Genomic DNA, 53,914 nt, shown 5'->3' with positions numbered 1-53,914 from the left:
ATCCTTATCGTCCACCACTTCTGGCGGCTCGAGGGGATGATGGGACTCGTCGCCTTCCACACGGCCACGGAACATGTTGGGATGATCGGCGGACTAATGCTGGGGGCCATCCAGGCGCATTGGGCCCGGCTGAGGGCCTGAACCCTGAGGGGACGGTCCGCATCCCCGCCCAGGGGAGCCTAAGGGCTCCCCTTCGGGGCGGGGAGGCAGCCCAGGACTAGACCGGTACCGTCTCGTCCTTCGCCGCCAGAACCTTGTCGACGCGGCGGCCGTCCATATCCACGATCTCGAAGCGCCAGCCGCCGAAGACGATCCGGTCCCCCTCCTTCGGAACCCGGCGGAGCAGGGCGAGCATGAGGCCGGCAACGGTGTGATAGCTGCCGGCCTGGGGAAGAACGGGCAGGTCCAGGCGGGCGCGCAGTTCGTCGCTCGGCATCATGCCGTCCAGCAGCAGGCTGCCGTCGTGGCGCTCCACGGCCGGGCCGGCTGCGGGCAGCGGGTCGGGCGCGCCGAGTTCGCCCACAATCGCCTCCAGCAGGTCGGAGGCGGTGACCACCCCCTCGAATGAGCCGTACTCGTCCATCACCAGGGCGAGGCCGAGCGGGTCCTGGCGAATCCGCTCCAGCGCGTGCAGCGCGGATAGGTTGTCCGGCAGGACCATGGGCCGGCGAAGGGCGGCGGGGACCGAGAGCGGCTGCCGGGACAGCATCTGGTCCAGCAGGTCCTTGGCCGCCACGACTCCCACCACGTTGTCCACGCGGCCATCGGCCACGATGAATCGGTTGACCGTCTCGCCCTTCAGCTTCTCCGACACCTCCTCCGGCGTGGCCTTGTGGTCGAGCCAGACGATTTCGGTGCGGGGCGTCATCAGGGCGCGGACCGGCTTGTCGGCCAGGCGGAGGACGCGCTCGATCATGTGGCGCTCCTCGGTCTCCAGGGCGCCGGCCTCCTCGCCCTCGGCCACCACGGCCTTCACCTCCTCTTCCGTCACGGACTGCTCGACCGTGTTGTTGGCGCCGAGAAGACGCAGGACGAGGGAGGAGGAGGAGGAGAGCAGCCAGACGACCGGGGCGGAGATCCGGGAGAGGGCCAGCATCGGCCGGGCGACGAGGGTCGCGATGCTCTCCGGGTTCCGCAGGGCGATCTGCTTCGGCACCAGCTCCCCAAGGATGAGGGAGAGGTAGGTGATCAGGAGGACGACGACGAAGATCGCCGCCTCCCCGCCATAGGGAGCGACCCCGGGGATGTCGTCCAGCACCGGGCCGAGGGTGGCGGAGAGCCGGGCACCGCCGAAGGTGCCGGCGACCACGCCGATCAGCGTGATCCCGACCTGGACGGTAGGCAGGAAGCGCTGCGGGTCATCGGCCAGGGCCAGGGCGGCGCGGGCGCCGACGGAACCGGACCGCTCCATGGCCTGCAGACGGGCGCGGCGGGAGGAGACGATCGCCAGCTCGCTGCTGCTGAAGACGCCGTTGAGCAGCACCAGCAGGATGATGATGCCGATTTCCAGGAGCGCCGACATGGGGAGGTGGAAGTTCCTTATGAGCTGGGCTGGCGGGGCGGGAAGCGCTGTGTAGCGCCACTTTGCGGATTGACCGAGTGTCAGCCGCGAGTCGAACCTTTCGGGACGCTCCGAGATTGTTTGTTGCGCCGCAATGTTGCCCAGATTGGGCCGGATGCGCGCCGCAGCCAGGGGGTTTGATGGCATGGAGCGCATCAGGCGCCAGGACCATGCCAGCCCGGATCGGCCGGGCGGTGGCCGGGCACCCCGCGCCGGAGCCCTGCACGCGATGACCGCGCACGTTGCCCCGCGCATCCCCCGTAACCCCGATTCCCTCTCCAGCCCCGCCCCTGCCCGCCCCGCCTTCCTGGCCCGGCACGGCGTGACGGTGCTGGTGCTGGCCCTGGTGGCGGTCGCCCATCTCGGGATCTGGTGGTCCATGAACCGCCCGGTCGCCATGCCCGACTTCCGGGGACAGGTGAACGGCCTGGCCTTCGCGCCCTACCAGCGCGGCCAGGGGGCCGAGGGCGGACCGACCCCGACCGCAGAGCAGATCGAGGGTGACCTGCGCCGCGTGGCGCCGATGACGCGGCACATCCGCACGTATTCCGCCCATGGCGGGATGGAGCGGATCCCCGAGATCGCCTGGAACACCGGGCTGGACCTGAAGATCACGCTCGGCTCCTGGCTGGACAAGCGGCTGGACCGGAACGCGGCCGAGATCCGGCGCCTGATCCAGATCGCTCGGGAGAGCCGGAACGTGGAGCGCGTCCTCGTGGGCAACGAGGCCGTGCTGCGCGGCGACGTTACCCCGGCCCAGATGGTCGGCTACGTCCAGCAGGTCCGCCGGCAGGTTCGCCAGCCCGTCTCCACCGCGGAGCCGTGGCACGTCTGGATCGACCATCCCGAGCTCGGCGACGCCGTGGACTACATCACCATCCACCTCCTCCCCTACTGGGAGGGGCTGCCGGTGGACGATGCCCTGCGCTTCATCATGGAGAAGTTCGACGCCGTGCAGGCGCGCTTTCCCGGCAAGAAGGTGGTGATCGGCGAGGTGGGCTGGCCCAGCGACGGCGTGGCCCAGGGCGCCGCCCGCGCGTCCCGCGTGAACCAGGCGCTGTTCCTGCGCAGCTTCTTCAACATCGCCGAGGGGCGCGGCCTCGATTACTTCGTGATGGAGGCCTTCGACCAGCCCTGGAAGGTGTCCTTCGAGGGCCGTGCCGCCGGCCACTGGGGCATGTACGACCTGGACCGCCACCAGAAGTGGCCGCTGGTGGGCGCCGTGCAGGAGACGCCGGCCTGGTTTGGATGGGCCTTCGGCGCGAGCCTGATCGCCTCGCTCGCGACCTTCTTTTTCCTCTCCCGCCGGCCTGACATCCGCTGGCAGGGCAAGCTGATGCTGGCCGGCCTGTCCCAGGGCTTCGTGGCGCTTGGCACCTGCGTGGTGCTGGCGATGAGCGAGACCTACATGTCCACCACCGCGGGCGTGGTCTGGTCCCTGCTGGTCTTCGGGCAGGTGTTGCTGCTGGGCCTGCTGCTGTCGGATGGCTTCGAGTTGGCGGAGACCCTGTTCGGCCGTGTCTCCAAGCGCCGCTGGCCCGCCCTGCCCGCGCCGGACGGCATGGCCCTGCCGAAGGTCTCGATCCACCTCCCCATCTGCAACGAGCCCCCGCAGATGGTGCGCGAGACGCTCAACGCCCTCGCCGAGCTGGACTACCCGGACTTCGAAGTCCTGGTCATCGACAACAACACCACGGACCCCGCCCTGTGGGAGCCGGTGGCTGAGCACTGCGCGCGCCTGGGCGCCCGGTTCCGCTTCTACCACTTGGGCAAGTGGCCGGGCTTCAAGGGCGGCGCGCTGAACTTCGCACTGCGCGAGACGGCGCCGGATGCGGCCGTGGTCGGCGTGATCGACAGCGACTACCTGGTGCGCCCGGACTGGCTGCGCCGGATGGCCCCTTTCTTCAACCGGCCTGAGGTGGGCTTCACGCAGAGCCCGCAGGATTACCGGGACGGGAATGGCGGGTTGTTCAAGCGCCTGATGTTCTGGGAATACGCCGGCTTCTTCAAGGCAGGCATGGTCACGCGCAACGAGCGCAACGCCATCATCCAGCACGGCACCATGACGCTGATCCGCCGTTCCGCCCTGGAAGGTGCCGGCGGCTGGGCAGAATGGTGCATCTGCGAGGACAGCGAGCTTGGTCTGAAGCTGATGCGCCAGGGCTGGGAGGCCGTGTACTGCCCGGACTCCATGGGCCGCGGCGTGATGCCGGATGACTTCTCCGCGTATCGCAAGCAGCGGCACCGCTGGGCCTTCGGCGCCGTGCAGATCGTGAAGCACCACTGGAAGGCGCTGCTGAACCCCTTCGACCGCAGCCTGACCCAGGGCCAGCGTTTCCACTTCGTCATGGGCTGGTTCCCCTGGCTGGGCGACGCGTTGGGGCTAGCCTTCGTGGTGGGCGGGCTGGTCTGGTCGGTCGGCCTGACGCTCATCCCGCTGACCCGCATCCACAAGACGGTGGAGATCTTCGGCCATGAGATCGCGACGGAGGGGCTGCGGACCGCGCTCGTCTCTGTCGGCCTCTCGGACGAGTTCCCGATCACCCTCTTCATGATCCCCAGCCTCGCGCTCTTCGCATTCAAGTTCGCGCAGATCTGGCTGCTCTACCGCGCCCGCGTCTCCTGCGGCCCGCTGGACCGGCTGGGCGCGGCGCTGGGCGGGCTGGCGCTGTCCCACACCATTGGCAAGGCGGTGTGGCAGGGCTTCTTCAAGCGCCGGGCCCACTTCGCCCGCACGCCGAAGATGGAGAACGCGCCGGCGCTGGTGCAGGGCCTGATGACAGCGCGTCAGGAGGCGGTGTTCATGCTGCTCCTCTGGCTCGGTGCTGCCGGCGTGACGCTGGCGCATCGCGGCGGCACCTGGGAGGCGATCCTCTGGACCGTCATCCTGCTGGTGCAGTCCATCCCCTATGCCGCCGCCGTCTCCATGTCGCTGATCGCTGCGATGCCGGCGAAGGTGGCGGCGGTGCTGCCGGGCGCGGTGCAGGCGCAGTCCTCCGCGGGCCAGGTCGTCGCGCGCAGCGAAGTCCAGTAGCGGCGCGAGAGGTTGTGGCGCGGCCCGCCGGGGGGACCCGGCGGGCCGCCTCCGTTTCCGGGGTGCAGAAGTGAATATCGTTAACGCAGAATGAAGGTGCGGGCGCCCCCGGCGCCGCGTTAAGCCTCCGGTTATCTTCTTCCGGAGTGCCCGGCATGGCCGAGATCCTTCCCCTGAACCGCGACCCGATGGAGCGGCTTCAGACCGCCCTTCGCCTCCTCGCCGTGTCGCAGGACGCGCAGCGCGACGCGATGAACAGCTTCCGCGAGAGCCTCTACGAGCTCCGGGACAGCACGGCGAAGCTCCAGGCCAGCGTACATGGCTGGCACCGCCGCGTGGGCGAATGCGGGCGCGAGCTGGCGAAGGCGCGGGATGCCGTGCGGACGCTGGGCGAGAACGCCGCGCGCATGTGAGGAAGGCCGGCGCTCACAGCGGCCTGACATGGGTGGCGGAGCGCAGCACGGCCGGCACGAAGCCGCAGGCCTCGTAGAATCCGCGCGCCCCGGCGGGCGACCGCACCCGCAGAAGCCGGAAGCCGTGCTCCGCGGCGGCGCCGGTGGCTTCCTCCACCAGCGCACGGCCAACGCCGCGGCCACGGTGGGCGGCAGCGACGTAGAGGCGCCGCAGCCGCGCGGTGCCCGGGTCGCTCGCGTAGGGATCCAGGCTGAGGCCGAGGACGCCGGCAAGGGCGTCTCGGCGCCAGGCGGCGAAGAGACCCTCGCCCGGGCGGTCGAAGCGCAAGGCGCCGGTGCTCCAGTCCTCCTCCAGCACCTGCAGCATCCGCCAGCCCTCCGCCAGCGCGGCGTCGCGCAGCGCGACGAAGCCGGTGGGCAGCGACTCCAGGCGGGCGATCCGGGCGCTCATCCGCCCGGCTTCACCGGCCGCGATGGACGACGTGGAGCTTGTTGCCCTCCGGGTCCCGCATATAGGCGCCGTAGTAGTCCGGGGCGTAGCGGGTGCGGGGGCCGGGCGCGCCCTCATCCCTTCCGCCATTGGCCAGGGCGGCGGCGTGGGCCGCATCCACTGCCGCGCGGTCGGGTGCCATGAAGGCGACCATGCTGCCATTGCCATGGCTCGCCGGACTGCCGTCGTAGGGCTCCTGCACGTCGAAGGTCGGGTGCCGCGTGCCGGGTGCGCGGTAGCAGATGCCGCGAGGGCCAGCGACGGAATCGGGCCCGCGCTCCAGGCCGAGCGGGAGCAGCACGGCATCGTAGAAGCGCGCCAGCACCTCCAGATCCTTCGCGCCGACCATGACGTGGCTGAACATCGGGCTCATCGCGTCACCTCGTTTGCGCCGGGGCGCAGGCGAAGGCCCGGGCGGAGGTGGCGGAATGGCAGCGTGGCCGGGTCCGCCACCACCGGGCCGGGCGCGGCGGCGACGATGACCCGTTCCGCGATGGGCTGGAAGTCCGCGCGGAAATGTACCGAGGATTTGACCGCCACGATCCCCTCCTGTGCCGGTTCCACCCCGACATGGCGGAACAGGGCAAGGTCGTAGGCCTGCATCTTCCGGCTGGTGACGATGGCCCGCACGCCGCCGATCGCGATCAGCGCCGTGGGGCCGAGATCGGCCGGGTTGCCGCCGGCCATGGCGCCCGTGCAGGTGAACCGGCCGTTGGAGAGGCGCAGCACGCGGGCCGTGACCTCCAGCGGCGCGCCGTCGCTCTTCCCGCCGAGCTTGAGGGAGACCGTCGCCCCCTCCCCCGCCTTGTGGCAGGCGGCCGCGCTCTCCGGGTCGTTGATGGAGCCGACCACGGCCTTGCGGGCGTTCTGCCGTACCAGCTCGGCCAGCAGGCCGGTGGTATCGCCGTGCCCGCCTCCGCCGGGATTGTCCTGGGTATCGGCGATCACCACGGGGCGGGAGGCATTGACCTTGATAGCTTCCGCCACGGCGCGGTCGGCCGGCAGGATCTCGCCGGCGAAGTCGCGTTCCCGCCGGTTCAGCAGGGCCAGGAACTCGTCCGCCGCGGCATCGGCCGCGGACTGGTCGGAGGCGAAGGCGGCGATCGCCATGCCGCAACCCGGGAAGTCGGCGTAGGGGAAGCCGAAGCAGAAGGCGAGTTCCGAGACGTTGTGGCGCGTCGCGATGCGCTCCCGCTCCGCATAGACCTCGCTCATCGGCGGGACGAGGGTGCACTGGCTGGTGATGGGCAGCCAGAAATCCACTTGGCGGTAGGCGCGGGCGAAGGGACGCCCGCGCTTTATCCGCTCCACCAAAAGCCGGATGGCGCGCGCTCCCGTCTGCTTCATGTCCACATGCGGGTAAGTGCGGTAGGGCGCGAGCGCGTCGGCGCGGTCGACCATCGCTGCAGTCAGGTTGCAGTGGGGGTCCAGGCTACAGGCGATGGGAATGTCCGGCCCGGCGAGGGCGCGGACGCGGCGCAGCAGCTCGCCCTCCGCGTCCGGGAACTCCTCCGCCACCATGGCGCCGTGCAGGTCCAGGTAGATGCCGTCCAGCGGCGCCTTCGCCAGGGCGTCCGACAGTTCGGACAGGATGAAGGCGGAGACGCGCTCGAAAGCCTCGGCCTGCACGGGGCCGGCGGGGTTGGCGAAGGCCCAGGCCAGCGGCACGATCTCGATGCCGCTGCGCTCCGCCGCCTGGATGGCGCCTGCGGCCGGCACGCCCGTGCTGCGAAGGCCGTCCAGCAACGTCGCGCCGCGCTGGGGCACCGGCCAGCCGCCGGGGTTGAGGAAGTCCTCCCAGCGCGTGGGCAGGGGGGCGAAGGAGTGGCTCTCGTGCTGGAAGCCGCCGACCGCGATCCGCACCCGGCTAGCCCCGCACCACGCCGGCGGTGGCCAGCACGGCGTCCGCCATCACCACCAGCCCGGCCTCCGCCCATTCCGGCGTGATGCTCTCGGCCTCGTTGTGGCTGATGCCGCCGTGGCAGGGGCAGAAGATCATCACCGTGGGAACCTGGCGCGCGACATAGACGGCATCATGGCCGATCCCCGTGGGCATGTCGCGGAAGCGAATGCCGCGGGCCGTGGCCGAATCGCGCAGGCGCTGCGCCAGGACAGGATCGAAGGGGGTCTGGGGCGAGGTCCAGAAGGGCGCGGCATCCACCTTGACGGACCGGGACACGGAGACGACGCCCGCCTTCTCCCGCAGCGCGGTCGCCATCGCGTCCAGCGCCGCCTCATCGCCGTGGCGAAGGTCCACGCTGAAGCGGGTGACGGAGGGGACGACGTTCCGGCTGGAGGGCTCCACCGCGATGCGACCGACCGTGGCACGGGCATCCCCTCCGGACTCCAGCGCGATCGTCTCCAGCGCCTGGATCAGGATGGACGCCGCGACCAGCGAATCCCGCCGGTGCGCCATCGTGCCGCCAGCATGGGCGTCCTCGCCCGTCACGGTCACGTCGAACCATTGCTGGGCCAGCGCGTGGGTGACGACTCCCAGATCAAGCCCCTCCCGCTCCAGCACCGGGCCCTGCTCGATGTGCAGTTCGAAGTAAGCTTCCAAATCCCGTAGCTTGGCGGGATCAGCCTCGCCCTTCCAGCCGATCGCCTCCAGCGCATCGCCAAAGCGGATGCCTTCGGGATCGCGGGTGTCCAGCACCTGCTGCTCGGTGAAGGCCCCGATCACGGCGCCGCTGCCCATCATCGGCGGGGAAAAGCGTGCCCCCTCCTCGTTCGTCCAGTTGATGAGAAGGATCGGCGCCTCCGTCTCGGCCCCGGCCTCGTGCAGAGCACGCATCACCTCAAGACCGGCGAGCACGCCCAGCACGCCGTCGAACTTTCCGCCTGTGGGCTGGGTGTCCAGGTGGCTGCCGATCGCCACCGGCTTCCGGGATGCGTCCCGCCCCGGGCGCAGCAGGGCCATGTTGCCCAGCCGGTCGGTGGTGAGCGTCAGCCCGACCTCCGCCCCCCAGCGCGCCAGCAGCGCCCGCCCCTCGGCGTCCAGCGGCGTGAGGGTCTGTCGGTTGCAGCCGCCCTTGGGCGTGGCGCCGATCCGCGCCATCTCCATCAGCGAATCCCAAAGGCGCGTGCCGGAGAGCGGGAGGTTGCTCATGCCGCCTTCTCCACCCCGCACCACTCGGCCATCAGAAGGGCGATGCTGCGGGTGATGTCGTGCATGGAGGAGAGGGAGACGCTCTCGTCGATGCCGTGGATCTCCTGCGCCTCCGGCCCGAAGCAGGCCACGGGCGTGTCCTGGTACAGGGTGAAGAAGCGCCCGTCCGTCAGGCCGGTGGCGGGGTAGTGGCGCAGCTCGCTGCCGCTCACCTCCGCATAGGCGCGCTGGGCGAGGCGGGCGATGTCGCTCTCCATGTCGAAGCCGCAGGGATCGGCCATGAAGCCCTTGAACTCCAGCTTCACCTGCGTGCCGCGCAGCCCCGGATCCGTGGCCGCCTCTGCCACGATGCGCTCGATGTCTGCCTTCGTCTGCGCCGCCGAGTAGCCGAGCATCACGCCCACCCGCAGCCCGATCCTCGCGCGGGTCGGCACAGAGGAGTTCCACTCCCCGCCCTCCACCGTGCCGAGGTTGACGTTCACGGGATGGTTCACCCCGCGGAAGGCCGCGTGGACATTCTCCGCCCGGTTGCGCTCGTTCTCGTAGTCCTTGAAGCCCGCCGCGATCCGCATCGCGCCCTCGATCGCGTTGATGCCGGCATGCATGTCCCGGACATGGGTCGGGCGGCCCGTCACAGTCACCCAGGCCCAGACCACGCCCACCTCGGCCGAGTACATCGCGGCCATTCCCGGGCCGGGCTCGGGGATCACAACGGCGTCCGTCTTCGGCATCGCCAGCATGGTGGCCAGGGCGCCGTTGCCGCTGCACTCCTCCTCGACCACCGCCTGCATCTGCACGGCGGCCGCCGGCTGCAGCCCGGCCATCTTCAGCGCCTGGAAAGCCGTGAGGTAGGAGACGATGCCCGCCTTCATGTCGCCGGCACCGCGGCCGTACAGGCGACCATCCCGCACGGATGGCTCGTAGGGCGGGGTAATCCAGAGATCGGCCGCGCCTTCCGGCACCACGTCCACATGGCCCTGGAGCGCCAGGCTGCGGCCCTTCCTCTCGCGCGGCGTGTGGATGGCGGCCACGTTGTCGCGCCCGGCATAGGATATGAGCGGGGGCGAGAAGCCCGGGTGGTCCTTCAGCGCCTCCGGCTCCGTCGGAATACGGCGCGGGGTCAGGCCGAGCGACTCATAGTTCCGCGCCATCAGCTCCAGCGCGCCGGCCTCCTTCCCCAGGGTGGAATCGCAGCGCACGAGGTCGGAGAGGCGGTCGATCGCCGCCCCCTGCAGGGCATCGACGGCCTCCAGGATCGCGCGCTTCGCACCGGGGTCGAGAGGGGTCATGGAACAGTCCTGGCAGTGGCGGGGGCGCGCAGGCTACGCCTTCGGCGCCCCCTGTCGAGGGACAGACGGGGCATGTTGCGGTCGCGTGGACAAGAGTCCGGGCCGCCCATAGGGTCAGCCCATGCAAGCCTTCGACCACCCCGCGGAATCGGCGCATGCGCCGCAATTCTTCCTGCAGCGCGGAGTGCTCCGGCCGAATTTCGAGGTGCCGGCGCGCGCGGCTTCCCTGCGCGAGGGGCTGAGGAGCCTCGGCATTGCGCCGGCCGTGCCGGCCCTGCCAGCGCGTGAGGCACTGGAGAGGGTCCACTCCCCCGACTACCTGGATTGGCTGCGCGACGGCCCGGCGGAATGGGCTTCAGCGCCAGGCGCGGGGCCGGAGATCGTGGCGAACGTCCATCCCTCGCCGGAGATGCTGGCACAGGGCGCGCGGCCCTCGACCCAGGCGGTGGGCAAGGCCGGCTGGTACACGGCCGATACCGCCTGCCCCGTGGGCCCGGGAACCTGGGAGGCGGCGCTAGGCGCTGCCGGCTGCGCCCTTGCCGCCGCGGGTGTCGCCGCGAAGGGCGGCACCGCCTACGCGCTCTGCCGGCCGCCCGGGCACCATGCCTACGCCGCGCGCGCCGGGGGGCACTGCTTCGTCAACAATGCGGCGCTGGCCGTGCAGGCGCTGCGCGATGTCGGCGCGCGCCGCGTCGCCACGCTGGACGTCGACAGCCACCACGGCAACGGCACCCAGGGCATCTTCTGGACGCGGGGCGACGTGCTCACCGTCTCCGTGCACGCCGACCCGGACCGCTATTATCCATGGTTCGTCGGCCATGCATCGGAGACCGGCGCCGGTGACGGCGACGGCTGCAACCTGAACCTGCCGCAGCCCTTCGGCACGGGCAACGAGGCCTGGCTGGAGGCCGTGGCCGCGGGAATCGCACGGATCCGCGCCTTCGGGGCGGAAGCGCTGGTCGTCTCGCTCGGCTTCGACGCTTCCGAGAAGGAGCCGCTGGCCGCACTGCGGGTCACCGAGGAAGGCTTTGCCCGCGCGGCGGAGGCGATCTCCGCCCTTCGCCTGCCCACCGCGATCATCCAGGAAGGCGGGTACAACGTGGAGGTTATCGGCAGCCTCCTCGCCCGCTTCCTGGGTGGCTGGCGCTGGTGAGCCTTTCCCGCGTCACCACCTTCTCCCTCCAGGGCGTCGAGGCGGTTCCGGTCGAGGTGCAGGTGCAGCTCTCCGCCGGCCTGCCGGCCTTCACAGTGGTCGGGCTGGCGAACAAGGCCGTGGCGGAGAGCCGGGAGCGGGTGCGCGCGGTGCTCTCCGGCCTCGGACTGTCTCTGCCGCCCAAGCGCATCCTGGTGAATCTGGCGCCCGCCGACCTGCCGAAGGAGGGAAGTCATTTCGACCTGCCCATGGCGCTCGGCCTGTTGGCGGCGATGGGCGTCATCCCCGCCGACGAACTGGCCCACTTCGCCGCCATGGGGGAACTGGCGCTGGACGGCAGCATTCAGCCTGTCGCGGGCGTGCTGCCGGCGGCGCTCGCCTGCGGGGAGCGGGACCTCGGCCTCGTCTGCCCTGCGGCCCAGGGCGTGGAGGCGTGCTGGGCCGGGATGACGGAGGCCGTGGCCGCGCCGGACCTGCGCGCCCTGATCGCCCATTTCCAGGGCCGGCAGGTGCTGTCGCCACCCGCCCCGGCCGCGCCGATGGCCGGGGAAGCGCGTGGCCCATGCCTGTCGGAGGTACGCGGACAGGAGAGCGCGAAGCGGGCGCTGGAGATTGCGGCGGCCGGGCAGCACCACTTGCTCATGTCGTGGACTTAAGACCCGCAGTTGGGTAGAAGGTCGCCATGTCCTGGGGGGGTGGCCCGCAGGTGGGATGGCGGGCGGTGGCGGCGGTGACAGTGCGAGCCTTCTCTTATTTGCGCTTCTCGTCGGCCGAACAGGCTAAGGGCGACAGCTTGCGGCGGCAGTCGACGCTGGCGGCAGATTACGCATTGTCCCACGGTCTAGAGCTGGATGAGAGCCTTACCTTCCAAGACCTCGGCGTTTCGGCGTTCCGCGGGACCAACGCTCGCACGGGTGCTCTCGGCGCCTTCCTCCGAGCCGTTGACATGGGCGTTGTGCCGGCGGGCTCTTACCTTTTGGTGGAGAGCCTGGACCGGGTCTCGCGGCAGGACCCGTGGGATGCGATGCCGGTCTTCCAACAGATCATCAATGCAGGCATCACCCTCGTTTCTTTGCAGGACCGGAAGGTCTATTCGCGGGAGGAGCTTCGGGCCAACCCGCTGAAGATCATGGAGAGCCTGTTCGTGATGATCCGCGCGAACGAGGAGAGCGCGACCAAGGGACGCCGGCTGAGGGCCGCATGGTCACAGAAGCGCGCCACCGCCGCGACGAAGCCCCTCACCGCCAAATGCCCGTCCTGGCTTCGCCTGGACCCGCAGACGCGACGCTTCGAGGTCATAGAGGAGCGCGCCGCCGTCGTTCGGCGCATCTTCGACGAGGCCGCCCGCGGAGAGAGCCTGAACGGGATCACAACGCGGCTCAACCAGGATGGCATTGCCCCTTTCGGCATCCCGAACCGGGAGACCCGGGACTTCTGGGGGCGGTCGACCGTCGCAAAGATCATCGACAGCCCGGCCGCGGGGGGCATCTTCGTCCCTCACCGCATCGAGCATGTCGAGGGCAACAAGCGGCGTATCCCGCAGGACGCCATCACGGGGTATTTTCCAGCCGTCGTCCCTTCCGACGTCTTCGAGATCGTCCGAGCGCAGCGGGGCGGACGCCCTGCGCCTAAGACCCGCGCCGCTACCGGGGTCCGCAACCTGGTCGCAGGGCTGGCAACCTGCCCGGCGTGCGGCAGCACTATGACCCGGGTGAACAAGGGGACGGCCACCCCGGGCAAGGCGGGCCGCGACCGGCTTACCTGCGTGAGCGCAAAGGCCCGACGCTGCGCCGCCCCGAGTGCCGTCCTTGTGGACGTGGAGGATGCCCTGCGGCGGCACGCGCAGGCCATCTTTGATGAGGCACCCCGAGGCGAGGACGAAGTGCTGACCGCATTGGATAGAGCGGCCATGGCCGTCGAAGCCTCTGAAGCCCGCCTGTCCGGCGCCCTCGACGCGCTCATTGCAAGCCCTGGGTCCTCTGCCCTGAGGTTCCGCGTTGACGACCTGGAGGCGCAGAGAGATCAGGCGCGCAAGACCCTTCAGGGGCTCCAGGGCATCGCGCGAGCCAGCGGCGTCCCGATGGTGGAGAACCGCCTGAAGCGCCTCCGGGATGCCCTTGCCGACGCCACCGCGGAGCCGGACGCGGTTAACGGGCTGCTGCGAGAGGCACTGACCGAGGTTCAGGTCGACGGCGCGACGGGCGTGGCGACCCTCCACTGGCGGCAGGGAGGCAAGACCGAGGTTGTCTTCGGGTGGGGAAAGCCAGGAGCCTCGCCGCGCGGCAAAGTGTGATGAGTGCTATGGGTCCCGCGCCCTTCGGAGGGTGAAAATCCCTCTCTCCCCAGACTTGCAGAGGCCACTCCCAGACTTCCGAGAGCCCTCCCGGCAGGGTGGTGCCGCCAGCCCGCTCGCGCCGTCAGCAAGTCTCCTAGCGACGCCTCGCTGGGCCTCCTTCCGCCTCTTGCGGGCCGTCTCCTAGATCACTGAAGCCGCCGGCATCGTGAGGCCAATTGGGGCGACTTCTGATCAACTGCACGCCGTCGAGGCGGGCCGCAATGCCGTAGACCTTGGCCTCCTTCGTCTTGCTCGTTGCGGTCGCTTGGAACCTTTCAGTGAACTCCCACGGCACCAGGAGCACCTTCAGGCGCAACTCGTCGCCGTCCCTGCTGATCCCGTGCGGGTCCATCGGTCGGCCCCGCCGGTCGAAGGTCTCTGGGCGGGACGTAGCCGTCGCCGTGAACAGCACCTTGCCGGCATGGCGGGTGCCTGCCCTGCCCTTCTTCAGCGGCAGCGCGACGGCCGCCTCGTCCGGGAATGCGGCCTTGCGGGCGGCCTCTAGGGCGGCTGATAGGGTCGCCAAATCCGGGTCCGAGGGCTCGAAGACCAGGGTTGCTTTGTGCTTCCCGTCCGGCTCCCAACTCGCACCAGGCGGGCGGTCGGTGTCAGGCGCTCCGATGTGGCAGTTGATGCCGGGAGCGGTCCCGGTGAAGACGACGGCGAAGTCGGGCGCCTTGTCGACCATGGGCCTCCCTCTATCTCCCGAGACGGTGGACGCGGCGCCCTGCCCCGAGCCCGCCACCGCAGGAAAGCACGGAGCAAGCACACTGACCCGCCCTTTGATCCTTCGGGCCGTCCTCTTAGCCGCCTCTCTCGCGTCCTGCGCCGCGCCCTCCCCCGACATGGTGGCGGCCAGGGACCTATCCCCATGAACGCTATGCAGAGGACGTGCGGGGCTCGGTGGAAACCATCGCGGCGGGCATGGAGAGGGCACGGCGTGACCTGGCCCGGCGGGCGGTCATGCGGACGATCCAGGAGTGAGAGGAGGCCCCTGGGTAGTTGTTGCAGGCTCGGGGCAGGCTCCGGGGCTGTTCTCTAACGGGGCGGGCAGGGGGAAGAGAACGAGAGGCGCAAGGACCCGCATGACCTCTCGGACGTCCCGATGATGGACAGAGGAGGAGGGTTCACCCCTCCTCTCCACTCTTCCCTATGCCACTCACAGTGATCCCATGGTCTATCCCAGGGGAAGGCCCGAAGAGGGTATCCGGAAACAAAAGTGGTGGACGTGGTGCCTGCCCTGCGCCATGAACCGCCGATGCCTTTCCCGTCCCCGCCCGACGAGCTGGACCCTGCGACACTCGCGGCGGCCCGGCCCTTGGACCTCTGCCGGTCGCCTGCCAGCCCCGGAGCGGTGGCGCTGGTCGACGATCTCGTGGCCTTCATCCTGGCTCACGAAGCAGGACCTGCGAGTGCCCGCAAGACCAAGCGCCGCGAGGCCGGGAAACGGGAACTGTGCGGCGCGCTGGGCGCCGTCGCCGGGTCGCTACTGGATGCGTGGGGAGGGCATGGGGAGCCCCGCCCCGCCTACCGCAGCAAGACGGCAGCGGGCTTCTCGGGCGGCCCGGTGGGCTACCGCGCGTTCGTCGCGACGATGGGCGCGCTGGTGACCCTGGAGCTGGTCCGCGAGCACGGCGGCAAGCGTTTTCAGACGGAAGGGTGGGACCCGGCGTCTCCGCTCTCGAAGGGCTGGGCCGCCCGGTTCTGGCCGAGGGCCGCGCTGCTGGAGCTGGCGGAACAGCACGGCGTCAGCCCCGCGACGGTGCGGCAGGACTTTCGCCTGGCGCCTCCGTCGAAGCCGCCGAAGGTTAAGGACCCGGTGGACCTGCGTCCCTTCGTGCCGGAAGGCTGGGGAGCTGACCGGCCGAAGCCTCGCCTGGTCGCATCCAAGTCGGACGAGTTGGCCACGCTTATCGCCGCCGACGTGGGCGAGCACAACGCCATGGCCGAGCGCGTCACCGTGACGGGCTGCACGCCTCCGCGGTGGAAGCGGGTCTTTCATGGCGCTTGGGAGCTTCACGGGCGCTGGTATGCCGCCGGGGCGGATGGAGTCTACCAGACAATGCCGCAAGCCCTCCGCGGCGCCCTGACCATCGGAGGAGAGCCGGTGGTGGAGCTGGACGTCCAGGCTGCCCACCTGGCCATCCTTCGCGGACTATGCGGGCTAGGGCCGGTCGAGGGCGACCCCTACCACGTCGAGGGCGTCCCTCGCGCGGCGTCGAAACGGTGGCTGCTGGAGGCGCTGGGCAAGGGCAAGGCGGTGGAGAGATGGTCTCGCCGCACTCCGGATGCCGACCGGGCGCAGGACGCGAAGGTTATCCGCGCAGCCATGCTGAAGCGCCATCCATGCCTGGGAGACCCTGGCGTGGTCGTGTCCCCCGCCCTCGCCGCGCGTCTCGGTGTGTCACCGGAGGAGCTGGTGTCCCCCTTCCTCGCCGCCCGGGAGGCTGCCGCGATGAGCTGGGCCATGCGGGAGCTGCGCGGCCGGGGCGTGCTCGCCCTCCCCGTCCACGATAGCCTCATCGTCCCCGCCAGCGCCCGCGCGGAGGCCACGGGGAGCATCGTGGAGGGGTTCCGGCGGGTGTGCGGAATAGCGCCCCGGGTCGAGACGAAAAGCGCGCTGCCCCTCTCGTCGGTCTCCGGGATGCGGGAGGGCAAGCCCGGTGAATCTAGTAGTCAACCGCTGAGGTGAGTGGAGCCCCTACCTGCCTAGGCTATAGCGCAGACGATCCACGGATGCTCGGTGGCCTGCGGATCGCCGTGCTGACGCGGGCCAAGGTGCTCCTCAAGCACAAGTCAAAAGCCCATGTCCGGCTGATCCGAAGGACGGTCCTTCCTCTTCGTCGTCCGCCCGCGCAGAGCATCCCAATCGAGGTTCATGGCGACAATCGCGTCGTATGCGGACACGACCCGCTGAATGGCTGCTTCGACATCGTCATCAGAAACTGCGGGAAGATCGGACAGGTGGAGGATGCGAGACACCCGAGCCGCCTTCGGTTCCGGAGCACTGAGGTCCAGAATTTCGAGTTCCGCGGTTTCAAAATGCTCAACGAGCAACGCCATGCGGGCAAGCGCGCCAAACATGCCGAGTTGGGCTTCGTTCAGCGCGTATCCTCGCCTGGGCTGAAGCCACAAGATTTTCGTCCTTTCGCCTTCCACGAAGTAGAAGTTGGCCGCAACACGGATTGCCAAATCCCGCCGCACTCGAAAGAGCCCATCAGGGGTCGCGTGGCAGCGGACTTCGCGTCCGGCGGAAGCCGCGCGGACCATCTGCACAACCTCCCAGTTGGCACTCCGGCCGGTTTCGGTCGGAATCGACAGGCAGGCCGCACGCAGAGCGGTCAGCGGAACCTTCCGCTCAAACGCATAGGGAGCGAGATCCCGCGACTTCTGATAGTTCCACGGCACCGGACGCCGACGCAGGTGCTCCAGCAAGACCCCTATAGTTTCATCGAGAGTGGGTCGAACTAGACGGACAAGATCATGACACGGCGGTAGCGCGGGGATCTTCATGACCTGAAGGATACTTCAACTAGCGTGCGCTGTGGAGTCTGATCTGTTCCGCTTCGACATCAGCGGATCAAGGTTTAGAAACTCGCGGCGGATGTTATCATTTTTTATCCTCATCCCGAGTGTTATCTCTCCCTTTGGTGCATTCCAAACCTGATCCCAGGCTCCACCGGGCCGATGCGTCATGTCTGACAGTGTCAAGGCGTTGAGCCTTCCGTAGGCTCGCAAGACGTCCCGAAGAAAAGATGCATCGTCTTCAGATGGCGCAACGTAGGGCACAACTTCTCTCTGATGCACCGGATCAAAACTTTTCGCCCGGATACGGACAACATCCTTTCCAGCGGCTTTTAAGACTTTATAGAGTCCAGCCAATACTGGGCCATACTCCCACGCTTCAAAGATTTCTTTGATGAGAGGCTGATTGAACTGCGCGAGCCGCCAGCCGTGCCCGTAGTAGATGACCTTATGGACGCCCATATGCGTCAGCGGAATCTGCTGCCGATCCGCCTCATCGAGTAGCCAATTAGCCAGGGCTTTCGCTTCGTAAGGCATGGAGCCGACACCCGCCGCGTGCATTCAGTCTACGCTCAAATCTGTGTGAGACGACAAGCTAGCTGGCAAACTTTAATCCCTCCTAGTCTCAGTCTGCGGGCACGTAGCGCACTCCGGCAGCGAACACACCCGCACACTCATGATTTCACCGCCCATACGACGGGGCAGCCACTCTGACAGCGCCCATCTTGTTCTTTGTATGTTCTCTAGCTCGGATGGTGTCGAGACCCGCGGCGCGGACTACCAATACAAAAAAGACCCCCTCCAGCGGCGCTGGTGGGGGTCCATGTGTAGCTGTTCGATGCGCAGGGGTCAGTTTACGGTCAGCCGCTCGGACCAGCCATCGACGACTTCAGCAGGCGGCCGCGTAGGCTTGTAGTCGCGATGTTCGCCGAAGAGGACAACTTCGAGGTTGCATCGCCGGACATCCAGGTGGTCGCCATTTCGGTAGACGACAGCCTTGGTGCCGTCCAAGCGGGTGTCGTCTTGGACCACAAGGCGAGCCAGGAAGACTTTCGGCGGCTTGCCGCGCAGGCTGACGTCTGTGCTTGCGGCATAGGCCGTTCGTGCTCCACTGACGATGTATTCGTGTCCGGTCGGGGTCGCATTCACAGGCCACACGGTTCCCGCAGTCTTGCTGATCCACTCCCACGAGGTGGGGTCGATCAGCATGTCTCGGCCGTGGCCCAAGCGACCGGCCAGCGCCACCGCGAAGGCGCGCTCCCCGTCGACTGTCACTTGGCGCACGATGGGGTTCGGATTGCGAGGGACGCGGGGTCCGACAGGCGGCCGGCGCTTTCGCTCCTTTGGTGCCGAGAGGGGAGCGGGCGAGGGTTCGGTGATAGCTGTGAGCACTGAAGGTCTCCATGATGCGGACATTAAAAATCCCGCCAAGCTGGAGCCGGGCGGGTAGGGTTAAAGGAGGCGGGAAATGGTCTCCTCCTCCGGATTGCGGGACCCAGGCTTGACACCGGACGCCCCGAGTGGATGCGCTAAGGCCGGCTACAGGCCCGTGCCGGGTCCTGCGCGAAGAAGGGTCCCGATGCGCGAAGACAGCTCATTCGAGTTCGTGAAATGGCGGCCGAAGAACCCGAGGCAGTCCGACGCGCAGGGCCGCGCTAAGGGCCCCTGGCTGGTCCTTGCGCGCCACCGGGGCAAGGTGAAGGTTCGGCCGCTCGCCGGGCCCTTCGAGACCGGGATGCACGCCGTCCTAGATAGACACGGATGGGTGATCTGGCTGGAGCCGGGACAGGTCACGGAGGCTTGCCGCGGCTGACGAGCGCACCGTTCTGACCGCCGTTAACGCCCATCGGATGGGCTCCAAGGAAGCGGCGGGCCGCGCGAGCCTCGGCGATGCCGTCCTCCCCCCGCTTGGGACGAGAAGCGTGTCGTGAAGAAAGGGGAGTCTGAGGGAGTTTTCCTCAGAGACGCTTTCGGCCCCCACCAGCCGAGCTTGGCCCTGATATCGGAGAGCGGCGTCTACAAGTTGCTGATGCGTGCCCAGCCTGATCGAAACCCAGCGGTGCGTAAATTCCAAGACTGGCTGGCGCGAGACGTCCTCCCCGCCATTCGCAAGGACGGCGTCACGACACCCCGTAACCACATCCACACCTCACTCCGACCAACGTTGAAAAGCAGGGGCTTGCACCCGATTCGCTCGTGAATCATGTTCGCGCTGCGGCTGGTCGAAGGGGCCAGCAAGCGAGACGAGGTCACGATGCCCGACGCTGTGATTGACGCACCCCTCGCCACGACGGCCGAGCCGATCCGCGTGGTCCACTTCGACCCAGCGCTCTATCTGCCGCTGGACGCCTTTTGGGGCATCACGAAGGAGCGCCTGCCCGTCCTCGCCGAGGAAGTCGGGGTGGACCTGCGCGACGCCGTCGTCTTCTGCCCGGGGGAAGACACAATGTGCATCGAAGCAGAGGCCTTGAACCGCTTGATGGGCGCCGACACGACGCTGCAAGAAGCCGCGGCGCTAGTCGCCATGCTGACGCAGGTCGAATGGCGCGCTGGACCTGGGCGACGAAAGGGCTTCTTCGGTTGACCCATTCGGCCGCACAGTCCTCCCCGACAATCTATGCCGACAGACACCCGCGGATGGCCTCCTGGCCCGGCGAAGGGAAGCCGTGGTTCTTCGCGGATGATGTTTCGGCGCTGGCGGGGGCGGATGACGTTCGCGCCGTGCTGAACGACCCCACTATCCCGGGCCTCTCACGTCGAGAGAACTTCGCGGAGTTCGGGAAGACGGACTTGCTGTCCTCCCATGGTGTCGTCGCGGTGCTCGGGCGTGTTGCCCTGCGCGGTGGTCTCTTTCTGGCCCACATCATTGAGTGCGCGCTGCAAGGGGACGCGCTCGGATGGGACCCGAAAGATAGGTGGCGGGCGACGGAGGCGCTGAGCGTCCCGCCGCTGGACCATCCTCTTTCTAGAGCCGCGCAGGCTGCGCAGGCTCGCGCCCTCGACATGACGCTGCGGGTCGCAGCCCTGCAAGCCGAAAATGCCGCTCTCCGCGCGCAGATACCCTCACGGGTTGATGCCGCTCATAGGGCATAGGAGAAAGGAGGAGAGCCGCGTGGGGACTTGCAGAAGCCCGCACGCCACCCTCCTTCCCCCGGCCTCTCGGGCAGGCTTCATCAAGTCCCAGAAGGGCTCCTGCTGGTCTTACCGACTGAGGATCGGCGCGTAAGTCGGCGCCTGCTGCTGGCTCCCGCTGCCGCCGCCGAAGAGGCCCGCGAGAGCCCCGCCGCCGGACCCGCCAGCGCCCATCATGCCATATGCGCCCATGGCGCCACCGAGCGCCCCGCCGACAACATTGGCGCGGGTCGGGGAGCCGGTGACCGTTCGGGTTCCGTCTCCGCCCCAATTCTGTGACCCGACGATGCCGTAATAGTCTTGTAGGGCCGCGGCACGGCGCTTCTCGTCGGCGTAATACATCGACTGCGCGTTGTTGATGCCGATCTGGTCGCCCTGCATCTGCAAGTCGCCCTGGGCGCTGATCCGGGCGCCGTTCTGGTCGACGATCTGGCCCGTGGTGAGGGCCCCGTTGAGACCCGCCTGGACCGCGGTGCCGAGCTGGTTGCCGGCCGAGAGCTTCGTGTTGACGTCCAGCGCACGGTTCGCGGTGTCCTGCGACCCGAGCGTCGAGGCGCCCTGGAGCTGGGTCCCGATGTTAAACTGGCGCTGGTTCTCGCCGAGGTTCGACAAGGCGCCGCCGAGCGAGCCCGCCTGGGCATTCGCCGCGAGCGCGGTGCTGTCCTGCTGGGCCTTCGTCGCGAGGGAGGCCTGGATGCCAGTGTTCCAGGCGTTGTTGCGGATGGCGGTCGAAATGTCCGCTGCGCGGTCCTCGGCGCCTCTCCGGGCCACGGCTTCAGCCGCGCCGGCACGAGCCGAATTGATGTTCCCGCCGGCCGAGGCGCGGGCGTTGAGACCCGGCAGCACGTCTTCGGAGAGGTTCCGGGCGACGTCGCGAGTGGCCGCGTCGACCTGCCCGTTGACGAGGTCGGAGTTCATATAGCCGGCCGCGCCGGACTGGATGGCGGCATTGCCGTCGCCCTGCGCGCCCGCCGCCATGCCCTGCGCCGTGGAGAGGGCGCCGAGCTGGCCGCCGAGACCCGCGCCGCCTGCGACACCCGAGGAGCCCTGGAGGCCTCCCTGCGCCGCCTGCGTGAGGACGCCCTGGGCGACCCCGTTGGCAGGCCCGGCGCCGGTCGCGGCGAGCGTGGAGGCGTTGTTGTAGTATTGCGGGGCGGCGCCCATCAGGACAGCGGAGGTGTTCGCTGCCTGCTCGCCGAGGGCCGAGCCCGCACCGCGCGCATAGTCGGCGCCGACCGCCGCGCCTTCCTTCTGGGTCCCGTTGACGGACGCGAAGGCGTCGTGGGTGCTCTCCCACGCGGGGCGCGCAATGGTGGTCTCGTAGTCGGTCTTCGCGGCGCTGAAGGCGTTGTTGAGGTGGGGCGCCTGGACGTGCCAGGGCTCCTTCGTCTCGGTCTGGGTGGTCTGGGCGCCGGGCTTCTTGGAGCTGGCGGCAACGCCGCCCGCCACGGCGCCGGCCGCAACGACGGCGGCGGTTACGTCACACAAAATATCAATCCTTTTCAGTTCTTTGAAAGGAGGAGAGCGGGAAGGTCTTCGTGACAGCCCGCAGGGTTGTGCGCCCACACGGGGCAGCAGTCGGGCGGGGCCCCGGGGTCGGGCCTGCCGCCGTCATAGGGATAGCTCTGAAAGCTGGCTTGGCGGTGGTGCGGGCACCCCCGTCCATGGGTGTGGTTCTTCGTGACCGGCCGGGTGGCCAGCCTTTCGAATTCACTCAAGACCCGGGCAACGCACTGGCGTCGGGCCCCCTCCGTCCATGGGTAGGATTCTTCGTGCCTGGCTCGGTCGCGGCCCGCCGGCATCGCGGGAAGCCACCCGACGACTGGCTCCTAGCCTGCCGTGCGCTGGTCAGCCGGTTTCCCCTGAAAGGAGATCATGGGCAAAGGGCCCCCTCCGCCCATGGGGAAGATTATCGGTGCCGCCTAAGCGCGAGGGATGGCGGCTATTCCAAGAGCGTTACCCGCGGGGACCCGAAGGCGGTGGGGTGTGCTGCGGAAGGCGGGGTGGCTGTCCCTCCCCCCGGGGTCGGATCACGACGACAATGACAACGACGACTTTAGCGGGACTTCTAAACGACCTTCGGAGATGAACCCCGTGGGGGTGCGGAACGGGTCCCATGGAACACGCTCCGTCCAGTTTCCCACGTTCTGGCAAACCCCTGCGGTTCTTTTGTTCTTATCATGCTGATGGTTGGGCCACCTGGATCCGGCAAGTCGATGCTGGCCGCCCGCCTGCCGGGCATCCTGCCGGACCTCAACCCCTACGAGGCCTTGGAGGCGAGCCTCATCCGCTCGGTCGCCGGCGGCCTGGAGGGTGGCCGGATCAGCGCCCGCCCGCCTTTCCGCGACCCGCACCATTCCGCATCGCAGGCCGCGCTGACCGGCGGCGGGCCGAAGGCGCGCCCGGGCGAGATCAGCCTCGCCCATCGCGGCGTCCTCTTCCTCGACGAGCTGCCGGAGTTCCCCCGCCCGGCGCTGGAAGCCCTGCGCCAGCCGCTGGAAACGGGGCGCGTGACCGTGGCCCGCGCCAACGCGCACGTCTCCTACCCCGCGCGGGTGCAGCTGGTGGCGGCGATGAACCCGTGCCGCTGCGGCCACCTGGGCGACGCCGCGCGGGAGTGCGGGCAGGCGCCGCGCTGCGGGGAGGGATACCAGTCCAAGCTCTCAGGCCCGCTGCTGGACCGGATCGATCTCACGATCGAGGTGCAACCCATCCCGCCGCGCGAGCTCAGCCGCGCCCCGGCCGGGGAAGCAAGTGCGGCCGTTGCGGAGCGCGTGGCCGCTGCCCGCGCGGTCCAGCGGGCGCGCTACCAACCCCTGGGCATCGCGACGAACTCAGAAGCCCCAGTCGAGGCGATCCGCGACGGTTTCGCCGCCGAGGCATTGTCCCTGGCTGAGAGCGCGGCGGAGCGCCTCGCCCTTTCCAGCCGCGGTTTCACACGCACCCTGCGCGTCGCGCGCAGCATCGCGGACCTCTCGGGCGCGGCGACGGTGGCGCGGGTGCATGTGGCCGAGGCGCTGGGCTACCGGATGCGGAAGCCGGCCGCGGGTTAGATCCTGCGCGGCCCCGTGCGGACGGCAAGCACGATGCCCGTCATCGTCAGGGCCAGCGCGGCAGCCTGCCGCAGACCGAAGGGCTCGTTCAGGAAGAAAGCGGCGGAGAGCACGCCGACCAGCGGCACGGCCAGCGTGCCAATCGCCGCCACCCCCGCCGGCAGGGCCGCCAGCGCGGCGAACCAGGCGAGGTAGCAGAGGCAGAGCGGCAGCGCCGCCATGTAGAAGAAGGCCGCCCAACCAGCCTGGGAGACCTGGGAAAAGTCGAAATGCTCCAGGGCAGGCCCAGCCAGGGCCATGGGCAGGCAGCCCAGCCCGACCTGCCAGGCCACGGAGGCCACGGGATTCAGGCCCAACGGGTGCCGCTTGAACCACACCGTGCCGAGCGCGAAGAGCACCGCACCGCCGAGGATCATGAACACGCCCGGCATCTTCGCCCAGTCCAGCGAGACGCCGTTCCCCGTGACCAGAAGCGCCACCCCGCCCATGCCGAGGAGCAGTGCGAGAAGCCGCCCGGCGGACGGCCTTTCCCCCAGGACGGGCCAGGCTGCGAGCGCCGTCCAGGCGGGCATGGTGTAGCAGATCATCGCCCCCTCCCCCGCGCCGAGGTAGCGCAGGCCCATCGTGGCCAGCCCCATCCAGGCGGTGACGTTCAGCAGCGCGGCGGCGAGGAGGGCCGGCCATTTCCGGCCGGGGACGACGAGCGGCAGGCCGCGAGCCATCGCGTAGACAGCCAGGGCCAGGGCCGCCAGCAGCCCGGCAAGGCCCCGGGCCGTCAACGGCGGCATCTCGGAGAGCAGGAATTTCAGCACCGGCCAGTTCAGCCCCCAGCCCAGGGCCGTGACGCCCAGGCAGACGAGGCCAAAGCGCCGCGCGGCGGAGTCGGACATGGCGTCAACCGGCGTCGCGGCGCTAGTCGAGATAGGCAGGCTCCTCACGGGAGAGGATGCGCTTCACGCTCTCCAGGTGAAGGCGGGCGCTCTCGCGATCACCCTCCCGCATCTGGAGGTAGGTGCGCTCCGCCACGTCCGTCGGCACGGGCTTGAGGGGCCGCCCCGTGGAGAAGGCGAGGCGCTGAACTTCCGCCGCGCGCTCCAGGTAGTAGAGGTCGTCCCAAGCCTCAGCGATGGAGGGGCCGACCACCACTACGCCGTGGTTCTTCAGGAAGGCGATGTCGGCCTCTCCCATAACGGCGGCGATGCGGTCGCCTTCCGCCTCATCGAGGGCGAGGCCGTTGTATTCCTCGTCCACCGCGGTGCGCCCGTAGAACTTCAGCGCGGTCTGCCCGGCCCAGACCAGCGGCGGGCCTTCCAGCATGGAGAGCGCCGTGGCGTTCGGCATATGCGTGTGGAAGGCGGCCGCGGCGCGCGGGTGGCGCATATGCAGGCGGGCGTGGATGTAGAAGGCGGTCGCCTCCGGCACCCCCTCCCCGGCCAGCACCCGCCCCTCGAAATCGCAGATCAGGAGGCGGGACGCGGTGATCTCCCCGAAGGCCCAGCCATAGGGGTTCACGAGCATCAGGTCCGGCCGGCCAGGGACGAGGGCGGAGAGGTGGTTGCAGATCCCCTCCTGCAGCCCCAGCCGCGCCGCCATGCGGAAGCAGGCGGCGAGGTCGATCCGCGCCTGCCGGATCTCCGGCGCGTCCAGCGCGCTGTTGCGGAGCATCGGCGGGGCGGAGGGCAGCGCGTGCGCCATGATCGTGTCTCTGGCCGTAGGGCGCGCAGGGTCGCGCCGTCGGCGCCGGAGAGCAAGGCGCAGCGCACATCGTTCCGGTCCCGTCGCCGCGATCCGAGCGGGTGGCCGGGCCGGGCGACAGTGGTGCCGGCAGGGTCGGTCAGGCCGCCACCGGCCGTGGCTGCGGCCTGGGCCGAGCGCCCAGGACCAGGAGCGCGGCGAAGAGGCAGGCCACCCCGGCGACGTAGAAGGCCGGCAGGTAGCTGGACAGCGCGTCCCGGCTGATCCCGCCCCCGAAGGCGGCCAGCGCGGCGCCGAGCTGGTGGGCCGTGAAGATCCAGCCGAAGACGAGCGGCGCCTTCTCCCGCCCGAAGGCCTGGCCGGCGAGCTTCACCGTGGGCGGCACCGTCGCGATCCAGTCCAGCCCGTAGAAGACCGCGAAGACCGAGAGGCCGTAGAGGCTGAAGGTGCTCATCGGCAGGAAGAGCAGCGAGAGGCCGCGCAGCCCGTAGTACCAGAAGAGCAGGCGGCGGTTGTCGTAGCGGTCCGAGAGCCAGCCCGAGGCGATGGTGCCGAAGAAGTCGAAGGCGCCCATCATCGCGAGGACCGAGGCCGCCTGCACCTCCTGCATGCCGAAATCGGCGCAGAGCGGGATGAAATGTGTCTGGATCAGCCCGTTGGTGGAGAGCCCGCAGATCGCGAAGCTTGCGAAAAGGATCCAGAAGACGCGGCTGCCCGAAGCCTCCGCGAGCGCGGCGAAGGCGGTGCGGACAGGGTTCGCGCCCGGTGCGGGCGGTCGGGCCGTGGGCGCGCCCGGCGCCTCGCCCAGGGCCCGCAGCCCCAATTCCTCCGGCCGGTCGCGACCGAGGAGCAGCATCAGCACTACGGAGAGAACGCCGACCCCAAGGGCGGGGATCATGGCGAAGCGCCACCCCTCCTCCTGCGCCAGCCAGGCGGCGAGCGGCAGGAAGGCGAGCTGCCCCGTCGCGTTCGCCGCCGTCAGCATCCCCAAGACCAGTCCGCGCCGCTGCACGAACCAGCGGTTTGCGACGGTGGCGCCGAGCACCATGGCCGTCATCCCCGTGCCGATGCCGGTGAGCACGCCCCAGTAGAGCCAGAGCTGCCAGAGCGAGGTCATCCCCATGGAGAGCACGCAGCCCGCAACGACGAGCGTGAGCGCGGTCGCGATCGTGCGGCGCAGGCCGTAGCGCTGGATGATCGCCGCGGCGAAGGGACCCATCAGGCCAAAGAGCAGGATGCGCAGCGCCAGCGCGCCGGAGATGGAGGCGGTGTCCCAGCCCGTCTCCCGCTGAAGTGGAAGAAGAAGGGCACCGAGGATGCCCATCGACCCCGCCGATGAGAGCGAGACGAGGAAGGTCAGGGCGACCATGACCCAGCCGTAGTGGATCCCGCGCCGGGCAAGGCGCGCGTTGAGGGCTGCGGCAAGCATCACGCAGCCTTTCCGGAAAGGGCATTCGGACGGGACATGGCGCTCAATCCATGATAGAGATCATGTATATCCATGACACTCGTCATGATAAAGTCAATGCGCTGGTTTCTGTGGGAAGGAGGCGAGGCCATGGCACGTTCGTCGCGGGCGGCGGTCGCGGAGAAGCGGGAGGCGGTGCTCGACATCGCCGCGCGCCTGTTCCGGGAGCGCGGGGTGGAGGCGGTGAGCGTGGCCGAGGTGATGGCGGCCGCAGGACTGACGCATGGCGGCTTCTACGGGCACTTCGAGTCGAAGGAGGCACTGGCGGCCGAGGCTTGTGCCCGCGCCTTCGGACGGGGTGAGGCGCGCTGGACGGCGCTCGCCGATGATCCGGCCGGTGACGGGTTGGAGGCGTTGCTGCGCTTCTATCTGGGCCCTGAGCACCGGGACACGCCGGGCCGCGGCTGCGCTGCCCCGAGCTTCGCGGCGGAGGCGGCGCGCGACGCGCCGAACGGCGGGGTGCGCCGCGCCTATGTCGCCGGGATCTGTGGGCTTGCGGGGGCGATGGAGCGGCTGCTCCCCGCCGCCCTGCGACGCCGGCGGAGGCAGCGCGCGCTGCTCGCTCTCTCGGCCATGGTCGGCGCCGTCGTCATCGCCCGGGCTGCCGGCGGCGACGGTATCTCCGATGAGATCCTGAAGGCGGTGCGGGAGGAATTGGCGGGCTGACCCCTTGCCCGCCCCTCCCCGCCCGCCGCATTCATCCCGCGACAGTTGCAGGGAGAGCGGGCATGTCCGGCACCAACCAGCGCATCGATGGCCGCCGCCTCTGGGACACGCTGATGACCATGGCGGAGATCGGCGCGACGCCGAAGGGCGGGGTGAAGCGCCTAACCCTGACAGAGGTGGACCGCGCCGGCCGCGACCGCTTCCGGCAATGGTGCGAGGAGGCCGGGCTCACTGTCCGCGTGGACGAGATCGGCAACATGTTTGCCCGGCGCCCCGGCCGAAACCCGGCCCGCAAGCCCGTTCTCCTCGGCAGCCATCTGGATAGCCAGCCGACCGGCGGGAAGTTCGATGGCGCGCTCGGCGTCATCGCCGGGCTGGAGGTAATGCGCACGCTGCAGGACCTGAACATCGAGACCGAGTCGCCGCTGGAGCTGATCAACTGGACGGACGAGGAAGGCAGCCGGTTCGGCCACTCCCTCATGGGCAGCGGCGTCTGGTCCGGGGTCTATCACCGCGACGAGACCTATGCGCTGAAGGACCTGGAAGGGATCTCCGTGATCCAGGCGCTGGAGGGCATCGGCTACAGGGGCGAGGAGCCCGCGCGGCCTTTCGAGGCGGATTCCTACTTCGAGCTGCACATCGAGCAGGGCCCGATCCTCGAGCGCGAGGGGCAGCGCATCGGCATTGTCACCGGCGGGCAGGCCCAGGTCTGGTATGACGCAGTGATCACCGGCCAGGATTCCCATGCTGGCACCACCCCGCCTTCCGCCCGGCGCGACGCGCTTCTCGGCGCGGCGCGGATCGTCGAACTGGTGGACAGCCTGATGCGCGAGCGGGGCGAGGACGGGCGCGGCACAGTGGGCCGGCTGCAGGTCTTTCCGAATTCGTGCAACGTGGTGCCGGGCGACGTGCGGTTCTCCGTTGAGTTCCGCCATCCCTCGGGTGAGGAGATCGAGGCACTGGCGCAGGGCTTCCCGGAGCGGGCGCGCGCGATCGCCGATGCGCTCGGCCTCTCGCTGGAGCTGCGCGAATTGTTCCGCATCCCCGCCCAGCCCTTCGACCCGGACTGCGTCGGGCTCGTCCGGGACGCCGCCGCAAGGCTGGGGCTGCCTGCGCGGGAGATCATCTCCGGCGCGGGGCACGATGCCATCTACGTCGCCCGCCGCGTGCCGACGGCGATGATCTTCACCCCCTGCAAGGACGGGCTTTCCCACAACGAGGCGGAGAGCATCCTGCCGGAGGAGGCGGCCGATGGCTGCCAGGTGCTCTTCGAGGCCGTGCTGGCCCGGGCGAACCGGCCACTATGACGGCAGGCCGGGGCTAGCGGGCGACCAGCTCGCTCGCCGGGACGGCCCGGCCGAAGAGCCAGCCCTGCATCACCGTGCAGCCCTCGGCCAACAGGGCCTCGCGCTGTGCCTCGGTCTCCACACCCTCGGCGAGCAGCGGGATCTCCATGCCCCGCGCCAGGGTGGCGACGGCGCGCAGGATGGCCCTTTCCCGCGCCCCGCCGGGCAGGCCGGCGACGATGCTGCGGTCCAGCTTCACTTGGTCCACCGGCAGGCGCAGCAGGTGGGCCAGGGCGGATCGGCCGCCGCCGAAGTCATCGAGGGAGAGCCGCACGCCGTCCGCGATCAACTCGTGCAGCACGGGCGCGATGGCATCGAGGTCGCGGGCCGCGACATCCTCGGGGATCTCCACCTCGAGCGCCTCCGGCGGAACCCCGTAGAGGGCCAGGGCCGCCTGCACCCGCGCAGGGAAATCCGGATCCCGCAACGTGATAGGAGAGATGTTCACGCCGACGATCTCCGGCCCCGTGCCGCTGGCGCGCCAGGCCGCCTTCTGGCGCAGCGCCTCGTTCAGCACCCAGGTGTCGATCTCCGGCATCAGCCCCATCGCCTCAGCCTCGGGCAGGAAGTCGGCGGGCGAGACGAGGCCGCCGGACCCGAGGGACCAGCGGATCAGCGCCTCCGCCCCGCGCAGCGATCCGGTCCGGGCGTCGACCTGGGCCTGCCAGGCCAGTTGGAAGCCGCCGGCGGCGATTGCCGCCGAGAGCTTTTCGCGCAGCGCCAGGCGGCGGGCCACGCGCTCGCCCAGGGCCGGGTCATAGGACAGGACGGCGCCGTTCCCGGCCCGCTTGGCCTGGGCGAGGGCCAGGGCGGCCGCCCGGTGCAGGCCATCCGCATCCGCCGCGTTCTCCGGCAGGCAGGCATGGCCGATGCTGGCCCGCAGCGGCAGAGAGCCTCCGTTGAACTCGAACGGAGCGGCGAGGGCGCGCTGGACCCGCATGGCGATCGCCCCGGCGGCCTGGGGCGTACGAATGCCGGTCGCGATCAGCGCGAACTCATCCCCGCCCAGGCGGAACACGCCGTCCTTGGGGCGCAGTCCCTCCCTCAGTCGCCGTGCCGCCTCCCGCAGCACCGCATCGCCGGCCGCCTGGCCGAGGGAGTCGTTCACCGCCCGCAACCCGGCAAGGTCCAGGAGCAGGAGGGAACCGCCGTCCGGCATGGCGGCCAGTTCCGCCAGGGCCTGCTGAAAGCGGAAGCGGTTCGGCAGCCCTGTGAGCGGGTCGTGCCAGGCAAAATGCAGGGCCTGGGCCTGGGCGGCGTGGAGGCGGGTGACGTCCAGCAGCATCAGCACGGCCTGCGTGCCGCCCGCCTCCCCCGGAAGCCAGGGCGAGGCGACCAGGATCACCCGGCGCTCCGGCACGCGCCCGCGCGCGGGCAGCTGGCCTTCTACTTCGCGCCCGGGCGGCAGGCCGAAGGGGCCGTCGCCGGGCTGGCCGAGTTGCTGAAGACCGGAGTCCACCAGCCCCGCCGGAAGCTTGCCGCCGAACAGGTCGGCCAGCCGGCCGTTCCCCGCGATCGTCCGTCCGGCGGGATCCAGGTGCCAGATGGCGGCCGGCACGCTCTCATGGATGGCGCGGGCACGCATGTCTCTGGCGCGGGAGCCGGTCACGTCGAGCGCGAAGCGCGCCACCTCCCCGCCGGAGAGGCGCCGCTTGCTCACCTGCAAGGTGCGGCCATCCGGCAGCGCTCTGTCGTACTCCGAGCGAGCATCGTCCTCATGCTCGATGATCTGCTGAGCGACGGAGAGGGAAGCTTCCGGGCCGCGGCCCTGGGCAGCGGCCAGCAGGTCGTCCAGCTTCGCCCCCGGCGGCACGGGGCGGGGATCGACTCCCGGGAGGTCATAGGCCGGGCTGCGGTCCAGCAGGGTGCGATCCCTTGCGAAGACGGCGTAGCGCACAGCGGTGCGGTCCACCGCTTCCCGCAGCAGGGCCGCCCGCCGCAAGCGCGGCCAAGTCGCGAGGAGGAGGACGAGGATGCCACCTGCCAGAAGGAGGACGAGACCGGCCAGCGCCGCCGCGGCCAGGCTCGCGGGCAGGGAGATCAGGACGACGGCGGCCGCCAGAACTATGGCCAGGAGCACGCCGGAGCCCAGCGCCGCCACGCGCCGCAGCCGGCGCATAGGAGCCTCTTCCGGAGGCATCAGATGTTCGATTCCCGATCTTGCTCTCGCGCAACGGCACCCTTCTGGCGGACGCGAGCGGTATCATGACCCTGTCGTATCATTATGGCAGATTAACCCATGTGGGCCTATGGTAAATCTGCGCCCGCGCGCAAACGTGCCCTGTCCACCCCACGCGGAGGCAGGGTTGGCATCGGACCGGCCCACCTTTATAGCGGCCGCAACGCCCCCCGACGCGAGTTCGCTGCCGGATGACGCCCGGTTGGACGCGAGGGGTGGCGAGGAGCCGGCGGGCGCCGCCCCTGCCCGTCCGGCAACGTGCCGGAGGACCCCCGACTTGGCCACCACGGAACCCGACCGGCAGCCTTCCACGCCCGAGCGGAGCCCTGCCCTCCTTGCGCAGGACGCGATCCTTGCCCGCCCGGTGACACCGGTGCGCCGCATGGCCGACGCCATCCGTGCCCTGGCAATCGATGGGGTGGAGGCTGCGAAGTCCGGCCATCCCGGCATGCCGATGGGCATGGCCGATGCCGCCACCGTCCTGTTCACCCGCTTCCTGAAGCACGACGCGGCCGATCCGCGCTGGCCTGACCGGGACCGCTTCGTCCTCTCGGCCGGCCACGGCTCCATGCTGCTCTATGCCTGGCTCTATCTCTCCGGCCATACCGGGATGGGCGTGGAGGAGCTGAGGCGCTTCCGCCAGCTCCACTCCCCGGCCGCCGGCCACCCGGAAGTGCACGAGCACCCGGGGATCGAGACAACCACCGGTCCGCTTGGGCAAGGCTTCTCCACCGCGGTCGGCATGGCCATGGCGGAGCGGCACCTTGCCGCGCGCTTCGGGAAGAGCCTCGTGGATCACCGCACCTGGGTGATCTGCTCGGACGGTGACCTGCAGGAGGGCATCTCCCACGAGGCCGCTTCGCTCGCCGGGCATTTTGGCCTGGGCAAGCTGACCGTCCTCTGGGACGACAACCACATCTCCATCGACGGCGACACGGCCATTTCCGTCTCCGAGGACACGCTGGCCCGCTTCCGCGCCTATGGCTGGGCGGTGCGCCGCGTGGACGGGCATGACCACGAGGCGATCGCGGCGGCGCTGAACACGGCGACGAAGTCCAGCAAGCCGACCTTGATCGCCTGCCGCACCATCATCGGCTTCTCCGCCCCGAAGAAGGCCGGCACGGCGGGCAGCCACGGCGCCCCGCTGGGGCCCGAGGAGGCCGCGGCAGCGAAAGCGGCGCTGGGCTGGGAGGGCGGGCCCTTCGAGGTGCCCGACGACATCCGGGCGGAGTGGGAGAAGGCCGGCAGCCGCGGCGGCGGCACGCGCCGGTCCTGGCTCAAGCGCCTGACGAAGCACCCGCAGCGCGCCGATTTTGAGCGCGCCATGTCCGGAAAGCTGCCCGAGCGCTGGGACGACCCGATCGCCGAGTGGAAGGCGAAGGCGGTCGCCGAAAAGCCGAAGATCGCGACCCGCATCTCCTCCCAAAAGGCGCTTGAGGCGCTGGTGCCGGCGGTGCCGGAGATGATCGGCGGATCGGCCGACCTCACCGGCTCCAACAACACGAACGTGAAGGGCGTGCCGGCGCTGAACACCGCCAACTGGGGTGGGCGCTTCGTGCACTGGGGCATCCGCGAGCACGGCATGGCAGCGGCCATGAACGGCATGGCGCTGCACGGCGGCATCATCCCCTATTCCGGCACCTTCCTGGTCTTCTCAGACTACATGCGCCCGGCCATCCGCCTGGCGGCGCTGATGCGGCAGCGCGTGATCCACGTGCTGACGCATGACAGCATCGGGCTGGGCGAGGACGGGCCGACCCACCAGCCCGTGGAGACGCTGGCGGCGTTGCGCGCCATCCCGAACCTCTACGTCTTCCGCCCCGCAGACGTGGTGGAAACGGCCGAGGCCTGGGAGCTCGCGGTCAAGCGCGCGGACGGCCCGAGCGTGCTGGCGCTGTCCCGCCAGAACCTGCCAACGCTGCGGAGCGAGGCCGGGGAGAACCACACGGCGCGCGGCGGCTACGTGCTGGCCGAGGCCTCCGGCGAGCGGCGGGCGACGCTGATCGCCACCGGTTCCGAGGTGTCCCTTGCCATCGCCGCGCGGGAGATGCTGGAGGAGGCGGGGATCCCGACCACCGTCGTCTCCATGCCCTGCTGGGAGCTCTTCGCGCTGCAGGATCCGACCTACCAGGAGACGATCCTCGGCACCGCGCCGCGCGTGGGGATCGAGGCGGCCCTGGAGTTCGGGTGGTCGCGCTGGCTGGGCCCCGATGGCATCTTCGTCGGCATGACCGGATTCGGCGCCAGCGCACCGGCCGACGAGCTCTACAAGCACTTCGGCATCACCGCGGATGCCGTGGTGGCGGCGGTGAAGCGGCGCGTGAACTAGAACGACACGGACGGAAGAGAAGGAACGAACATGGCGGTCAAGGTTGGCATCAACGGCTTCGGGCGCATCGGCCGCCTGGTCCTGCGCGCGGCGATGGAGAGCGGCCGCGACGACGTGGAGTTCACCCACATCAACGACCTCGGCTCCGTCGAGGCGAACGCGCACCTTTTCCGCTACGACTCCGTCCATGGCCGCTTCCCCGGCGAGGTGAAGGTCGAGGGCGACAGCCTGATTATCACCGTCCACGGCAAGACCCACAAGCCGATCAAGGTGACGGCCGAGCGCGACCCCACCAAGCTCCCCTGGCAGGGCGTGGACGTGGCCGCCGAGTGCACGGGCATCTTCACCGACACGGCAAAGGCTTCGCTGCTGCTGCAGTCCGGCGCGCGCAAGGTGCTGGTTTCTGCCCCCGTGACCTGGGGCGAAGCCTATGCGGACGCTTCCGCCCAGGCGACGATCGTGTACGGCGTGAACCACAAGACGCTGAAGCCCGAGCACAAGATCGTCTCCAACGCCTCCTGCACCACCAACTGCCTCGCGCCGATCGCGAAGGTGCTGCACGAGAAGTTTGGCATCCTGCGCGGCTACATGGTCACCATCCACGCCTATACGGGTGACCAGAACACGGTGGACACGCTGCACAAGGACCTGCACCGCGCCCGTGCCGCGGCGGTCTCGGCCATCCCTACCTCCACGGGCGCGGCCAAGGCCGTGGGCCTGGTGCTGCCGGAGCTCAAGGGCAAGCTGGATGGCACGGCCATCCGCATCCCCACCCCGAACGTCTCCCTCGTCTCGCTCGACTTCGTGCCGGCCAAGACCGAGGGGCTGACGAAGGAGGCGATTAACGCGGCGATGAAGGAGGCCTCCGAGTCCCCTGAGCTGAAGGGCATCCTCGGCTACAACACGGCGCCGCTGGTCTCCATCGACTTCAACCACGACAGCCACTCCTCGACCTTCGACGCCACCCAGACGCAGGTGGTCGATGGCGGGCTGGTCCGCGTGATGTCCTGGTATGACAACGAGTGGGGCTTCTCCAACCGGATGAGCGACACGGCCGCCCTTCTCGGCACGCTCTGACCTGACCAACAAGGGGGCGCTTCGGCGCCCCCTTCCCGTTCCGCGACCCCGCCTTTCCGGATACCCCGCCCATGGCCGCCTTCCGCACCCTCGACGACCTCGACGCCCAGGGAAAGCGCGTGCTGCTGCGCGCGGACCTGAACGTGCCGGTGCGGGATGGGGCCATCACTGACCGCACGCGCATCGAGCGCCTCTCCCCGACGATCAAGGAGTTGGCGGACAAGGGCGCGAAGGTGATCATCCTCAGTCACTTCGACCGGCCCAAGGGCATGCGGGTGCCGGAGATGTCGCTCCGCCCGCTGGCGGAGGCGCTCTCCTCCGTGATCGGCAAGCCCGTGGGTTTCGCCGATGACTGCATCGGGCCGGTGGCCGAGGCGGCCGTCTCGAAGATGGCGGATGGCGACGTGCTTCTGCTGGAGAACACGCGTTACCACGCCGGCGAGGAGAAGAACGACCCCGCTCTGTCGGCCGATCTGGCAAAGCTCGGCGACGCCTATGTGAACGACGCCTTCTCCGCCGCCCACCGCGCCCATTCCTCCACCGAGGGCGTGGCAAAGCTGCTGCCCGCCTATGCCGGCCGGCTGATGCAGGCGGAGTTGGAGGCGCTGCAGGCGGCGCTGGGCACTCCGTCCCGCCCCGTTGTCGCCATCGTCGGCGGCGCGAAGGTCTCCACCAAGCTGGACCTTCTGGGGAATCTTTCGAAGAAGGTGGATGTGCTGGTCATCGGCGGCGCCATGGCCAACACCTTCCTCGCCGCCCAGGGCTACGACATGGGCAAGTCTCTGCAGGAGGCGGAGATGCATGCGACGGCGCTGCAGATCCTGAACGACGCGAAGTCGGGCAACTGCGAGATCCTGCTCCCGCGCGATCTCGTCGTCGCGGCCGAGTTCAAGGCGCACCCGACGACCCGCACCGTGTCCGTCGACTCCGTTCCCGCCGACATGATGGCGCTGGACGTGGGGCCGGAGACGGTGGACGCGATCGAGGACCGGCTGCGCAAGGCCTCCACCCTCGTCTGGAACGGGCCGCTGGGCGCCTTCGAGACGCCGCCCTTTGACGCAGCCACGGTGGCGGTGGCGCAGAGCGTGGCGGGTCTGACCCAGTCCGCCGGGCTCAAGTCCATCGGCGGCGGCGGCGACACGGTGTCGGCCCTGCGCCATGCCGGCGTGGCGGAGCGGATGACCTACGTCTCCACCGCCGGCGGCGCCTTCCTGGAGTGGCTGGAGGGCAAGACCCTGCCGGGCGTCGCGGCGCTCCAGCAGGGCTGACGCGTCAGGCCAGGACCCTGCGCCCTGCCCCCGGCGGCAGGGCGGGGTCGTGGGTGCAGAGGATCGTCACCTCCTCCCCATGCGCCCGGGCCAGGGCGCGCAGCCTTTCCCGGCTCTCCAGCCGGGCGTCCCGGTCCACCTGCATGAAGTTGGCATAGGCCGAGGCGAGCGGCGGCATCCGGAGCGGCTCGTCCAGCTCCGCGTGGACGAACACGGTGTCGCCCGCGTGCAGCACCCAGCCGTCGCCGGTATCCAGCGCCACGCCGCAATGCCCGGCGGTATGGCCGGGCAGCGGGACAAGAAAGATCCCTTCCGGCAAGCCGTCCAGCGCGCGCAGCGTGGGCAGGCCGAACCAGGGCTCGCCCGGCTGATCATACTCCCTCATGGGGTGGGCAAGCTGAGCCGGGCGGTACCGGCCGCGGGCCTTCGGCGTCGTCCGTGCCCGCGATGCTGCGGCCTCGGCGGCGGAGACATGGACCCGGGCTCCGGGAAAATCCGTCAGCCCGCCGGCATGGTCGAAATCCAGATGCGTCATCACGACATGGCGCACGTCGCTGGGGCTAAATCCCAGCTGCCGGATGCGGGAGATGGCGGTCTCGTCCGCCTCCAGATGGATCCGGTCCGCGACGAGGAATGCCCGGCTTAGCCGGGGCACGGGGCGGTTCACGTCGTCCAGCCCGAACCCCGTGTCCACCAGCACCAGCCCCTCCTCCGTCTCGACGAGGAGGCAGCGGCAGGCCAGGTGCGCCGGGCCTATGCCCGGCGTCGAACCGTCCCAGAGCCGCCCGCCATAGGGGCGCATGGAGCCGCACTCGATGACATGGATCCGCATAGCCCGGTCAAACGCGGGTTTCGCGGCAGGGTTTGGACGTGGCGGCTAATAACCCTTCGCGGGATCGACCCGGTTCGGCAGCGGCCGGCTCTCACGCAGCGCGCGGATGTTCTCGAACAGGATGTCCAGCGTGCGGTCGTTGTAGCGGGCCCGGTCATCGGCGGAGACATGGGGGGTGACCACCATGCCCGGGGTGCGCCAGAGCCGGCTCTCCGTCGGCAGCGGCTCCGGCACGGCCACGTCCGTCACGCAGCCGCCGAGATGCCCGGCCTCCAGTGCGTCGCAGACGGCGTCCTGGTCCCAGACCGCGCCACGGGCGATGTTCACGATGCCCGCCCCACGCGGCAGCAGCGCGATCCGCTCGCGCGAGAGGAGGTTGCGGGTCTGGTCCGTGAGCGGGCAGGCCAGCACCAGGAACTCCGCCCGGGGCAGGACGGAGTCCAGTGCCCCGGTGGTGTGCGTCTCGTCGCAGTCCGGGTGGGGCTCCGGCCCGTTCCGCACGCCGATGACCTGCATCCCGAAGGCCCGGGCTTGGCGCGCCACGCCGCCGCCGAGCGAGCCCATCCCGACGATCACCACCCGCCGCCCCGCCAGGGTGGAGGCGAAGATCGGCTTCCACTCGCCGCGCCGCTGCGCGTCGGCGAAGGCGGGCATCCCCGTGTTCAGCATCAGGATTGCCATAATCCCGAACTCGCCGGCCTTGTCCGCGTGGGTGCCGCTGTTGTTCAGCAGGGCAATGGATTCGGGCAGCCAGTCGAAGGGGGCCGCGCTGTCCACGCCGGCGGAGGTGCAGGCGATGATCCGCAGCCTCGGTGCCGCGGCCGGCAGGGCACCGACGGGAAAACGCTGGCGAAGCGGGCGCACCCAGCTCAGCAGCACCTCCGCCTCGGGCAGGGCGCGGGTAAGGCCCTCCTCGTCACTGGCGAAGGAGACCTGGAGCCCCGCCATGTCGGGGCTGCGGGAGACGGCGTCGCGCCACTGCGCCTCCGTCACCGCGAAATGGGGATCGTTGGCGGGGTTCTGGACATGAATGCGCATGTCCCCCGATGTGGCATGGCCCATCTGTCACGGGAAGCGGGCTTGCACCCGCTCCAGGCACTGCCACGTTAACCTGCGACAAACTGGAGCGACCTCATGAACCGGCGCGGCGTTCTGCTCGGCCTCTCGGCCCTCTCTCTCGCGGGTGCCCTGCCCGCACTGGCGCAGGTCACGGCGGCCCAGGTCACCCCACCGCGCCGGATCCGCGGCACCATCCAGTCGATCAACGGTCAGGAAATGGTTGTGGCAACGCGGGAAGGGAGCACGGTGGCGCTGCGCCTGGCCGACAATGTCGGCGTCTCCGCGCTGCGGCGGATGACCCTTGCGGACGTGAAGCCCGGCAGCTTCATCGGTACGGCGGCCGAGCCCGGACCGGACGGGGTGCTGCGCGCCCTGGAGGTGCTGGTCTTCCCGGAAGCCATGCGCGGCACCGGCGAGGGCCATTTTGCCTGGGACCTCACACCCAGTTCCTCAATGACCAACGCCACGGTGGATTCGGCGGTGGAGGGCAATGACGGTCGCAGCCTGACGCTGACCGCGCGCGGACAGCAGGTGAAGGTGGTGGTTCCGCCCGATGTGCCGGTGGTGACGCTGATCCCAGGCGCGATGGAGGACCTGAAGCCCGGCGCCCAGGTCTTCCTCTCCGCGACGACGGCGGCCGACGGCACCCTCAACGTTGCCCGGGTCACCGTGTCCCGGGACGGCGTGGTACCGCCGATGTGAGCGAGGCGGCCCTCCCCTCCCCCACCGCCCGGCCGCGCCGGGCCCGGCGGGACGTCCCGCCGCCGCCGAAGCACGGCCCCTGGCCCTGGCTTGACCGGGGCGGGCGCTTCTCGGTCTTCAAGTCAGCCGTCTTGCTGGGGTGCTTGGCCCCGGCGCTCTGGCTCGTCTGGCTATGGGCGAGTGGAGGGATGGGGCCGGAGCCCCTGGCACTGGCCACGCATGAGACCGGCGACTGGTGCATCCGCTTTCTTCTCATCAGCCTGGTCGTCACCCCGGCGCGCTGGGTGCTGGACTGGCCGCGCGCGATGCAGGTGCGGCGGATGATCGGGCTGGCGGCGCTGGGCTATGCCCTCGTGCACCTCGCCCTTTACATCGGGAACGAGAACCTCCGCCTCTGGCACGTGGTGCTGGAGATCGTAAAGCGGCCCTACCTTTCCATCGGCTTCACGGCGCTGATCGGGCTGGCGGTACTGGGTTGGACCTCGACCGACACGGCCCTGCGGCGCCTCGGCCGTGAATGGAAGCCGCTTCACAAGCTGGTCTATCCGATCATCGCGCTGGGGATCCTGCACTTCTACATTCAATCGAAGATCAATGTGTCGGAGCCGGTGCTGATGACCGGCTTCTTCCTGTTCCTTCTCCTCTGGCGGGTGGTCCCGTCCCGGTGGAGGGCGCTGCCCTGGCCCCTTTTCGCCATGGCACCGCTGGCGGCGGCCGGAGCAGCGGGGCTGGAGTATCTCTGGTACGCGCTGGCGACGAACCTTCCGGCCGCGGAGATCTTCAAGGCGAATTTCGACCTCGAATTCGAGATCCGGCCGGCCGTCTGGGTGCTGGTTGCCGGCCTTGCCGCCGCCGCGATCTCGGGGGTTTGGTGGGGCCTTCGGCAGGTCTTTCGAGGAAGCCCGAACCTGGCCAAGTCACAACGCATTCACGAATGATCTGCGGCTGAAATGAGAACCGCCCCGGTCGGATCGGCCGGGGCGGTTAGGGAACGATAAGGCTCTACGATCCCGAAGGGCCCGCTGGGGCTCCGGCGGCTGCGGCCTGGGGGGATGAGGGCTGCGGTGCCGGGGAGGCTGGAGGCGCCGCAGCAGGAGGTGCCGCTGAGGCAGCCCTGGCAGCCTCCACCGGCTTGCCGGCCTCTTCCGGCTTCGCCGCAGCATCGGCCGGGGCGCCGGGCATGCACCGGACCGTGCCCGGGTTGAACCGCGCTGGGGTGGGCACCGTGCCAAGCGGGCAGGCCAGCTGCCGGTGGCTAGCCGGAGCGAGATCCGCGTGCCAGCCGGCCACATCGGCATCCACGCCCGTGCCAGCACCCCCACGCGCGACCCCGCGCCCATCGCACCGACCGGGCCGGCCGCGCGCGGGCGTGCCGCCATTGGGGCAGAGCCAGCGGGCGATGGAGGCGCGGTCCATCACCATCACCTGCTGCAGCCGGCCCCCGCCAGTGCTGAGGCTGGTGTCCAGGCGCGGCGGCTCGGTCCTAGGACCAGGCGTCACTTGGAAGAAGCGCCTCTCCTGCGCCTGGGCCGCTTCGGGCCACAGGGCCGGTCCGGCCAGCAGCGCCCCCAGGCTGAGGCCGACGAGACAACGGGTGCCGATCATGCCGCGGCAGATGGTGCGGCGCGGCACTCTAACCAACCCCGACCCGCAACCTTTTGCGCCGAAGCTTGACGCAGCACCGCCACCGCGCGAATCCCGGAACAGATAGCGCGACCGGAGGAGACCCGCTTGAACCTCGACCCCCAGATCAAGGCGGCGCTGGAAGGCGTCTCCACGGCCACCCTCACGACGGTGCTGCTCAAGAAGGGCCTCCGCAACGTCTGGATGCGCGGCACCCGGCCTATTCGGGAAGGCCAGCCCCGCCTGGTCGGCCGCGCCTTCACCCTGCGCTTCGTCCCGGCACGGGAGGATTTGGCGACCCCGGCCTCCTGGTCCAACCCGATCTCGACCCGCGCCGCCATCGAGGCGATGCCGGAGGGCTGCATCGCCGTGGTGGACGCCATGGGCTGCACCGATGCCGGGATCTTCGGCGACATCCTCTGCGCCCGGATGGAGAAGCGGGGCGTCGCCGCCCTCATCACGGATGGCGTGGTGCGTGACCTCGCGGGCGTGCTCGGCACCGGCCTCCCGGTGTGGTGCCAGGGCGCGGCGGCCCCGCCCTCCGTCGCCGGCCTGACCTTCGTGGCCTGGGACCAGCCGATCGGCTGCGGCGGGGTGGCCGTTTTTCCGGGTGACGTGGTGGTGGTGGACCAGGACGGCGCCGTGCTGATCCCCCAGGACCTGCTGGAGGCCGTGGTGGCCGATGCGGTGGAGCAGGAGCGGCAGGAGACCTGGATCATGACCCAGGTGGATAGCGGCGCCTCCCTCCCCGGCCTCTATCCCCCGAACGCCGAGAACAAGGCGCGCTACGAGGCCTGGAAGAAGGAGCAGCAGGCATGACCGACCTGACGGCGGCCAAGGGCGTCTACGCCATCGCCCCTACCGCCTTCCACGAGGACGGGTGGGTCGATGAGGCCTCCAATGACCGCTACACCGACTTCTGCGTCGAGAGCGGCTGCACCGGCATCACCGTGCTGGGCGTGATGGGCGAGGCCCCGAAGCTGGACATGACGGAGAGCGTCTCCCTCGCCTCCCGCATGATCAAGCGGGCCGGAATTCCCGTCATCGTCGGCGTGTCCGCGCCGGGCTTTGCCGCCATGACCTCCCTGACGAAGGCGGTCATGGATGCGGGCGCTGCGGGGGTGATGATCGCACCGCCGAACACGCTGCGGACGGACGACCAGATCGTCGGCTACTACGCCCAGGCGGCGGAGGCGATCGGGACGGACGTGCCCTTCGTGGTCCAGGACTTCCCGCAGACCTTCAGCGTGATCATGACCCCCGGCGTGATCCGCCGGATCGTCCAGGCCAGCCCGAACTGCGTGATGATCAAGCACGAGGACTGGCCGGGGCTGGAGAAGATTTCCGCCCTGCGCGGCTTCGAGGCGGACGGATCGATGAAGCACATCTCCATCCTTTGCGGGAATGGTGGCCTCTTCATCGACTTCGAGTGCGAGCGCGGGGCGGATGGCGCCATGACCGGCTATGCCTTCCCCGACATGCTATCCGACCTGGTTCGCCTGCAGGCCGAGGGAAAGCGGGACGAGGCGCACGACCTGTTCGACGCCCATCTGCCTCTCCTGCGCTACGAACAGCAGCAAGGGCCGACGGGCCTTGCGGTTCGCAAGTACGTGCTGATGCGGCGTGGCGTCCTGGCCAGCGACGCCCAGCGCCGCCCCGGCGTGGCCCTCTCGGCCAAGGCACGGGCGGAGGTGGACTACCTGCTCTCCCGCGTGGCGCGCTTCGACAAGCGGGCCGATGTGGGCGGGATCAGCCGCGCCGCCTGACGTTCTAGACGCCGCAACAGCGACTCTCCCTCTCGCGTTGAACCACCGTTCCACGGTTCACGCGGGAGGTTTGCCGTGGCTGATAAGAAAAAGAGCACCTACGACGACATGCTGGCCAGATGCCCTCGGCCGGTAACAGCAAGGGTGGCGGCAACAGCAAGCCGGGCGGTGATCCCGGCGACATCGTCGGCAACGTGAAGCTGCGTGGCGCGGATCCCTCCTCCAACAACCGGGGCCGCGGCGAGACGTCTCGGTCCGACGGGCGCTAGGGGAGCTGGACCATGGCGAATGCTGACAAACTCGCCGCCGGCGAGATCGCGGACCGTATGCCCGTCATCGGCAGCGGCGGCGAGCCATTCGGCATTGTCGACCATGTCGAGGGCGACTTCATCAAGCTCGCCAAGAGCGACCCGACCTCGGGCGGAGTGCATCGCTACATACCCCGGAGCACGGTGGCCGGGCTCGACGGGGGCGTCGTACGCCTTTCCATGCCGGCGGAGCAGGCGAAGGGCTCGGCCGCACCGCGTCCGGCGTGCCACGCTACATGTAGGTCAGCCCTCGAGCGGCGGCGGGAAGTCCTCGGGGCGGTGACGGTGGATATGCCGCTGCCGCCTCAGCCCCCTCCGCCGAAGGATCGGCGCGGCGAGCAGGAGCGGTGCTGTCAGGATCGCCAGGACTCCGGAGAGCGCCGCCACCCCTCTCGGCGCCAGCATGGCCGAGGCAGCGGCGAACCCCATGGTCGTGGCATTCACTAAAACCGCCGCGACCCACCAGCGCCGGGCGAGGTTTTCCAGGGCTTCGGCGGCCCCCGGCGGCTCAGGTTCGAGCGTATAAGGCCTGCCATCGCGGCCCACCTCATAGAGGCGGCCCGGATCGGGCTCGAAGCCCGCGGGGCGTTCCGGGTGAGAAGCCCGCAAGCCTTAACGGCGGATGATCACGAAGGCCGGCATGCCAGGGCCACCGCCCGGCCGCCCCCCGGCGCGGCGCGCACGCCACCAGAGCGTCGCAAAGCCGACCAACCCGGCCACGATTACCACGGGAATCAGCAGACCCAGCAGCAGCACGGCGGAGGCCGCCATCACCAGGCCGCCCGCGACCACGGCGGCCAGCACCGCTGCCCCGCCCAGCCGGATCAGCACCCGGTCCAGCCGGGAGCCGCGGCGCGGAGCCTGCGGCGCGTCGCGGAATTCACCCTCCGGCGTCATATCGAGGACCGGGGGCTGGTGTGGAGCCTGGAGCATGATTGGCATGTTGCCGCGCTTCATCGCGGCTTCAAGGGGCCCCCCGGCGGGATTAGAGGAAGGGCATGAGCCCTCCACGCCTGCGTTCCCTCAATGAGCTGCACCCCGGCGACCGCTATGAGCTGGGGCGCCTCTCCCTCTCTCTCGCGGAGATCCGTGAGTTTGCCGAGCGCTACGACCCTCAGCCCTTCCACCTGGATGAAGAGGCGGCAAAGGATTCGGTTTTCGGCACGGTGGTGGCGGCGGGGCTGCACACCCTCTCGGCCTGTTTCGGGCTGTTGATGGGCGGGCCACTTCTCCGCGACATCAGCCTTGCCGGGTCTGCCATGGATGTCCGCTGGCCCGCTGCCCTGCGGCCGGATGAGGAGGTCGTGGTGACCGTGGAAGTGGTGGAGGTGAAAACCTCCCGTGCGCGGAATGACCGCGGCTCCGCCCGGCTGCGCTACGTGGCGACCCGGGTGGCGGACGGGGTCATCGTGCTGGACGCGACCGGGCTGCACCACCTCAGGCGCTGAAACGCGAACGGCGCGGGCGATGTCTCGCCCGCGCCGTCCGGAAGGGGTCCGGCCCCGCCGAAGCGGGGCCGGGAGGATCAGGCCGAAGCCTTCATGATCTCGTCCGCCACGTTGCGCGGCACCGGATCATAGTGGTGGAACTGCATGGAGAAGGAAGCGCGCCCCTTCGTCATGCCGCGCAGGTTGGAGATGTAACCGAACATCTCCTTCAGCGGAACATGGGCCCGGATGATAACCGAGGTCGAGGCCATGTCCTGGCTCTGGATCACGCCGCGGCGACGGTTCAGGTCGCCCACCACGTCGCCGACATGGTCGGAGGGGGTGGTCACCTCCACGTCCATGATCGGCTCCAGGATCACCGGGCCGGCCTTCTTCATGCCCTCGCGGAAGCAGGCCTTGGCGGCGATCTCGAAGGCCAGGGCCGACGAGTCGACGTCGTGGTACTTGCCGTCCACCAGGCTGTACTTGAAGTCCACCGTCGGGAAGCCGGCGAGCACGCCCGTGTCGGCCTGGACCTTGATGCCCTTCTCGACGGCCGGGATGTACTCCTTCGGCACCGAGCCGCCGGCGGTGGCGTTCACGAACTCGATGCCCGTGTTCCGCTCCTTCGGCTCGAAGACGACCTTCACCTCGGCGTACTGGCCCGAGCCACCCGACTGCTTCTTGTGGGTGTAGGTCTCGGTATGCGACTTGGTGATCGTCTCGCGATAGGCCACCTGCGGGGCGCCGATATTGGCGTCCACGCCGTACTCGCGCTTCAGGCGGTCGATGATGATCTCGAGGTGCAGCTCGCCCATGCCGGACAGGATGGTCTGGCCGGTCTCCTGGTCGGTCTTCAGGCGCAGCGAGGGGTCCTCGCCGGCCAGCTTCTGCAGCCCGAGGGTCATCTTCTCGACGCCCTCCTTCGTCTTCGGCTCGACCGAGATGTCGATCACGGGCACCGGGAAGGCCATGCGCTCGAGCACCACCGGGTCCTCGGCCGAGGCCAGCGTGTCACCCGTGCCGGTGTCCTTCAGGCCAACGAAGGCCGCGATGTCGCCGGCGGAGACCTCCTTGATCTCCTCGCGCTTGTCGGCATGCATCTGGAACATGCGGCCGACGCGCTCCTTACCGTCCTTGGTCGTGTTCAGGACCGTGTCACCGGTCTTGAGCACGCCGCGGTAGACGCGGACGAAGGTCAGGTTGCCGTACTTGTCGTTGATGATCTTGAAGGCCAGGCCGGCGAAGGGCGCGTCCTCGCGGGCGGGGATCACCCGGCGCTCGGCGGTCTCGTCCTCGCCCTCCTCCGGGGCCACCTTGATGCCCTCGATGTCCACCGGGGACGGCAGGTAATCGATCACGCCGTCGAGCAGGGGCTGCACGCCCTTGTTCTTGAAGGCGGAGCCGCAGAAGACCGGGCGGAACTCGCCGGAGATCGTGCCCTTCTTGATGGCGCGCTTCAGGGTCGCGACGGAAACGTCGCCCTTGTCGAAGTACTCCTCCATGGCCGCGTCATCGGCGCCGAGAACGGCGTCGAGCAGGGTCTGGCGGTACTCGGCGGCCTTGTCCTTCAGGTCGTCCGGGATCGGGGCCTCGTGGTACTTGGCGCCCAGCTCGTCGCCTTCCCAAATCAGCGCCTTCATCTCGACCAGGTCGACGATGCCCTTCAGGGTGTCCTCGATGCCAATCGGGAGCTGCAGGGCCACCCAGTTGATGCCGAGCTTCTCGGTCAGGGTCGCGGCGGCGCGGTAGAAGTCGGCGCCGGTGCGGTCCAGCTTGTTGATGAAGATAATGCGGGGGACGTTGTACCGGTCCGCCAGGCGCCAGTTCGTCTCGGACTGCGGCTGCACGCCGGCCACGCCCTCGATGATGAACACCGCGCCGTCGAGCACGCGGAGGGAGCGGTTCACCTCGATGTTGAAGTCGATGTGGCCCGGGGTGTCGATGACGTTGATCCGGTGGTCGTTCCACTCGGCCGTCACGGCGGCGGAGGTGATCGTGATCCCCCGCTCACGCTCCTGCTCCATGTAGTCCGTGGTGGTGTTGCCCTCGTGGACCTCACCGATGCGATGGTTCTTGCCGGTGTAGTAGAGGATCCGCTCGGTCGTGGTGGTCTTGCCCGCGTCGATATGCGCGGTGATGCCGATATTGCGGATGCGATCGAGAGGGGTGCGCGCCACTTGGGCCTCCGTTGGTCGCGGCCCCCGGTGGGGCAATGGCCGCGAAGGTAATGCGGCTCGGCCGCGTCATGGTCATGCGGCTCGCCGCCGCTTGGGTCGCTCGGCGGTGTGGCCGCGCGGCGGGCGTTCCGGATGTGGCGTAACGGGCCGTGGCGATCCATCGCCGCGCCCGTGACCTGATCCGACCTGCCTGATGCCGCCGGGCGCCGCTACCGCGCCCGTACTGCGGGCGGACACATGCTCTCTCGGGCGACGTTTTGCAAGCTTCCCGAGGGGCGTTAGAGCTGCCTGGGCCGCAAATCAGGGCCGCGAGTGCCTTACCGAGACCGTTCAATCGTCCCGGTGGACGCGCTCCATGCGCTCGTGGCGCTCCTGGGCCTCGATGGACAGGGTAGCGATCGGGCGGGCCTCCAGGCGGCGCAGACCGATCGGCTCACCGGTCTCCTCGCAGTAGCCGTAGGTGCCGTTGTCCACCCGCTCCAGCGCCTGGTCGATCTTGGAGACGAGCTTGCGGGCCCGGTCGCGGGTCCGGAGTTCCAGGGCCCGGTCGGTCTCGACGCTGGCCCGGTCCGTCAGGTCGGCTTCCACGATTCCGCCCTGCCCCATGGAGGAGAGGGTCTCGCCGGCCTCACGCAGGAGGTCCTGGCGCCAGCGCAGCAGCTTCTGCCGGAAATAGGCGAGCTGCCGGGGGTTCATGAAGGCCTCGTCTTCCGAGGGCTTGTAATCCGGCGGCAGGGTGATGAGCATGGCTTGCATCCCGATGGCCTGGCCCCGACCACTCCGGTCCCCCCGGCCGGTCTGGCAGCCGCGTATAGCGACGGCACCGCGAGCAAAACAAGGGGAACGCCCTGCCGGGCGGGCGCCCACGGCTTTCCTTCGCGGCTTTTCACGTTCCTGCAACCATTATGCCACGGCGCGCCAGCTCCACGCGAGCACGCAGGGCGATGCCGGCCAGCGCGTCCGCCAGCATGGGGTCGTCGGGCGACTCGCCCTCGGCCAGGGCTGCCAACCGGGCCAGGCCATCAGGATCGGCCACGCCGCGCAGCAGCCCGGCCTGCATGGCCGAGAGCTCCTTGAGCAGGTCCCGCGCCCGGGCGGCGCCGCGCCGGTCCCGCTCCGCTGCCTCGTCTGTCGCCTGCACAACGAGAAACCCGACCGCTGCCACGGAGGCCGTGGGCCCTGACTCCCGCGCCTCCGACGCCGATAGGGCAGCATCCGGCAGACGGAAGGCCCCGCCCGCGCGTGCCGCGGCGCGCGGCCGCTGCGACCCTGCCGCCCACCCGACACCGCCGATCCCCACCATACCCATCGCAGCCTCCTGCCGCCTCTTGCCGCCGCGCCCCGACGCTTTCTGCCGCGCGGGGGAAGGGAACTCCCCTCCCCCGGCAAAGCCTGCCGTCCCATCCCCGCCAGGCCCTGGCACGGGCGTTGCGCTCGGGGACGCAGGATTTGTTGGAGGCCAGCTTGCCCCGGACCGGTTTCCGAAGCGCGAAGACGGCGATGATCCTTTTCCTCGCCCTGCTCTGGCCGGCGCTGGCGGCCGCGCAGGTGCGGATCAAGGACATCGCGGATATCGAGGGCATCCGGGACAACCAGCTCGTCGGCTACGGGCTCGTGGTCGGGCTGCCCGGCACCGGGGACCGGTTGCGGTCGGCGGTGTTCACGCGCCAGTCGCTGGTCGGGATGCTGGAACGGCTGGGGGTGAACACGCGCGACCAGGAGACGAAGCTGGACACGCGCAACGTGGCCGCGGTGATGGTCACGGCGAACCTGCCGGCCTTCGCCCGGCCAGGCAGCCGGCTGGACATCGCCGTGTCCTCCCTCGGCGACGCCACGAACCTCACCGGCGGGACGCTGCTGGTCACGCCGCTGCTCGGTGCTGACGGGGAAGTCTATGCGGTAGCGCAGGGTGCCGTGGCCACCGGAGCCATCGCGGCACGCGGCCAGGCCTCCTCCGTGCAGCGGGGCGTGCCGACCTCCGCCCGGATTTCCTCCGGTGCGGTGGTGGAGCGGGAGCTGCCCTTCCAGCTCGCGGGACGCGACCGCATCCGCCTCTCCCTCCGCAACCCGGACCTGACCACGGCGCAGCGCATGGCCGCCGCCATCAACCACGTGGCGGGCGCAGGCAGCGCGACGGCAACGGACCCGCGCACGGTGGTGCTGCTGGCGGGCGGCCGGGACGTGGCGCGGCTGCTGACGGAAATAGAAGGTATCCGCGTGGAGCCCGATCAGGCGGCGAAGGTGGTGATCGAGGAAGCCTCGGGCACCATCGTCATGGGCGCCAATGTCCGCGTCTCCACGGTCGCCATCGCGCAGGGCAACCTCACCATCCGCGTGACGGAGACGCCGCAGGTGAGCCAGCCCGCCCCCCTTTCCAGCGGCCAGACGGCGGTGGTGCCGCGCAGCGGGATCGAGGTCGACGACGCGCGCGACCGGCGTCTTGGCATCCTGCCGCGGTCCGTTACGCTGGAGGAGTTGGTGCGCGGGCTGAATTCCCTCGGCGTCGGGCCGCGCGACCTCATCACCATCCTGCAATCCGTGAAGGCGGCCGGCGCGCTGCAGGCCGAGCTGGAGGTGCGGTGATGGAAGCCGCTGCCGCCGCCGCTACGCACGCCGCGCTCGCCCGCGTGGCCCGCCGCTTCGAGATGCAGGCGCTCGGCGCGCTTCTCAAGCCGGTTTTTGGCGCGGCGCCGAAGGGGCTTCTCTCCGCCGGTGCTGCGGAGGAGCAGTGGCGGCCGATGCTCGTCGAGCAGTATGCCCAGGGCTGGTCGAACAAGGGCGGGGTGGGCATCGCCAACGCCGTGTACCGCGAATTGCTGCGCGCGCAGTCCGCCGCGCAGGGCCTCCAACCCGGAGAGACCGCATGAACCAGACCCCTGCCCCCATCGTCCAGGCGCTTCTCGTGGCCGGCCAGCGCCTGGCGGAGGCGCTGCGCGCGGAGAACGAGGCCTTGGGACGGCTGGACCTCGGCCGCGCCGCGACACTTGCCACCGCGAAGGTGCAGGCGAGCGACGCCTTCGCTGCCGCCTATGGCGCCGCGACGAAGACCGGCACTGGCCCGGCGGGCATGGCGGGCGAGCTGCGCACGGCGGCGGAGCGGCTCGCGCTGGGGCTGCGCGACCTCTCCGACGAGAACCGGCGCTTGCTGGAGCGCGCTATTACCTTGCAGTCCCGGGTGATCGAGACGATCGCGGGCGCGGCCATCCCTGCGAGCAGACCTGCTACCTATGGTGGCCTGGGCCAGCGCGCGTTGCCGCGGCAGGTGCCATCCCTCGCCCTCGCCGCCAGGGCCTGAAACACTGGCGTGAACGCGTTTCGCCGTGCGTGGGGCGGGCTGCTGGCGCGGCGCGCGGCGCTGGGGCATAGCTGCGGGGAATGAACGCCACGGCGGACAGTGCATCGGAACAGGCCTGGGCGGCGCTGCTGGCGCGGCGCGCCGGTGATGTCGCGCCCCTGCCGGAGCATCCTCTGTCCTCTCTCTTCGCGCCCGTTCTCGCCGGCGGCGCGGGAATGGATGGATGCACGCTTGTCGGGCGCCTGGCGCAGACGCTGGATGGGCGAATCGCCACGGCCGGCGGTTCCAGCCAGTGGATCGGCGGGCGCGGCGACATCCTCCACACGCACCGTCTGCGCGCGCTGTGCGACGCGGTGCTGGTGGGCGCGGGCACGGTGGAGAAGGACGATCCGCGCCTGACGACGCGCGAGGTGGCGGGGGTGAACCCGGTCCGCGTGGTGCTCGATCCGCGGCGGCGTCTGGCACCGTCGCACCGCATCTTCTGCGACGGCGACCCGCGGACGCTGCTCGCCTGCCTGGAGGATGCGGCCGGCGGGGATCGCCACGGGGCGGCGGAGGTACTGCGCCTTCCGCGCGGCGCGGAGGGGATGGATTTGGCCGCGCTGCTGCGCGCCCTGCACGCGCGGGGCCTGTCCCGGCTGTTCGTGGAGGGCGGGGGGATCACGGTTTCCGCCTTTCTCGCCGCGGGCCTGCTGGATCGGCTGCACGTCACGATCGCACCCGTCATCCTCGGCTCCGGCCGGGCGGCCTTCATCCTGCCGGAGGCCGGGCGCATCGCCGACGGCCTGCGCTTCAACTGGACACCTTATCCCCTGGAGGGCGGCGACATCCTTTTCGACATCCCCCTGCGCCGCACGCGCCCGCGCGTCTGCGAGGGCGCTTGACCGCCGCCGCCGCTGGCACCGCCACAGCCTTCTGGACCACCGGCCCCGGCGAGGGCGCGATCCACGGCGAGACGCTGCGGCCCCCCGGACCGGGGGAGGTGCTGGTGCGGACCCTCGCCAGCGGCATCAGCCGCGGCACGGAGCGATTGGTGTTCAACGGCCGCGTCCCGGAGAGCGAGTGGGCGCGCATGCGCGGCCCGATGCAGGCCGGCGCCTTTCCCTTTCCCGTGAAGTACGGCTACGCGGCGGTGGGCGTGGTGGAGGAAGGTCCGGAGGAGTGGCTGGGTCAGCGCGTCTTCTGCCTGCACCCCCACCAGGACCGGTTCGTCGCGCCGGTTTCCATGTGCGCCATCGTGCCGGACCGGGTGCCGGAGTGGCGCGCGGTGCTGGCCGCGAACATGGAAACGGCGCTGAACGTGATCTGGGACGCGCAGCCCCTGGCGGGTGAGCGCGCGCTGGTGATCGGTGCTGGGGTGGTCGGGCTGCTCTGTGCCTGGTTGCTGTCGCGCTTCCCGGCGCTGGAGCTGGCGGTGGCCGATCCCGACCCGCTGCGCGCGCCCGTCGCACAGCGCCTGGGGCTTCGGCTGGTGGCGCCGGAGGACGCGCCTGACAACCGGGACCTGATCCTCCACGGCTCCGGGAATCCGGAAGGGCTGCGGACCGCGCTGCGCTGTGCGGGCTTCGAGGCGCGGATCCTGGAAGCGTCCTGGTTTGGTGCCGCGGAATGCGCCCTGCCGCTGGGCGAAGCCTTCCACGCCCATCGCGTCACCTTGCGGTCCACCCAGGTCGGGCATGTCGCGGCGCCGATGCGCGGGCGGCGCAGCCATGCGGAGCGGATGGCGCTCGCCCTCTCCCTTCTTGCAGATCCGGCGCTGGACGCGCTCTGCGGCCCCATGGTCGCCTTCCGCGACCTGCCGCGGGCCATGCCCGGCCTGCTCGGCGCCCCGCCCGAGGGGGAGGCGGCGCCGTTGCTGCCCGTCGTCACCTATGAACCCTGACCTGCGAACCTTGGACGAGATCCCGATGTACAGCCTGACCGTCGCCGACCACGTGATGATCGCGCACTCCTTCAAGGGAGAGGCCTTCGGCCCCGCCCAGCGCGTTCACGGCGCGACCTTCGTGGTGGAGGCGGAGTTCCGCGCGCCGGCGCTGGACAACGCCAACCTGCTGGTGGACATCGCCGCGGCCCGCGTGGAGCTGCGCCGCACCCTCGACAGCTTCGACTACGACAACCTGGACAACCTGCCCCAGTTCGCCGGCCAGAACACGAGCACGGAGTTCCTCTGCTTCCACGTCCACGGCCTGCTCTGCGCCGCGCTCGCGCAGGGGAAGCTGGGCGAGGGCGGCAAGGCCGTGCAGTCGGTAAAGGTGCTGCTTCGGGAGAGCCCGCTGGCCTGGGCGTCCTATGACGCCCCGCTTCGGAAGGCCGCAACGGCGTGAGGCTCGTCCTCGCCGTCCCGGCGCCGCTCTCCGCTACGAGCGGCGGCTATGCCTATGATCGGCGCATCCTCGAGGGACTGCGCGCGGCCGGCCACGAGATGCGCGTGGAGGAAATGCCCGGCCGCCATCCCCTGCCGGACGCGGAGGCGGAGGCCGCCGCGCGCGGCGTGGTGGACCGGCTCCTCGCGACGGAGGCGCTGGTGGTGGACGGGCTCGGCCTACCGGCCTTCGCGCCGATCGCTGCATCCCCTGCCCTCGCCCGGGCCGTCGGACTGATCCACCACCCCACGGCGCTGGAAACCGGCTTCTCCGAGGAGGAGCGCGAGGCCTTGCGGGCGCGTGAGCGCGAGCTCTTCCCCCGCCTGGGACGTCTAGTCACCACTTCCCGCCTCACGGCGCAGCGGCTGGCGCCGGAGTTCGGCGCCGATCCCGGGCGCATCGGCACGGTTGAGCCGGGCACCGATCCCGCGCCGCGCGCCCGGGGCTCCGGCGGCCCGGGCTGCGCCATCCTCTCTGTGGGCACGGTCGTGGCACGCAAGGGATATGACGTGCTGCTGCGCGCGCTCGGGCGGCTGACAGACCTGGAGTGGCGCCTCACCGTCGCCGGGCCTGTGCGCGACGCGGTCCATGCCGAGGGGCTGCGCGCCCTCGCGGAGGAACTGGGCATCGCGCAGCGCGTCGCCTTCGCCGGCGAGGTGGAGGGCGCGGCGCTGGAAGCGCTGTACGACAGAGCCGACCTCTTCGCCTCTGCAAGCCACTGGGAGGGATATGGGATGGCCGTGGCGGAGGCGCTGGCGCGGGGCCTGCCGCTGGCCGTTACCGCCGGCGGTGCGCTGGCCGACCTGGCGCCGCGCGACGCTGCCGTGATCGCGGCGCCCGGTGACAGCAACAGCCTGTCCCGCGCCATGCGCCGGCCAATCTTTGATGCCGGGCTGCGCGAGGCGATGGCGGATGCCGCCTGGCGCGCCGGGGAGCGCCTGCCGCGCTGGTCCGACCGGGCGGAGGCCTTCGCCCGCGAGATCGAGGCCGCCATGTCCGGAGCCGGGGCATGAGCGAGAGCTTCGACGCGGACTGGCTCGAGCTGCGGGAGCCCTTCGACGCGCGCGCGCGCGATTTCGACTTGGCCTTCGCCCTTTCCGCGGCCTTGCCGGCAAGGCCGCGGCTGCTCGACCTCGGGGCGGGCACGGGCAGCCTGTTCCGCTGGCTCGCGCCCCTGCTGAACCGGCCGCAGGCCTGGACCCTGGTGGATGCGGACGTCACCCTCATCGAGTTCGCGTTCGACACTATTGCCATGCGCGCGGTGGAGGTGGGCTTCGAGGTCTCGGCGCCGAACAAGCGCACGCTGCTCGTCCACACGCCCTCCGGCGCCTGGCGGGTGGATGGCCTGGTGCGGGACCTGGCCGACGCGCCGGACGGGCTGCCGCTGGGCAAGGCGGACGGCGTGGTCTGCTCGGCTCTCCTCGACCTGGTGTCCCGCCGCTGGGCGGAGCGGGTGGCAGAAGGCCTGCGCCTGCCCTTCTACGCGGCGCTGAACGTCGCGGGGGACGCGCGCTTCCTTCCGCCTCATCCCTCCGACGGAGCCGTGGCGCGCGGCTTCCGGCGCGACCAGCGGCGAGAGAAGGGCTTCGAAGGACCTGCCCTGGGAAGCGAGGCGGCGCGAGTCGCCGCCGCCGCCTTCCGCGCGCAGGGCTTCGGCGTGACCACCGCGCCCTCTCCCTGGCGGATCGGGCCGGCGGACACGCGCATGCTCAATGCGCTTGCGAAGGGACATGCTGAGGCCGCCCTACGCTGGACACCACGGGGCGCTGGAACGATTCGCGCCTGGTCGGCCATGCGGGCGGCGCAGGCGCGGCGTGGCGCGCTTCGCGCCGTGGTAGGGCACACGGACCTGCTTGCACTGCCCCGGCACTAGACGACGGACAAAAAAGGGGGCGCCGCGGCGCCCCCTTCGTCGTGACGGCCAGCTGATTAGGTCTGGTCGCCGGCGTTCTGCGCCTCGGTCTCCTGCGCGGGAGCCTCCTGCGCGGCGGCAGCCTCGGCCTTGCGGCGAGCGCGGGTCTCGGCGCCCTTCTTCGCGGCTTCGCTACGCGCGCTCGGCGCGGCGCTCTTCCGGGCGCCCGTGCTGCGGCTGGCAGCAGCGCGGGTGGCCGTCGTGCGGGAAGCCGGGGCCTTGCGGGCCGTCGTGCGCGCGGTGGTGGTCTTCGCCGCGGGCTTGGCAGCGGCGCGCTTCGGCGCGGCCTTGCGGGCGGTGGTGGCCGCCGCGGTGGTGCGCTTGGCGGCCGGGCGGCGCGCGGTGGCGGACTTCGCAGCGGTGCGGGCCGTGGTGGCGCGCTTCGCCGGGGCAGCGCGGCTCGCCGCGGGCTTGCGGGCCGGGGCGGCCTTCTTCGCGGCGGCGGTGCGGGTGCCCGTGGTCTTGCGCGCGGTGGTGGTCTTGCTCGCGGCGGCCTTGCGGGCGGGCGCGGCCTTGCGGGCCGGGGCGGCCTTCTTCGCCGTCGTGGTACGGGAGGCCGTGGTCTTGCGCGCGGCGGTCGTCTTCTTCGCCGCAGGGGCGGCCTTCTTCGCGGCCGGCTTCTTCGCGGCCGCAGCCTTTGTCGCCTTCGGCGCCGCCTTGGCGGCGGGCTTGGCGCGGCCGGCGGTGCTCGCCTTGCGCGTCCCGGCGCTGCGGCGCGTGGTGCTCATCGCCATGGCGGCGGCGCGGGGGGTCTGTTCATCGCTCACGTGCTGGATCTCCTGATCGTTCGTGCCTGGTGGGTTCGCGTCATGGATCGGTCTGGACCCGCGGGCGCGCCCACCTCTCGGGGGGAAGGCATCACAGGGTCTGGTTCCGCCGCGCGAGGTGATGGAGTGGCCGCGTCGTGCCGTCTCCGGCCTCGCGCTCCTGGGCGGCTCGGCGGGCGATCCTGTCGCCGCATCCCCTGCCCTTCCTCTCATCCGGCTTGAGACTTCCCGTGTACGGAAATCCAAGAACCGTCCTTTCGCGTTGCGTCGCGCCGATCACCTCCCCGTCCTTTGTCGCGTTGCTGTCCTGCCGGGTGCATCGTGACTGCACAGCCTGCTTGACAGCATAGCGCGCGAATCGCGTGGGATGGTTCTTGCGCGCTGCACGCTATCTTCAGCGTACTCCAGCTTGTCAACGAAAAGACTTTGCGCGCGCGCAGATTTTCGCGCGCATCCGACTCGCATCGTCGCACGTTGCGTCGCGCCATGCTGTCCTGTGCTGGTCGTCGCGTGCGGGCGGTGCGCGTCGTACCGCCCGCACGCGACCCCGTCAGCCGC

Annotated in this window: 54 protein-coding genes and 2 pseudogenes (2 of these 56 running past the window's edge); 32 read left to right on the top strand and 24 right to left on the bottom strand. The window is 70.1% G+C overall.

The features are described 5' to 3' along the window. Positions 1-141 carry the end of a DoxX family protein gene (locus J5Y10_RS08380; protein WP_209372616.1) on the top strand. The gene continues 279 nt to the left of window position 1, outside the view, so 141 of the gene's 420 nt are visible here — the last part of the coding sequence; the start codon falls outside the window, past its left edge; it ends in the stop codon at positions 139-141. 76 nt (positions 142-217) lie between these two features. Here the strand turns inward: J5Y10_RS08380 and J5Y10_RS08375 are convergent, their stop codons facing one another. Next, positions 218-1,522 carry a hemolysin family protein gene (locus tag J5Y10_RS08375; RefSeq protein ID WP_209372615.1) on the bottom strand — a complete coding sequence of 435 codons (1,305 nt, stop codon included), beginning with the start codon at positions 1,520-1,522 and terminating at the stop codon, positions 218-220. A 268-nt stretch (positions 1,523-1,790) separates the two neighbouring features. On the opposite strand from J5Y10_RS08375, the gene J5Y10_RS08370 reads away from it, so the two are divergent. Continuing rightward, positions 1,791-4,595, top strand: a complete 2,805-nt coding sequence (locus J5Y10_RS08370) for a glycosyltransferase (protein ID WP_209372614.1) — start codon at positions 1,791-1,793, stop codon at positions 4,593-4,595. Positions 4,596-4,750: 155 nt separating this feature from the next. Continuing rightward, a complete protein-coding gene (locus J5Y10_RS08365) occupies positions 4,751-5,008 on the top strand; it encodes a hypothetical protein (RefSeq protein WP_209372613.1) in 258 nt (85 codons plus the stop codon). Positions 5,009-5,021: 13 nt separating this feature from the next. On the opposite strand, the gene J5Y10_RS08360 is transcribed toward J5Y10_RS08365, so the two are convergent. The 5 genes from J5Y10_RS08360 to J5Y10_RS08340 are packed head-to-tail and all read right to left on the bottom strand — an operon-like array spanning position 5,022 to position 9,896. Then, positions 5,022-5,459, bottom strand: coding sequence for a GNAT family N-acetyltransferase (locus tag J5Y10_RS08360; RefSeq protein WP_209372611.1), 438 nt, complete (start codon positions 5,457-5,459; stop codon positions 5,022-5,024). 10 nt (positions 5,460-5,469) lie between these two features. Beyond that, entirely contained in the window at positions 5,470-5,871 is a 402-nt protein-coding gene (locus J5Y10_RS08355) for a VOC family protein (protein WP_342452870.1), read from the bottom strand. Then, positions 5,868-7,361 (bottom strand): M81 family metallopeptidase, encoded by a 1,494-nt coding sequence (locus J5Y10_RS28710; RefSeq protein WP_209372609.1) that lies wholly within the window; start codon positions 7,359-7,361, stop codon positions 5,868-5,870. Before J5Y10_RS28710 ends, J5Y10_RS08355 begins: the two co-directional genes overlap by 4 nt. A 4-nt stretch (positions 7,362-7,365) precedes the next feature. Next, the gene (locus tag J5Y10_RS08345) at positions 7,366-8,607 is read right to left on the bottom strand and encodes a Zn-dependent hydrolase (RefSeq protein WP_209372607.1); all 1,242 of its coding nucleotides are present in this window, start codon (positions 8,605-8,607) and stop codon (positions 7,366-7,368) included. Further along, complete coding sequence (locus J5Y10_RS08340; RefSeq protein WP_209372605.1) at positions 8,604-9,896, bottom strand: ArgE/DapE family deacylase; 1,293 nt, start codon at positions 9,894-9,896, stop codon at positions 8,604-8,606. Before J5Y10_RS08340 ends, J5Y10_RS08345 begins: the two co-directional genes overlap by 4 nt. A 121-nt stretch (positions 9,897-10,017) precedes the next feature. Here J5Y10_RS08340 and J5Y10_RS08335 point away from each other — a divergent pair, with 121 nt between their 5' ends. From J5Y10_RS08335 to J5Y10_RS08325, 3 genes and pseudogenes are all read left to right on the top strand, one after another. Beyond that, positions 10,018-11,049 (top strand): histone deacetylase family protein, encoded by a 1,032-nt coding sequence (locus J5Y10_RS08335; protein ID WP_209372604.1) that lies wholly within the window; start codon positions 10,018-10,020, stop codon positions 11,047-11,049. Further along, a pseudogene (locus tag J5Y10_RS08330) lies at positions 11,046-11,696 on the top strand (magnesium chelatase domain-containing protein); the annotation flags it as partial. The gene J5Y10_RS08335 and the pseudogene J5Y10_RS08330, both read left to right, overlap by 4 nt. 74 nt (positions 11,697-11,770) lie before the next feature. Further along, entirely contained in the window at positions 11,771-13,342 is a 1,572-nt protein-coding gene (locus J5Y10_RS08325; RefSeq protein ID WP_209372599.1) for a recombinase family protein, read from the top strand. Positions 13,343-13,478: 136 nt separating this feature from the next. Here J5Y10_RS08325 and J5Y10_RS08320 read toward each other — a convergent pair whose 3' ends face one another. Beyond that, positions 13,479-14,072, bottom strand: coding sequence for a hypothetical protein (locus J5Y10_RS08320; RefSeq protein WP_209372597.1), 594 nt, complete (start codon positions 14,070-14,072; stop codon positions 13,479-13,481). Positions 14,073-14,642: 570 nt separating this feature from the next. On the opposite strand from J5Y10_RS08320, the gene J5Y10_RS08315 reads away from it, so the two are divergent. Then, a complete protein-coding gene (locus J5Y10_RS08315) occupies positions 14,643-16,076 on the top strand; it encodes a hypothetical protein (protein ID WP_209372595.1) in 1,434 nt (477 codons plus the stop codon). A 104-nt stretch (positions 16,077-16,180) separates the two neighbouring features. Here the strand turns inward: J5Y10_RS08315 and J5Y10_RS08310 are convergent, their stop codons facing one another. The 3 genes from J5Y10_RS08310 to J5Y10_RS08300 all read right to left on the bottom strand — a co-directional run bounded on the left by J5Y10_RS08310 (position 16,181) and on the right by J5Y10_RS08300 (position 18,193). Then, positions 16,181-16,819: a hypothetical protein gene (locus tag J5Y10_RS08310; protein WP_209372593.1), complete on the bottom strand. Its 639-nt coding sequence runs from the start codon at positions 16,817-16,819 to the stop codon at positions 16,181-16,183. A 93-nt stretch (positions 16,820-16,912) separates the two neighbouring features. Beyond that, a complete protein-coding gene (locus tag J5Y10_RS08305; protein WP_209372591.1) occupies positions 16,913-17,446 on the bottom strand; it encodes a Panacea domain-containing protein in 534 nt (177 codons plus the stop codon). 312 nt (positions 17,447-17,758) lie between these two features. Further along, positions 17,759-18,193, bottom strand: coding sequence for a hypothetical protein (locus J5Y10_RS08300; protein ID WP_209372590.1), 435 nt, complete (start codon positions 18,191-18,193; stop codon positions 17,759-17,761). Positions 18,194-18,488: 295 nt separating this feature from the next. Here J5Y10_RS08300 and J5Y10_RS08295 point away from each other — a divergent pair, with 295 nt between their 5' ends. The 4 genes from J5Y10_RS08295 to J5Y10_RS08280 all read left to right on the top strand — a co-directional run bounded on the left by J5Y10_RS08295 (position 18,489) and on the right by J5Y10_RS08280 (position 20,002). Then, positions 18,489-18,722 carry a hypothetical protein gene (locus tag J5Y10_RS08295; protein WP_209372588.1) on the top strand — a complete coding sequence of 78 codons (234 nt, stop codon included), beginning with the start codon at positions 18,489-18,491 and terminating at the stop codon, positions 18,720-18,722. Positions 18,723-18,836: 114 nt separating this feature from the next. Beyond that, entirely contained in the window at positions 18,837-19,109 is a 273-nt protein-coding gene (locus tag J5Y10_RS28885) for a BRO-N domain-containing protein (protein WP_209372587.1), read from the top strand. Between the two features lie 3 nt (positions 19,110-19,112). Further along, on the top strand, positions 19,113-19,493 hold the full coding sequence (locus tag J5Y10_RS08285) for a hypothetical protein (protein ID WP_209372586.1): 381 nt from the start codon (positions 19,113-19,115) through the stop codon (positions 19,491-19,493). Positions 19,494-19,546: 53 nt separating this feature from the next. After that, a complete protein-coding gene (locus J5Y10_RS08280) occupies positions 19,547-20,002 on the top strand; it encodes a hypothetical protein (protein WP_209372585.1) in 456 nt (151 codons plus the stop codon). A 108-nt stretch (positions 20,003-20,110) separates the two neighbouring features. Here the strand turns inward: J5Y10_RS08280 and J5Y10_RS08275 are convergent, their stop codons facing one another. Next, complete coding sequence (locus J5Y10_RS08275) at positions 20,111-21,529, bottom strand: hypothetical protein (RefSeq protein ID WP_209372584.1); 1,419 nt, start codon at positions 21,527-21,529, stop codon at positions 20,111-20,113. Positions 21,530-22,221: 692 nt separating this feature from the next. Between J5Y10_RS08275 and J5Y10_RS08270 the strand changes: the two are divergent. Next, positions 22,222-23,094, top strand: a pseudogene (locus J5Y10_RS08270) (YifB family Mg chelatase-like AAA ATPase); the annotation flags it as partial. Here the strand turns inward: J5Y10_RS08270 and J5Y10_RS08265 are convergent. From J5Y10_RS08265 to J5Y10_RS08255, 3 genes are all read right to left on the bottom strand, one after another. Then, positions 23,091-23,984 carry a DMT family transporter gene (locus tag J5Y10_RS08265; protein ID WP_209372582.1) on the bottom strand — a complete coding sequence of 298 codons (894 nt, stop codon included), beginning with the start codon at positions 23,982-23,984 and terminating at the stop codon, positions 23,091-23,093. The pseudogene J5Y10_RS08270 and the gene J5Y10_RS08265 overlap by 4 nt on opposite strands. Positions 23,985-24,006: 22 nt before the next feature. Beyond that, entirely contained in the window at positions 24,007-24,789 is a 783-nt protein-coding gene (locus tag J5Y10_RS08260; protein WP_209372580.1) for an aldolase, read from the bottom strand. Between the two features lie 139 nt (positions 24,790-24,928). Next, the gene (locus J5Y10_RS08255) at positions 24,929-26,218 is read right to left on the bottom strand and encodes an MFS transporter (protein ID WP_209372993.1); all 1,290 of its coding nucleotides are present in this window, start codon (positions 26,216-26,218) and stop codon (positions 24,929-24,931) included. A 129-nt stretch (positions 26,219-26,347) separates the two neighbouring features. Between J5Y10_RS08255 and J5Y10_RS08250 the strand changes: the two genes are divergently transcribed. Then, a complete protein-coding gene (locus tag J5Y10_RS08250) occupies positions 26,348-26,923 on the top strand; it encodes a TetR family transcriptional regulator (RefSeq protein WP_209372578.1) in 576 nt (191 codons plus the stop codon). A gap of 62 nt (positions 26,924-26,985) precedes the next feature. Further along, entirely contained in the window at positions 26,986-28,230 is a 1,245-nt protein-coding gene (locus tag J5Y10_RS08245) for a Zn-dependent hydrolase (RefSeq protein WP_209372575.1), read from the top strand. Between the two features lie 13 nt (positions 28,231-28,243). On the opposite strand, the gene J5Y10_RS08240 is transcribed toward J5Y10_RS08245, so the two are convergent. Then, positions 28,244-30,388 (bottom strand): putative bifunctional diguanylate cyclase/phosphodiesterase, encoded by a 2,145-nt coding sequence (locus tag J5Y10_RS08240; RefSeq protein ID WP_209372574.1) that lies wholly within the window; start codon positions 30,386-30,388, stop codon positions 28,244-28,246. 442 nt (positions 30,389-30,830) lie between these two features. Here J5Y10_RS08240 and tkt point away from each other — a divergent pair, with 442 nt between their 5' ends. From tkt to J5Y10_RS08225, 3 genes are all read left to right on the top strand, one after another. Next, positions 30,831-32,777 (top strand): transketolase, encoded by a 1,947-nt coding sequence (tkt, locus tag J5Y10_RS08235; protein WP_209372991.1) that lies wholly within the window; start codon positions 30,831-30,833, stop codon positions 32,775-32,777. Between the two features lie 30 nt (positions 32,778-32,807). Further along, entirely contained in the window at positions 32,808-33,854 is a 1,047-nt protein-coding gene (gene gap / locus J5Y10_RS08230) for a type I glyceraldehyde-3-phosphate dehydrogenase (RefSeq protein WP_209372572.1), read from the top strand. Between the two features lie 71 nt (positions 33,855-33,925). Beyond that, entirely contained in the window at positions 33,926-35,122 is a 1,197-nt protein-coding gene (locus J5Y10_RS08225; RefSeq protein WP_209372569.1) for a phosphoglycerate kinase, read from the top strand. A 4-nt stretch (positions 35,123-35,126) separates the two neighbouring features. Here the strand turns inward: J5Y10_RS08225 and J5Y10_RS08220 are convergent, their stop codons facing one another. Next, complete coding sequence (locus J5Y10_RS08220) at positions 35,127-35,954, bottom strand: MBL fold metallo-hydrolase (RefSeq protein ID WP_209372567.1); 828 nt, start codon at positions 35,952-35,954, stop codon at positions 35,127-35,129. A gap of 45 nt (positions 35,955-35,999) precedes the next feature. Continuing rightward, complete coding sequence (locus tag J5Y10_RS08215; protein ID WP_209372565.1) at positions 36,000-36,992, bottom strand: D-2-hydroxyacid dehydrogenase; 993 nt, start codon at positions 36,990-36,992, stop codon at positions 36,000-36,002. A 96-nt stretch (positions 36,993-37,088) separates the two neighbouring features. Between J5Y10_RS08215 and J5Y10_RS08210 the strand changes: the two genes are divergently transcribed. Together J5Y10_RS08210 and msrQ are read left to right on the top strand one after the other, a co-directional pair. Continuing rightward, the gene (locus tag J5Y10_RS08210) at positions 37,089-37,715 is read left to right on the top strand and encodes a hypothetical protein (RefSeq protein WP_209372563.1); all 627 of its coding nucleotides are present in this window, start codon (positions 37,089-37,091) and stop codon (positions 37,713-37,715) included. Then, on the top strand, positions 37,712-38,653 hold the full coding sequence (msrQ, locus tag J5Y10_RS08205; RefSeq protein ID WP_490384321.1) for a protein-methionine-sulfoxide reductase heme-binding subunit MsrQ: 942 nt from the start codon (positions 37,712-37,714) through the stop codon (positions 38,651-38,653). Before J5Y10_RS08210 ends, msrQ begins: the two co-directional genes overlap by 4 nt. A 64-nt stretch (positions 38,654-38,717) precedes the next feature. Here msrQ and J5Y10_RS08200 read toward each other — a convergent pair whose 3' ends face one another. After that, a complete protein-coding gene (locus J5Y10_RS08200) occupies positions 38,718-39,347 on the bottom strand; it encodes a hypothetical protein (protein ID WP_209372559.1) in 630 nt (209 codons plus the stop codon). A 99-nt stretch (positions 39,348-39,446) separates the two neighbouring features. Between J5Y10_RS08200 and J5Y10_RS08195 the strand changes: the two genes are divergently transcribed. From J5Y10_RS08195 to J5Y10_RS08180, 4 genes are all read left to right on the top strand, one after another. After that, positions 39,447-40,157, top strand: a complete 711-nt coding sequence (locus tag J5Y10_RS08195; RefSeq protein WP_209372557.1) for a ribonuclease activity regulator RraA — start codon at positions 39,447-39,449, stop codon at positions 40,155-40,157. Then, positions 40,154-41,104 carry a dihydrodipicolinate synthase family protein gene (locus tag J5Y10_RS08190; protein WP_209372555.1) on the top strand — a complete coding sequence of 317 codons (951 nt, stop codon included), beginning with the start codon at positions 40,154-40,156 and terminating at the stop codon, positions 41,102-41,104. The genes J5Y10_RS08195 and J5Y10_RS08190 overlap by 4 nt, the downstream gene beginning before the upstream one ends. A gap of 119 nt (positions 41,105-41,223) precedes the next feature. Further along, entirely contained in the window at positions 41,224-41,373 is a 150-nt protein-coding gene (locus J5Y10_RS08185; RefSeq protein ID WP_209372553.1) for a hypothetical protein, read from the top strand. A 12-nt stretch (positions 41,374-41,385) separates the two neighbouring features. After that, the gene (locus tag J5Y10_RS08180) at positions 41,386-41,859 is read left to right on the top strand and encodes a DUF2171 domain-containing protein (RefSeq protein ID WP_209372551.1); all 474 of its coding nucleotides are present in this window, start codon (positions 41,386-41,388) and stop codon (positions 41,857-41,859) included. 165 nt (positions 41,860-42,024) lie between these two features. Here the strand turns inward: J5Y10_RS08180 and J5Y10_RS08175 are convergent, their stop codons facing one another. After that, the gene (locus J5Y10_RS08175) at positions 42,025-42,354 is read right to left on the bottom strand and encodes a hypothetical protein (protein WP_245214449.1); all 330 of its coding nucleotides are present in this window, start codon (positions 42,352-42,354) and stop codon (positions 42,025-42,027) included. Positions 42,355-42,410: 56 nt separating this feature from the next. Here J5Y10_RS08175 and J5Y10_RS08170 point away from each other — a divergent pair, with 56 nt between their 5' ends. Continuing rightward, positions 42,411-42,860 carry a MaoC/PaaZ C-terminal domain-containing protein gene (locus J5Y10_RS08170; RefSeq protein WP_209372550.1) on the top strand — a complete coding sequence of 150 codons (450 nt, stop codon included), beginning with the start codon at positions 42,411-42,413 and terminating at the stop codon, positions 42,858-42,860. A gap of 77 nt (positions 42,861-42,937) precedes the next feature. Here J5Y10_RS08170 and fusA read toward each other — a convergent pair whose 3' ends face one another. From fusA to J5Y10_RS08155, 3 genes are all read right to left on the bottom strand, one after another. After that, positions 42,938-45,019, bottom strand: a complete 2,082-nt coding sequence (fusA, locus tag J5Y10_RS08165; RefSeq protein WP_209372548.1) for an elongation factor G — start codon at positions 45,017-45,019, stop codon at positions 42,938-42,940. A gap of 330 nt (positions 45,020-45,349) precedes the next feature. Then, positions 45,350-45,766, bottom strand: a complete 417-nt coding sequence (gene dksA / locus J5Y10_RS08160) for an RNA polymerase-binding protein DksA (RefSeq protein WP_209372546.1) — start codon at positions 45,764-45,766, stop codon at positions 45,350-45,352. Positions 45,767-45,905: 139 nt separating this feature from the next. After that, on the bottom strand, positions 45,906-46,328 hold the full coding sequence (locus J5Y10_RS08155; protein WP_209372544.1) for a flagellar assembly protein FliX: 423 nt from the start codon (positions 46,326-46,328) through the stop codon (positions 45,906-45,908). A gap of 191 nt (positions 46,329-46,519) precedes the next feature. Between J5Y10_RS08155 and J5Y10_RS08150 the strand changes: the two genes are divergently transcribed. The 8 genes from J5Y10_RS08150 (at position 46,520) to J5Y10_RS08115 (ending at position 52,550) form a co-directional block, all read left to right on the top strand. Then, the gene (locus J5Y10_RS08150; protein WP_209372542.1) at positions 46,520-47,602 is read left to right on the top strand and encodes a flagellar basal body P-ring protein FlgI; all 1,083 of its coding nucleotides are present in this window, start codon (positions 46,520-46,522) and stop codon (positions 47,600-47,602) included. Next, positions 47,602-47,886, top strand: coding sequence for a rod-binding protein (locus J5Y10_RS08145; protein WP_209372541.1), 285 nt, complete (start codon positions 47,602-47,604; stop codon positions 47,884-47,886). Before J5Y10_RS08150 ends, J5Y10_RS08145 begins: the two co-directional genes overlap by 1 nt. After that, positions 47,883-48,314, top strand: coding sequence for a hypothetical protein (locus tag J5Y10_RS08140; protein WP_209372539.1), 432 nt, complete (start codon positions 47,883-47,885; stop codon positions 48,312-48,314). Before J5Y10_RS08145 ends, J5Y10_RS08140 begins: the two co-directional genes overlap by 4 nt. A gap of 80 nt (positions 48,315-48,394) precedes the next feature. Further along, positions 48,395-49,198 carry a RibD family protein gene (locus tag J5Y10_RS08135; protein WP_209372537.1) on the top strand — a complete coding sequence of 268 codons (804 nt, stop codon included), beginning with the start codon at positions 48,395-48,397 and terminating at the stop codon, positions 49,196-49,198. After that, complete coding sequence (locus J5Y10_RS08130) at positions 49,195-50,196, top strand: zinc-dependent alcohol dehydrogenase (RefSeq protein WP_209372535.1); 1,002 nt, start codon at positions 49,195-49,197, stop codon at positions 50,194-50,196. Before J5Y10_RS08135 ends, J5Y10_RS08130 begins: the two co-directional genes overlap by 4 nt. A 25-nt stretch (positions 50,197-50,221) precedes the next feature. Beyond that, positions 50,222-50,638: a 6-pyruvoyl trahydropterin synthase family protein gene (locus tag J5Y10_RS08125; RefSeq protein WP_209372533.1), complete on the top strand. Its 417-nt coding sequence runs from the start codon at positions 50,222-50,224 to the stop codon at positions 50,636-50,638. Then, positions 50,635-51,690 carry a glycosyltransferase family 4 protein gene (locus tag J5Y10_RS08120; RefSeq protein ID WP_209372531.1) on the top strand — a complete coding sequence of 352 codons (1,056 nt, stop codon included), beginning with the start codon at positions 50,635-50,637 and terminating at the stop codon, positions 51,688-51,690. Before J5Y10_RS08125 ends, J5Y10_RS08120 begins: the two co-directional genes overlap by 4 nt. Beyond that, entirely contained in the window at positions 51,687-52,550 is an 864-nt protein-coding gene (locus J5Y10_RS08115; protein WP_209372529.1) for a class I SAM-dependent methyltransferase, read from the top strand. The genes J5Y10_RS08120 and J5Y10_RS08115 overlap by 4 nt, the downstream gene beginning before the upstream one ends. Before the next feature lie 56 nt (positions 52,551-52,606). Here the strand turns inward: J5Y10_RS08115 and J5Y10_RS08110 are convergent, their stop codons facing one another. Next, a complete protein-coding gene (locus J5Y10_RS08110; protein WP_209372526.1) occupies positions 52,607-53,356 on the bottom strand; it encodes a hypothetical protein in 750 nt (249 codons plus the stop codon). A gap of 550 nt (positions 53,357-53,906) precedes the next feature. Next, positions 53,907-53,914, bottom strand: the 3' end of a protein-coding gene (locus J5Y10_RS08105; protein WP_209372524.1) for a bifunctional 2-methylcitrate synthase/citrate synthase. It continues 1,129 nt past the right edge of the window; the window shows 8 of its 1,137 coding nt (coding positions 1,130-1,137); its start codon lies beyond the right edge, outside the window; it ends in the stop codon at positions 53,907-53,909.

This window comes from Roseomonas indoligenes, assembly GCF_017813365.1.
GTDB lineage: Bacteria > Pseudomonadota > Alphaproteobacteria > Acetobacterales > Acetobacteraceae > Roseomonas > Roseomonas indoligenes.
The sequence above is the reverse complement of the archived record's forward strand: the minus strand, read 5'-3'. Positions and strand labels throughout refer to the sequence as shown.

Bases quoted from the DNA above. Each gene is read 5' to 3' on its own strand.
- J5Y10_RS08375 (WP_209372615.1), bottom strand. From the start codon at position 1,522: ATGTCGGCGCTCCTGGAAATCGGCATCATCATCCTGCTGGTGCTGCTC.
- J5Y10_RS08370 (WP_209372614.1), top strand. From the start codon at position 1,791: ATGACCGCGCACGTTGCCCCGCGCATCCCCCGTAACCCCGATTCCCTC.
- J5Y10_RS08365 (WP_209372613.1), top strand. From the start codon at position 4,751: ATGGCCGAGATCCTTCCCCTGAACCGCGACCCGATGGAGCGGCTTCAG.
- J5Y10_RS08360 (WP_209372611.1), bottom strand. From the start codon at position 5,459: ATGAGCGCCCGGATCGCCCGCCTGGAGTCGCTGCCCACCGGCTTCGTC.
- J5Y10_RS08355 (WP_342452870.1), bottom strand. From the start codon at position 5,871: ATGAGCCCGATGTTCAGCCACGTCATGGTCGGCGCGAAGGATCTGGAG.
- J5Y10_RS08345 (WP_209372607.1), bottom strand. From the start codon at position 8,607: ATGAGCAACCTCCCGCTCTCCGGCACGCGCCTTTGGGATTCGCTGATG.
- J5Y10_RS08340 (WP_209372605.1), bottom strand. From the start codon at position 9,896: ATGACCCCTCTCGACCCCGGTGCGAAGCGCGCGATCCTGGAGGCCGTC.
- J5Y10_RS08335 (WP_209372604.1), top strand. From the start codon at position 10,018: ATGCAAGCCTTCGACCACCCCGCGGAATCGGCGCATGCGCCGCAATTC.
- J5Y10_RS08320 (WP_209372597.1), bottom strand. From the start codon at position 14,072: ATGGTCGACAAGGCGCCCGACTTCGCCGTCGTCTTCACCGGGACCGCT.
- J5Y10_RS08315 (WP_209372595.1), top strand. From the start codon at position 14,643: ATGCCTTTCCCGTCCCCGCCCGACGAGCTGGACCCTGCGACACTCGCG.
- J5Y10_RS08305 (WP_209372591.1), bottom strand. From the start codon at position 17,446: ATGCCTTACGAAGCGAAAGCCCTGGCTAATTGGCTACTCGATGAGGCG.
- J5Y10_RS08295 (WP_209372588.1), top strand. From the start codon at position 18,489: ATGCGCGAAGACAGCTCATTCGAGTTCGTGAAATGGCGGCCGAAGAAC.
- J5Y10_RS08285 (WP_209372586.1), top strand. From the start codon at position 19,113: ATGTTCGCGCTGCGGCTGGTCGAAGGGGCCAGCAAGCGAGACGAGGTC.
- J5Y10_RS08280 (WP_209372585.1), top strand. From the start codon at position 19,547: ATGGCCTCCTGGCCCGGCGAAGGGAAGCCGTGGTTCTTCGCGGATGAT.
- J5Y10_RS08265 (WP_209372582.1), bottom strand. From the start codon at position 23,984: ATGTCCGACTCCGCCGCGCGGCGCTTTGGCCTCGTCTGCCTGGGCGTC.
- J5Y10_RS08260 (WP_209372580.1), bottom strand. From the start codon at position 24,789: ATGGCGCACGCGCTGCCCTCCGCCCCGCCGATGCTCCGCAACAGCGCG.
- J5Y10_RS08255 (WP_209372993.1), bottom strand. From the start codon at position 26,218: ATGCTTGCCGCAGCCCTCAACGCGCGCCTTGCCCGGCGCGGGATCCAC.
- J5Y10_RS08250 (WP_209372578.1), top strand. From the start codon at position 26,348: ATGGCACGTTCGTCGCGGGCGGCGGTCGCGGAGAAGCGGGAGGCGGTG.
- J5Y10_RS08245 (WP_209372575.1), top strand. From the start codon at position 26,986: ATGTCCGGCACCAACCAGCGCATCGATGGCCGCCGCCTCTGGGACACG.
- J5Y10_RS08240 (WP_209372574.1), bottom strand. From the start codon at position 30,388: ATGCGCCGGCTGCGGCGCGTGGCGGCGCTGGGCTCCGGCGTGCTCCTG.
- tkt (WP_209372991.1), top strand. From the start codon at position 30,831: ATGGCCGACGCCATCCGTGCCCTGGCAATCGATGGGGTGGAGGCTGCG.
- gap (WP_209372572.1), top strand. From the start codon at position 32,808: ATGGCGGTCAAGGTTGGCATCAACGGCTTCGGGCGCATCGGCCGCCTG.
- J5Y10_RS08225 (WP_209372569.1), top strand. From the start codon at position 33,926: ATGGCCGCCTTCCGCACCCTCGACGACCTCGACGCCCAGGGAAAGCGC.
- J5Y10_RS08220 (WP_209372567.1), bottom strand. From the start codon at position 35,954: ATGCGGATCCATGTCATCGAGTGCGGCTCCATGCGCCCCTATGGCGGG.
- J5Y10_RS08215 (WP_209372565.1), bottom strand. From the start codon at position 36,992: ATGCGCATTCATGTCCAGAACCCCGCCAACGATCCCCATTTCGCGGTG.
- J5Y10_RS08210 (WP_209372563.1), top strand. From the start codon at position 37,089: ATGAACCGGCGCGGCGTTCTGCTCGGCCTCTCGGCCCTCTCTCTCGCG.
- J5Y10_RS08190 (WP_209372555.1), top strand. From the start codon at position 40,154: ATGACCGACCTGACGGCGGCCAAGGGCGTCTACGCCATCGCCCCTACC.
- J5Y10_RS08185 (WP_209372553.1), top strand. From the start codon at position 41,224: ATGCCCTCGGCCGGTAACAGCAAGGGTGGCGGCAACAGCAAGCCGGGC.
- J5Y10_RS08180 (WP_209372551.1), top strand. From the start codon at position 41,386: ATGGCGAATGCTGACAAACTCGCCGCCGGCGAGATCGCGGACCGTATG.
- J5Y10_RS08175 (WP_245214449.1), bottom strand. From the start codon at position 42,354: ATGCCAATCATGCTCCAGGCTCCACACCAGCCCCCGGTCCTCGATATG.
- J5Y10_RS08170 (WP_209372550.1), top strand. From the start codon at position 42,411: ATGAGCCCTCCACGCCTGCGTTCCCTCAATGAGCTGCACCCCGGCGAC.
- dksA (WP_209372546.1), bottom strand. From the start codon at position 45,766: ATGCTCATCACCCTGCCGCCGGATTACAAGCCCTCGGAAGACGAGGCC.
- J5Y10_RS08155 (WP_209372544.1), bottom strand. From the start codon at position 46,328: ATGGGTATGGTGGGGATCGGCGGTGTCGGGTGGGCGGCAGGGTCGCAG.
- J5Y10_RS08150 (WP_209372542.1), top strand. From the start codon at position 46,520: ATGATCCTTTTCCTCGCCCTGCTCTGGCCGGCGCTGGCGGCCGCGCAG.
- J5Y10_RS08145 (WP_209372541.1), top strand. From the start codon at position 47,602: ATGGAAGCCGCTGCCGCCGCCGCTACGCACGCCGCGCTCGCCCGCGTG.
- J5Y10_RS08140 (WP_209372539.1), top strand. From the start codon at position 47,883: ATGAACCAGACCCCTGCCCCCATCGTCCAGGCGCTTCTCGTGGCCGGC.
- J5Y10_RS08135 (WP_209372537.1), top strand. From the start codon at position 48,395: ATGAACGCCACGGCGGACAGTGCATCGGAACAGGCCTGGGCGGCGCTG.
- J5Y10_RS08125 (WP_209372533.1), top strand. From the start codon at position 50,222: ATGTACAGCCTGACCGTCGCCGACCACGTGATGATCGCGCACTCCTTC.
- J5Y10_RS08115 (WP_209372529.1), top strand. From the start codon at position 51,687: ATGAGCGAGAGCTTCGACGCGGACTGGCTCGAGCTGCGGGAGCCCTTC.